Source organism: Lysinibacillus sp. NPDC097214 (assembly GCF_050277945.1).
In the GTDB taxonomy this organism is placed as follows: Bacteria; Bacillota; Bacilli; order Bacillales_A; family Planococcaceae; genus Lysinibacillus; species Lysinibacillus xylanilyticus_B.
This window is the reverse complement of sequence record NZ_JBNNSS010000003.1, coordinates 377,082-434,752: the sequence shown is the minus strand read 5'-3', so window position 1 is coordinate 434,752 and position 57,671 is coordinate 377,082. Positions and strand designations below refer to the sequence as shown.

Here is a 57,671-nt window from a genome sequence, read left to right as displayed (position 1 = left end):
ACGCTGCTGCTGACCGCCAGATAATTCTTTCGGATATGCGTTCGCTTTTTCACTTAAATGCACGATCGCAAGCATTTCTTGAACACGTTGATCCACTTCTGCAGTGTTTACTTTTTGCATACGTAAACCAAAAGCTACATTTTCTTTCACCGTCATATTTGGGAATAGCGCATATGATTGAAACACCATACCAACTTGACGATCCTTTGGTTGAACACCCATCATATCCTTGCCTTCAATGATAATCTTTCCTGCAGATGCATCTGTTAAGCCTGCTAAAATACGCAAAATGGTACTCTTACCACAGCCACTCGGACCTAAAAGAGTTATAAATTCACCTTTTTCAATCTTCATATCTATATTTGATAAAACTGTCGTTAATCCATATTTTTTATGAAGTCCTTCAATCACAATATAACTCATAGATTTGTAGCACCTTTCGATCGTTTCGTTAATGTTGCAATAGTGAACGTTAATAAGCCCATAAGAACGATATAAATAAAGACAACTGCACTAGCAATATGTCCACTTGTACTAAGCTTCTTCATTAAATAAATTTGCACCGTTTCAAAGCGAGAACCGACAACGAGATTAATCAGTACAAACTCTCCAAAAAGCACGGAAAACGATAATAATGCACCTGCAAATAATCCTGGGTATACAGTAGGTAACAATATTTTGGTAAATGCCTGTAATTTCGATGCCCCCAGTAATTGTGCTGCGTCTAAAAGCTGCCGTGCATCTACATTCCGCAAACTATTGCGCGTCCCCTGGTAAATGTACGGTAAAATGCTGATAACATATGTCCCTAAAACGACTAAAATCATTGGCACTCCAAATTGGCTGTAAACACGGATGAGCCCAACTGCTAAAATAATTCCAGGAAATGAATACACCATCACAACAGCCATCTGAATCCATTTTTCGTATTTCGGAAAATACAACACGATGACAAATATGGCCGGTACGATAACGAGCAATGCAATCATCACAGCCCCACTCGACAATAAAACAGAACGTCCAAACGCCTGCATAAATTCTGCATCCTGAAATAATGTAGCAAGCCATTTAAATGTTAAACCTTCTGGCAAAATGGTCTTATTCCAATTCGTCGCAAAGGCATAGAACATTGTTGCAACAACCGGCAACACTAAATACACCACTAACAGGAGGAAAAATAAATCAGCAAAGCCTCTTTTTTTCACTATAACTTCCTCCTTGTTTTTGAAATGCTCCATTCACTTAATAGCATCGCTGTCACCATCGTAACTGCTAGTATTACCGCAATAGCACTTGCCAGCTCTGGTTGGGCAAAAATATCGCCCTTAATAAGAGAGCCAATACGAATGGCCACTAAATTGTAATTACTACTAGTTAGTGCATAGGCAGAGGCATATGCTCCCATTGCATTGGCAAACAATACGCTAAATGTTCCAACAATCCCTGGAAGCATAACAGGAATCCCAATCTTCATCCAAAACTGCCAAGTAGAAGCGCCAAGTAGTGCTGCTGCTTCCTTCCATTGTTGCTGAATTCCATCATAAATTGGGTATAAAAGCATTAATGCTAATGGCAGCTGGAAGTAAATATAAATTAGTAACAAGCCACCCCAGCTATAAAGGGAAAATGACGATAATGCGTCGATCCCCCATTTATCGAATAGCAATGTAAAGAGCCCACTATTGCCAAGTAATACGATAAACGCAAACGATAACGGAATACCTGAAAAATTTGATGTTAAATTTGTTAGTATTAAAATTTTCTCGCGCACTGGCTCAGAAAATCTCATCATCGCATAAACTGCAAATAAGGTAACGATTAAGGCAATGACTGCCGAAATAACGGACAGTGTAATACTATTTTTAAAGCCTTGTAAAATGTAATCATTTGTTAATACAGATTGATATTGTGCAAATGTAAAACCTTCACTATTTTGAAAGCTTGTGATTAGCATATACAGTAACGGTACTAAGAAAAATAACAAGACAAGTACTAGAAAAGGAGAAAGCCAGGCAACTGTTTGCCGCTTCGAAATCAAAACAATCACTTCTTTCTATAGTTAATAGCGGCCGTTTATCGTAAAACTGAAATTGTTCCGATAAAATGAAATTTTGTTCCGATAAATCTTCAAAGTATCCATATAAAAAGTGATTTCATCACAATAACGTGGGGTTGATTTCCGTTCCGGCCGAGCGCTTCCCTGGGCGCGCCCAGCCTTCACTCTAATCAATTTATACATTGCTTATGTTTAATTACATACCTGAATAAATAATCATTAACCTTTTTTTAAAGAATGCATCCCCTCTAATAACAACGGAACCATTTCATCAGAAGGTTCGATATTCAATAAATGACAGCACAGCGGAGCAATTTGTAACTGCGAGACAATCTCATCCTTAATGCCTGCTTTAACGTGATTCGAAATAACAAACATTGGTACATGGCGGTCTTCAGCTGTTGTGCCTCCATGATTACCATCACTCGTCATCCCATGATCTGCTGTCACGATAACTTCATAGCCCTGCGCAAGACATTTTGGAATAAATAGAGATAATAATGCATCCACTGCTAAAACACGATTTCGGTATTGTGCCGAATCAGCTGTAAATTTATGTCCATCATCATCTACATTCATCGGATGAATATATAAGAAATCTGGTTGCTTTTGATCCATTAGCCATGCAGCTTCAGCAAATAAATGACTGTCTGGATAGTGATCTTCAAAATAGAACAAGCCATTCTCAATCGGCAATTGAGTATCTAATTGTAGCCTGTCCTCCATATGCACAAATGGTGCACGATTGTATAGTTCACTAACCCAATAATAGGCTGCTGCTGCTGTAGACAAACCGTTTTCTTTCGCTACATGAAATAGACTATTTTGCGTAGATAAACGTACTGTCATATTGCTCGTTACCCCATGTACAATGGGGGGTGTCCCCGTTAAAATCGTTTCATATAAAGGTCTTGATAGAGACGGGACCTCTGAGCAAACCTTGTAGCGTGCTGCAATCTTACGTTCAACTAAATGGTGCATGAATCCCATATGGGTACAGGCTGTATCAAAGCGCAGTGCATCTACTACAATTAAAACAACTTTTTTATTGCCCATGAATTAATACCTGCTCCTGATATAGTTGTGGAATTTGCTTTGTTGTTTCTTCCCATTTCTTTTGGTCTTTTACTGGCTGTGCATTTTTGTACATGTCCGCAGGTAATAATAGTTTCTGAACATCTTGAGACAATTGAACCTTGTCACGAATCGGACGAGCATAACCCTTCGCTAAATTTTCTTGCCCTGCATCTGATAAAATGTATTCTCGAGCTAGCATTGCTGCATGAGGATTTTTGGCGTACTTGTTAATGATCGTTGCATAGCCTGATGTTACAGAGCCTTCTGATGGAATGACGACATCAAAACGTTTCTCATCAATTTGGTGTCGATAGCCGAGTGAATTAAAATCCCATAAAATCGCTACGTCAATTTCTCCTTTTTCTAAATTCGCTACAGATGGATCACCTTTTAAACGCCCCTGCTTTGCTAAGTCTGCAAAAAAGTCTATTCCTGGTTGAATATTCGATTCATCGCCACCAAATGCCATAGCAGCTGCTAAAATAGCAAACTGTGCTTGATTCGCTGTTAAAGCATCACCAATGCTGACAGTGTAATCTCCGTTTTTAATGTCCGCCCAAGATTTCGGGGCATTTTTGACGTTGTTTTTATCAGTTAAAAATGAAATGGTTCCAGTGTAACCCACGATCCAATGTCCTTCATCATCCTTTGCCCATTCAGGCACTTCATCCCAATAAGATGTTTTGTAAGGTAATGTTAAACCTTTGTCCTTGGCAATCGGTCCAAAAGCAATTCCGACGTCACCAATATCAGCAGTGGCATCATCCTTTTCTGCCTCAAACTTTGCTAGCTCCTCAGCACTCGACATATCTGAGTCCTTATGTTTAAGGCTATATTCAGTACCAAGCTCATCCCAAGTCTCCACCCAGTTAGCCCACGTATCTGGCATACCGACGGAATTTACAGTGCCTTCTTCTTTTGCTTTTTTCGTAACCTCTTCAAGCGTTAAATCACTTTTCACTTCATTAGAACTAGATGAACCGTCCGAACAAGCCGCCAACATTGAAATTGCTAACGCTCCGATTAGACCTTTCTTCCACAACTTTTGAATTGCCATGAGTTGGAACCTCCATTTGTTTATGTTTGTTTTCATTTGCCTTACAACATTTATGATAGAAAACAAACATTAAGCAAGTATGGAGGACGTTAAAATATTCAGTAAAAATTATTAAGGAATTATAAATCTATGAACAATTATTAATTGAAAGGGGGATCGTAAAAGTTTTAGGGGAAATAAGAAGGAATCTAGTTCTGTATGTGCACGTTTATGTAGCCTTGTAAGACGTGCACACACTCTAGATTCATTTTATAAACCAAGAAAATCTGCATATGTATGTGGCTCGTTTTCCTTTAAAATTGTTAAAAATGTAAATGCAAGCTGTACAACTGACCACCATCTCATATTGTAGGACATTTCAAAGCGGGAAGGTTCTAATGTAAATACATCCTGAAAAATATCAAGTGGATCAATTTTTTCATCTTTTAATATTGAGAGAAAACCTAAAAACAACGTATGGTCTTTGACCTCAATCACTTTCCCTTCAACAAGTGCATCAATATTTTCTGGTTGATGGAAATTACATTGTGTCGCAACATACCTTTCTAAATCCTGCGCGCGCTGTCTTTCTTCGCGTTCTTTTTTCTTTGCAATAAAATCAATGACGTTATCCACGTGCATCGCCTCTTCTTTTTTCTTTTATTGTAGCATTTTTTATAATACTATTGCCCGAACACACTCCCCATTTTTTCCTTTTTACCAAAAACAATAAACAATGATATTAGCAGATTTGCCAAAATAATCCTATAAAGGTATTTTATTATTAGGTCAACCAATCATTTAATTAAGGGCTCTCCATCATAACGAGGGGTTGATTTCCGCTCCGGCTGACGCTCTTCTAGGGTGTCAGATAAAAATCGATATACTTAACAAAGGGGGTGATAAGATGAATAAGTGGCTAAAAGTTTGGAGCATATTCATTTTTTCAATTGGGGGAATAGTGATATTACTAATATTCGGGATTGTCTATTCATTTTTTAGTTTTAGGGCATCGATGATACCAGATAAAAAAGAAGAGGAAAAGGTAATTTCACAAGCAGAACAATACATACTAGAGACATATCCAACTATGAATTACGAAATCTCCCATGTCCTTTATGATAATGATAAGGAATACTCTGATTTTGAATATGCTGCAGTGATTTTAAATATAGACACACAAAAAACGTTCATGGTTTATGAAAATAGACATACGAAACAAATGGAAGATGATATAACAATTCAAGAAGAAGCAAAATTCATAGAACAAGTAGAACCAAAAGTTAATCGTTATCTAACTAAAACATTTGGGGAACCGAAAAGTATGTCATTTACGCCTTCATATTCGACAAGAACTAAACCTGTGCTTAATATTCGGTTAACTAACAAAAAAGAAGAAATAAACGAAGAAGTGTTTCAATCTTTTATTGATTATTTACAACATGAATTGAAGGTTGAACATGCATCTGTAAATTTTTTATATGAAAATGAAAATGAAGGATGGAGTACGGAATTTTAATAAAAGAAGCTGCCCCAAAAGCCCATAATAAAAAAGAGGTGTCGGGAAATTGATCTGGCGCTTTGGATAGTTCATTTAAACGATAGCAATAAAGACAACTTCTCTAAGTAGGAGTTGTCTTTTTTGCTTGATTTAACGGGACCGAAAGTGAAGCGTCAGCAGCAAATGTTTTCTGCGCGAAAGCGTAGCGACAGCAACAATTACGTCAAGGTGAAATTGATCGGGATTGTTATGGTCACTTTTCCTCCACCAGCTGCTAAATCATTGTCAATTTGCAGTGTTCCACCATGACTCTGAGCAATTGATTGGGCAATATAAAGCCCCATCCCATGGTGATTTCCTGCATTTCTACTTGGATCTCCGCGATAAAACTGTTTGGTAGCTTCATTTAAATCCTTCGGAGAAAATCCACAGCCGCTATCGGTAACGGCAAACTGAATAAAGTCAGCAGCACTTTGAACAGTTAAGGTCACCTTGCCATTTTCAGGTGTGTGCTCCACAGCATTGGCAATGACATTTAACATCGCACGATAGAACTGCTCTCCATCGATCAATATAAGTTCAGGTAACATTTCCTTTTGGACATCTACTTGAAGCTTTTTCTCCAACGAAAGAGCTCTCATTTGATCTTCTACTTCTGTCATAAATGCATCCGTTTTAACATTCGCTTTTTCACGAACGATACTTTTTTCCATTTTCGATAAATCGATCAGCTCTTTCGTGAATTTTTCTATCTCCATTGTATTTTTCAAAATATAGTCATTATATTCTCTTTGTATATCGTCTTGATCAGTATCCTGTAAAAGTTCTGCATTCCCCCGAATAATTGTAAGAGGTGTTTTCAGATCGTGGGCAAGAGCAGAAATTTGCTCTCTACGGGTCTGTTCTGATTCCCATTGTTGTTTTAAGGAGCTGTTTAAAGCCTCTCTCATATGTTCAAGAGAAATGGATATTTCATCTATTTCACGGATTCCAGAAGGGTTTATCGTAAAATCTAAATTTTGATTTTGTATTTTTTCAATCGCTTCCTGCAAGCCAAACATTTTTTTCTTAAGCTTTCTTCCAAAATGGATAGCAAGTACAGTTACTAGCGTTATTATACCTATAATAAATAATAGGACGTCTAACAGTTGTGGATTCGGTAAATATTTCCTCATAATAGCCGAACGATACTGTGGCAATATATAATACCGTAATATACAAATCTCATTTTCTCGCTCTATAAACGAGTAAAATTGGGCGATACCATGGGTTTGCTCTTTTTTCATTGCATCCCAAGCTTTAGAGGCTTCCTTCTCTGAAAGATTTCCTTCAAGAAGTTTACCTTCTTTAGAAAAGACTGCGTAATCAACAAGGTCTGGGATCATATCAGCTGTAACTGTACTACTAGACGCAATCCGATCTCTTGATAATGAAATTTGAGTTTCTGCATAATTTGCTGGTAATACGATGTTGGTAGAAAGGGCAAATATCGTTAAACCGATCAGCAGTACTACTAACAGAATGGTACCTAAACTTAGGAAAAGAAGGTATCGAAGAAAAAAAGTATGTAGCCGTGTTCCTTTAGTAGGCTTTATTGTCTCCATTTATATCCGATCCCCCAAACAGTATCAATGGCGTCAATATTAAAGGTATGTAGCTTTGAACGAATATTTTTAATATGTTCAGTAATAGCCGTACTGTCACTCTTCCCATCAAACCCGAATATTACTTCATAAATCTTTTCTTTCGAAAACACCTGTCCTCGATTTCGAGCGAGAAATTCGCATATTTCATATTCGCTTTTGGTCAGCATTACCTTCTCCTCATTTACAAACAGCTCTTTGCCAGATAGATTGAAGTGAATATTATCAACAAAAAGGATACTACGTCTTTCTCTTTTTTCGCGTCTCAAATGCGCATTCACTCTTGCACGTAGCTCTCCAATGCCAAACGGCTTGATAATATAATCATCAGCGCCAAGACCTAGACCATACATTAGATCTCCCTCCAATGATTTAGCCGTTAAAAAAAGGATGGGACAATCTACGGCATGACGTATTTGGCCACATAGAGTAAATCCATCTATTTCAGGCATCATCACATCCAATAAAATTAAATCGAAGGCACCAAGATCCATTTTACTTACTTCTGTCGCATCAGAGACTGCCGATACTAAATGTTCATCTTTTAGTAATGCATTTTTTATCAATACTAAAATACCATTTTCATCATCTACCGCTAATATTTTCGCCATATTTCTACCCTCATCATTTCTTCATACCCTAATTATCAGACTTTCTTCCTTCCCATTTCCAAAACCATAAACAAGATAAAACTAACGCTAGCAATGTTCCGCAAACGGAAGCAATAATACCTTCCTGTAGTCCTATTTCCACCGTTGATAAGTCAAGCCCTGACGCCTTCATTGTCCATAACGAGACAAAGTGACCACCCCAACCATAAGGTATAAATGACCAAATGCCATCACCTAATCCAGTGAGTAATAAGGCTACTATTAGTGATCCCACAATACCTAATCCGATTGAGGCACCTTTACCAAAATGAAGACTAACAAAAAAATGTAAAATATATAAAAATGCAAAGCTTACAAATAGAATACATCCAGCTATAAAATAAAATTGATAACCAAAAGTATCTTCATGCAAAAGTTCAATAAAACCGACACTAAAAATACCGAAAGACAGTAATATTGCTCCAAAACTAAATAACAATAACAGTAGCAACTTGCTTAAATAGGCCACTATTTTTGTTTTAGTAGTTGTTAGCATCTCCTGAAAATGCCCTGCAGTTGCTTCTTGCTCCGCTGCCATTGCACAAACTAATCCAATAATAATTGGAAACCCGCATGCTACTGCTTGAAGATAAGCCGTCACCCTATCATTAAAACCCCATGGTGAATAAGTATAGTATGCTAAAAATATCCCTGAAATAATGATAGGTACAATTAGATGTGCGAGCAAAAATGGTGTTCTTTTTACTTTAAGAAACTCCGCTCTCAGTAATCTTAACATTACCATACACTATTTCGCCTCCCTTTTCTGAAACCAACGTGCAGTGAGGAAACTGATTAATGCAAACCATGCTAAAGCAATTACAATGCCCGGAACTATAACCGCCATGCTTAATAACGGGCTACCCTCAGGCACTGGCAGACCATTTGGTAAAATTTCTAGTATTGGACAAATTAGTCTTGCTGTAATGGCGTAAGGAACACTATACCAAAAATCCTCATTCGCAAATGCGATCATACCAGCAATATTGCCGACTAAATTTATGAAAATAGCCATATAAGTTCCTAATTTTGCCGCAAGGAATAGACAAAGTGGAATTTGCCATAAAAACGTGACGAAAATTAATAAACTACCCGTCAGACTATTTATGAAAGAATAGCTATTGCCAAAAAGTATTCCACCAGCAGTAATACCTGTAAAGAAAATAAGTGTAATTAATAACAGCCAGGCACTACATGCAAGTATTTTGCCAAACCAAATCTTCTTCAGATCAATCGGCATTGCGAGAATACTATGGTATTTCAATTTAGCATCTTTTTCGATCACCGATACACAACAAATCGTCAGTGCACCCGGCAGGAGCATTGTATACCACCAATTATAAGCGCCACTTTGAAAAAAACTTCCCCCCATTAATAATGCAGGTAGTAAGATCGCCACAATGGGCGCTAGCCAAACTAATTTAGGAATAAAAGTCTTTTTCCACTTTAATCTTTCAGCCTTCATAATTGATATCATGTTACATACCTGCCTTTCTATTGGCAGACACAACTTGCATAAATAATGATTCTAATTCCTGACCTTTAGGGGCAACTCCCTGATAACCTATTTTCCCTCCCGCGATGATGCCAATTTCATCAACGACCAGCTCTACCTCTGACAGGATATGGCTAGATAAAATAACCGTAATACCTTGCTCTGGAAAAGAGCGAATCAGCTTCCGAAGCTCTTGAATGCCAATTGGATCGAGACCATTTGTCGGCTCATCAAGAATTAAAAGCTTTGGATAGTTTAATAGCGCAATAGCTATTCCTAGGCGCTGTTTCATCCCTAATGAAAACTGTCCAGCTCGTTTCTTTCCTGTATTAGTTAAGTCAACAATTCTTAATACTTCATCAATACGTGACTGTGGCAATCCGAGAGCAATCGTTCGAACCTTGAGATTTTCTCTTGCCGTTAAATTTTCATAAAGCGGTGGTGTTTCAATTAATACACCCATGTCTTTTAAATCATTACGATTCCATTCACGTCCATTAAAAAGTATCTTTCCTGCATTCGGACGCAGCATACCTGTTATCATTTTTAACGTTGTTGATTTCCCAGCACCGTTAGGACCTAGTAAACCGTAAACAGTATTGCGAGGTATCGTTAACGACAAGTCCTCTACAATTTTTTGCCCCTTAAAGCTTTTACTAAGATTTTCTGTTTGTAAAATAATATCTTCCATCTGATAATCATCTCCCTTTCGATGATTATAGTGTAGAAAATGATTATAAGGATTTTATAAGGATAGCGAAATTTTTTTTGTGGATGGTCACTATGAAAGTCAATTTGGTCTGCAAAACGAGGGGTTGATTTCCGTTCCGACTGAGCGCTTTCCTGGGGGCGTCCGATGAGCCGCTTCGCTTCGCTGCAGGGTCTCGGGCCAACACGATGTTGGTCACGAAGGCGTTATCACAGGATGTGATGGTTTTAGCCTTCGTTCCTCTATTGCTGATCCCCGAGGAGTCGCTCAGTCTCCACTCCAATCAACCACTTCACGGAGTATGTATTTACTCATTACGAAACTTCAGCAAGATTTTTAATGTGCGAAAGCGAAGCGGCAGCAGCAATGTTTTAACATCTTAATTTCATTAACATAATAGTCTTTTAAAAACACGAAAAGCATTTGGAAGTATTCCAAATGCTTTTTTCATGCAATATAAAATTTGATTTACATAAATTCTTTCACTAATTTATTAAAATCATTTTCGCTCATATTAATATCAATATCCGTTAATGGTAGCTCTGAGTAGCCTTGTACTTTTTCTTGATAGGAAGCTGTTTCAGTATCTTGATAAATAATACCTGTTACTAAACCTTCATGCTCCATCACTGTACGCATTGCCATAGCACGGTCAGAATTGTCGTAGCCTTCGATATCAGCAAGCTTCGTTAAGTTTTCTTTGAACCAATCATACGTATTCACTTTGTTATACGTAACACAAGGTGAGAATACGTTGATGAATGAGAAGCCTTTATGATTAATGCCCGCTTCAATTAAAGCTGTTAACTCTTTAATATCTGTTGAGAAGCCTTGTGCCACAAATGTAGCTCCACTAGTTAAAGCAACTTCTAACGGTTTTAATGAAGGTTCAATCGCACCACCTGGCGTAGATTTTGTAATAAATCCTGCAGCAGAACGTGGAGATGTTTGCCCTTTTGTTAAACCATAAATTTGGTTATCCATAACAACGTACGTGATGTCAATATTACGACGGATGGAATGGATTGTATGACCCATACCAATCGCAAAGCCATCCCCGTCACCGCCAGAAGCAATAACGTTTAAATCACGGTTAGCCATTTTCAAACCTTGCGCAATTGGTAATGCACGGCCATGAATACCGTGGAAACCGTAAGAATTAATGTACCCTGAAATACGACCAGAACAGCCGATCCCAGAGATGACAGCTAATTCGTTTGGTTCAATACCAACATTAGCCGCGGCGCGCTGAATCGCTGCTTGTACAGAGAAGTCACCACAGCCTGGGCACCAGTTTGGTTTCACTGTATTACGAAAATCCTTAAATGTTGCCATTAGCGAGTCAACTCCTTCACACGATTTTCTAATTCACCTGGCAAGAATGGTGTACCATTATATTTTGTGATCGTCTCGATTTTATCGTGACCACCGATATTCATCTTCATAATATTTGCTAACTGACCTGTGTAGTTATTTTCTACAACGATTACTTTTTTCGCTTTTGCTACAAGTGGTGCCACTTCAGCAGATGGGAATGGGTGAATTAAACGAATATGTGCATGATTCACCTTCATACCTTGAGCATTTAATCGTTCTTGTACTTCTTCAATAGCTCCACGTGTTGAGTTAAAGCCGACTAATAAAATATCCGCTTCTTCGTGTGGCGTATTTGAAAATACTGGATTATCAAATTTCAATGCCGCTAGCTTGCGGAAACGTTTATCCATTTGTACTTGACGGTTACCAGATGCTTCAGATGGCTTACCTGTTTCATCGTGCTCAACCCCTGTTACATGGTGAATACCGTTTAATGCACCCGGTAGCACACGCGGTGAAATACCGTCTTCCGTATTCTCATAACGTTTGAAGTATGCTTTATCAGCCGCTGCTTCAATATCATCAGTAACAATTTTACCGCGGCGAATTTCTATTTTATTGTAATCGAATGGCTCGACAGATTGTTTCCCTAAAGATAATTGCAAGTCAGTCATTAAAATAACTGGTAATTGTAATTCCTCCGCAATGTTAAACGCTTGGATTGTGTCAAAGAATGCTTCCTCCATTGTAGAAGGTGCAATCACTACTTTAGGAATTTCACCATGCGTACCATATAACATCGCCATTAAATCTGATTGCTCTTGTTTTGTTGGTAACCCTGTTGACGGACCACCACGTTGTGTGTCAACAACTACTAGTGGCTGCTCTGTCATACCTGAAAGACCAATTGCTTCCATCATTAATGAAAGACCAGGACCAGCTGAAGCTGTAAAGGCACGAACCCCACCAAAGTTTGCCCCAATTGCCATTGTCGCTGCAGCAATTTCGTCTTCTGTTTGAATAACCGTACCACCGAAATTCGGTAATTTTTTTATAAGGTATTCCATAATCTCAGAAGCCGGTGTAATTGGGTAAGCTGCCATTAAGCGTGTCCCAGCTGCAAGTGCACCAAGTGCTATTGCATCGTTCCCAATCATGAACATACGGCGTTTACCATCTGCTGGTACTAAAGCCCATTCACCTACACGATCGCCTAAAAGCTCATTCATTAATTCACGGCCGCGTGTAATGGCTTCCATGTTTTTCTGAACAACTTCTTCACCTTTTTTACCAAAAATATCGTCTACAACATTTTGGAACACTTCGTCCTCTAAATTTAGCAATGAAGCTGTTGCCCCGATTGCCACCATATTTTTCATCAACGAAGTGCCAAGCTCTGCAGCCACTTCTGTAAAAGGTACCGCAAATAATGGTGCTTTTGAATCTTCTGGCTTCACTGGATCAAATTTTGAATCCGCTAAAATAATGCCACTTTCTGTTAACTCTTTATAATTGACATCGATTGTTTCTTGATCGAACGCTACTAAAATATCTAAATCATCCGCAATTGAACGTACTTCTGTTGGACGAACTGTAATTTTATTATTGGTATGGCCACCTTTAATTCGAGAAGAGAAATGACGATAACCGTATAGGAAGTATCCTAAACGATTCATTGCCGTTGAGAAGATTTCCCCTGTACTTTCAATCCCTTCACCCTGTTGCCCACCGACTTTCCATGAAAGCTGATGTAACATGTCAACAACTCCTTAGATCCAATGTATATACTATTATTTTTCCTTCATAAGTTTAACACGAAGAAACGGTCTGCACTATTGTTATTACGCGATTTCAGCGAAATTCAGACCTTTGACTGAAAACGTCGTTCATAAAGTTGTAATTATCAAATCACTTAAGTTTAAAAAATTAACTTGTTGATTTCAAGTGACATTTAACATGTTAGTATGTAGAGCATGAGGGATTCTCTTCCTGATATCCTTATTGTCTATATAAACGCAAAAATGCCTTGCAGCTTATTATGTGCAAGGCATTTTACTTCATAACTTTTTTATCGAGTACGTTTTTCTACAAGAAGCTTTAAAGCTGTACGTTCCTCACCAGCAATTAAAATATCGGCAAACGCCGGTGCGCAAATTAAATCTGTGCCACTTGGCGCTACAAATCCGCGTGCAATGGCCACTGCTTTCACGGCTTGGTTAAGTGCACCTGCCCCAACTGCCTGCATTTCTGCTTGCCCTTTTTCTCTGATTACCGCGACTAATGCACCTGCAACTGAATTTGGATTAGAGCGTGACGATACTTTTAATGAATCCACAATTATTCCTCCCCGTTTCGCGAATAGTGTTTACGCTCAACAACTCATGTCCCCCTTTTGGACCCTAAGTTATTGTCGATAGGTCATTTTATGCTCGGCGAGAAGGAAATAGACTACTTTCATTTCTTATATATTGAAATAAACTAAAAAGACTGAAAATTTATACTAGAAAATTACTTTGTCAATGAAATAAAGGTGCCCTTTTAAATAACTTGGGCTCCTTTGCAAAACGAGGGGATGATTTCCGTTCCAGGCTACTCGCTTTGTTGCTGTCGCTACGCTTTCGCACAGATAAAACATTTGCCGCTGACGCTTCGCTTTCGCGCAGAGCAGAGCTTCCTGTGGGCGAGCGTCGAGCCGCTTCCTCCGCTAATGGAACGAAGGCTAAATGCGTCACGTCCTGTGACAATGCCTTCGTGACCAACATCATGTTGGCCTCAGGGTCTCGCCTGTCTCGCTATCCCACGGGAGTCGGGTAGCCTTCCACTACAATCAACAATAGTGTAGAACTTTTATAAAATTTAAGTATTTCAAAAGTGAACCTAAATGGTTACTCTCTTCAGAATAGAAACTTATAACAGTTAAGACGATTAAATACAAGCAAAGTGAAGAGGTTGATTGGAGTGGAGACTGGGCGACTCCTCGGGGATTAGCGTCACAGGTGAGACCCTAGAGCGAGCAAAGCGAGTGAAGCGGCCCATCGGACGCGCCCAGTCGGAGCGGAAATCAACCCCTCGTTTTGCCGAAGCGTCATATTTTATTATGATGCTTTAATTTCATTGAATTAACAAATTTTCAAAACAAAAAACTATTGTGCATTTTTTTATACACAATAGTTTCTCTTCTTATGCTTGGAACGGGTAATCTTCGTTTATATAAACTCGCTCACAATGACGAGCTTTTCCTGTTTTATCATCAATGTCTACAAAGAAACCACTTAACACATCGCGTCCTTTTTTAGGCACTTCAAAACGAGATGGCATATTTGTTTGGAATTTATAAATGACACTTTCCTTTGTCATCCCTAAAATTTCATCGTATGGACCTGTCATACCAACGTCCGTAATATAGGCTGTTCCATTTGGGTAAATACGTGCATCAGCTGTTTGCACATGTGTATGTGTACCAACGACTGCCGAGGCCTTTCCATCTAAGTGCCATCCAAGGGCAATTTTTTCACTTGTCGCTTCTGCATGAAAATCCACGAATACAAGCGGTGACGTTTTATGTGCTTCTTCGATTAATTGCTCTGCCATCGCAAACGGATCCTCATGAGGAGGTAAAAATACTCGTCCATGTAAATTAATAACGGATAGCGTTACACCGTTTTTAGAAATTTGCACCATACCTTTACCTGGGGCATCACTTGAAAAGTTTGCAGGGCGTATTAAATAATCTGCATCATCTATAAAATCAAAAATATCTTTATTATCCCAAGTATGATTACCCATCGTAATAACATCTACACCCATTTGCAATAGGTCATTATAAATATTACGTGTAATTCCACGTCCTGCTGCTGCATTTTCACCATTGGCAATAACAACATCTGTGTTATATTTTTTCTTTAAGCGTGGTAAATATTTTTCCACTGCATCTCGGCCGATTGAACCTACAATATCACCTATAAATAAAACTTTCATTTTTCAAGACCACACTTTCTTTAATTAGCATCTTTTAGTTTACCACCTAATCCTAGTAAATCGCAAAATAAAACGCAAGCCTCTTTGAGTTTGCGTTTTGTACAGGCTTATTTCATTGTGATTGTAACGATGCAAGGACATAATATTTTTATAATTTACGATTATGATCAAAGCTAATATTTTAATGAAGAGCCGTTTTTTATTTGATTAATCGCCTTCAAAACGATTACAACATCTTCTCATATACTATTTTGGGGTGATTTTAGATGAAGAGGTTGAGGTCATCTCCTACATATTTTGATATTCCCCATTAATAATTTGCTCCCACCATTCTTTGTTTTCCATGTACCATTGAATCGTTTGAGCAATTCCAGTTTCAAAAGTATATATCGGTTGCCAACCTAATTGTTCTAATTTTGTTGCATTAATTGCATATCGCTTATCATGTCCTAAACGGTCTGCTACAAACTCTATTAATGCTTCTGATTTTCCTAATGTACGAATTATAGTTTTAACTACTTCTAAATTCGTACGTTCATTATGCCCACCAACATTATATACTTCTCCATTTACACCTTCATGTAAAACTAAATCAATGGCAGCACAATGATCAAACACGTGTAACCAATCACGAATGTTTTGACCATCACCATATATAGGAACCTTTTCTTCATTTAATATACGCGTAATCGTTAAAGGAATTAATTTTTCTGGGAAGTGATAAGGCCCATAATTGTTAGAACATCGTGTAATATTAATAGGCACTCCATAAGTATGGTGATACGCTTGTACTAAAAAATCAGAGGAAGCTTTACTTGCACTATATGGACTTTTTGGTTGTAACGGTGTTTCTTCAGTAAAAAAAGTTGTTGGATCAAAATCCAATTCACCGTATACTTCATCTGTAGAGACATGAACAAATTTACTAATTCCTACTTGTCGTGCAGCATTCAATAACACCTGTGTTCCTTGTACATTCGTAGAGACAAATATCGCAGGATTTGTAATGGAACGATCTACATGACTTTCAGCTGCAAAATGCACAACATAATCAAACTTTTCTTTCTCAAATAAAGAAATAATTACATCATAATCTACAATATCTGCTTTAACAAAATGATAATTCCCCATTTTTTCTATATCACGGTGTTTCGTTAAATCACCTGCATATGTTAATACATCTACATTATAAATTGCATACTCAGGGTACTTTTTAACCATGTATTGAACAAAGTTTCCACCAATAAACCCTGCTCCACCAGTAACCAAAATTTTTTTCTTTGCCATCTGTCTCACCTCTATTAAACGTATTCGACTGAAATAAAAAAACTCTACATTGTCACATGAGAGTTGTTTAAAGAATGAGAAACTTCAACCAAATATTTACCATACTCTGTCTTCAGTAGAGGTTGCGCAAGATCTAATAACTGTTTCTTTGATATATATCCTCTTCTGAATGCTATTTCTTCAATGCAAGCAATATATAGCCCTTGCCTTTTTTGTATAGCCTCTACAAAGTTTGACGCCTCAAGTAATGACTCATGAGTACCTGTATCTAACCACGCCAAGCCTCTACCTGTAAGCTCTACTTTTAGTTCACCTCTTTGCAGATATACATCTATAATGGATGTAATTTCTACTTCACCTCGTGCTGAAGGCTTTACGCTTTTTGCGATATCTACTACTTTATTATCAAAAAAATACAACCCTGGGACTGCGTAGGAGGATTTAGGGAATTCCGGTTTTTCTTCTATTGATATAGCATTCATGTGCTCATCTACCTCTACTACACCGTAGGCCCTTGGATCATTCACATAACATCCAAAAATAATGCCTCCGGTCGATAAAGACGCTGCTTCGATTAAGCGATTACTCAAATTAGAACCATAAAATATGTTATCGCCTAGAACTAATGCAACTGATGAATCACCTATAAACCCTTCTCCAATTATAAAAGCCTCCGCAAGACCATTAGGATTTTCTTGTACAGCGTATTCAAAGTTCATCCCTAACTTACAGCCATCTCCTAAAAGTTCTTTGAATCCTCCGATATCTCTAGAAGTAGAAATTATCAGTATTTCTTTTATGCCCGCAAGCATTAATACGGATAGCGGATAATAAATCATCGGTTTATCATAAATAGGTAACATTTGTTTAGAAACAGATTTCGTCAGGGGATAAAGTCGAGTACCTGAACCTCCAGCTAAAATAATACCTTTCATCTGATATTCACCTCTTCATCTAGGTCTTTAATAATCCAACGAATTCGTCCGACATCTTCTAGACTTACATAGGTTGGGGTAGCTAAGATCTTTTTCAATGCTTTATTTATCCAATCAATTCCTGACTTTCTAGCATATTTTTAATGATGTTTATATCGTTAAACATCATTACATCAATGATTGAAAGACCTGGCATAAAATTATTTCTAAATTGCTTGTAAGGAGTTAGTATTGGATGAATGAATTTAATGTCCAAGTCATTATCTTTATATTTTTGTCGATTATAAAATTCTTTACCACCAATGGCATTTATATATTCGGTAGCATTCAATGCTTTACCTACCTCAATGCCCCATTCATCGGCTGCGTCGGCACTGTCAATATGGGGGAATCTTTGCGATAAAATGGTTATATTTGTATCTATATTCAATAGTGTGCATGTTTTCTTTAGAAGAAATGTATTAAATTCACTTAAATTACTGTTACAATTTAGTAAACATGAATTCAAGAAATCTAAAACATTATTATAGTACGGAGCATTTTTATAATATAATAATTGGTGAAAAATTTTCTCTTGCCAATTCGTATTATTATTTATGATGATATCTTTAATTTTAGTTTCTCTAGGGGCTTTACTTACAGGGACAGTCACAAAAGAACTTTCTTTATGGTCATTTAATATTCTATTTCTATTCATCCAGCTTCTTCTAACATATTGAGCATTATCAAAAACAACAAATTCATCTACTGAATTGATGAGTTGGTAATAACCTAAATACGGAAAAAAATAAGGTTGCATGAGCGCTACTTTCATTCTTAACATTCCTTCCAAGGATTTAATGAAAACTAGTAGCTTTAGCTTTTATAATTCCGCAGACTCTATCAATTTCTTCTAGCTTTAAATCTGCGTAAAGCGGAAGCGTTAAGACTCTTTCTGCTATATATTTGGCAACAGGTGTCTCTTCAGGAGAAAACCTTTCTTGATAGCATTCCAAACTATTTGTTAAAGGATAAAAATACTTTCGAGAGAAAATATTTTCATTCTTTAATGCGGCATGAACTTCATCTCGGGTAAGTTGAAACCCATCAAATACAACAGGAAAGTATGCATAATTACTTTTCACACCAATCTGAGCCTGAGATAGTTTAATCCCTTTAATATCACGCAGGTTTTCCAAATATCGCTCAAATACTGCCTTCCTTTTAGCAATCTCCTGATCTACATTTCGGAGGTTACATAGGCCCATGGCCGCCTGAAATTCATTCATCTTAGCATTCCCACCAACATAATCTACGGTTTCTTGTCCAGTAATACCGAAGTTTTTATAAGCATTTAATACATTTTCTAAACTAGAATCCTTGAAAGTTAACGCTCCACCTTCAATTGTATTGAAAACTTTTGTAGCATGGAAACTGAACATAGAAGCATCGCCGAAGTTTGCTACCCCTTCACCATCGAAAGAAACCCCGAAAGCATGGGCGGCATCATATATAACCTTAAGATTATATTTTTTTGCTATTCTATCAATTTCATGTACATTACAAATATTTCCGTAAACATGAACCGGTATAATAGCCGATGTTTTATCTGTTATCAAACTCTCTAGCATGTCCGTTTGTATCGTGTAATCATAGGGATTTATATCACAGAAAATCGGTTTCAACCCATTTCTTACAATTGCATGTGTTGTAGACGCAAAAGTAAAGGGAGTAGTAATCACTTCCCCTGTTAATTGAAAAGCTTTGATGGCGTTCTCTAAAGCTAAATGTCCATTTGTAAATAATGTTATATTCGGAGTTTGTAAATACCGTTTCAACTCAAATTCTAATTGTTGATGTTTGACCCCCATATTCGTTAACCAATGACTATCCCATAACTCTCTAATCATTTCTGTATATTCTTCAAAACTAGGCATTGATGTTTGTGTTACGTGAATTGGTTTCATAGGCTCATCCTTCTTAAATTTAGATATTTTTCATTAACTATTCAACGATGACCTTCACCCAGTTTGTTATATTATCCATTTTCTCTAACATTTCTGTCATCGATGAAAATTTTAAGACCATTGTCCCCACTTTCTCGTTTGAACCTGTATAAGCAGAAACAGATTCATCTATATTTGTAGTGACTTCATATTCAACAACATTTTTTCTTAAAAATTCATCATCAATTTCAACCCCTTTAAAAATCCCACTTTTCTGACTATTAATTAAATAAGAGGACCAATATCCTTTTGGTTCGATCATCGTTAAATCACTACAGTCTTCACCTAATGCAGCTTTAATCGAGAATTCAATCATATCTACACCAGTTGCATATTTTGTGACATCAGGAATCAAATGACCACCATTTCGGGCACCCATGTCTAAAAAATAAACATTTTCCAAGTCGTCAACTTGTATGTCAAAATTATAGGCTCCAGTTTTCATTTGAAGTTTCTTTAATAATCGTTGTATTTCCTCATGAATCTTTTGTTGTATATGCACCGGCATATTGCATGGCCAACTCGGACCTATTGGCACAAATGGATTTACAGGATTTAATGATTCAGATACAAAATGACCATTGGCAAAACAGCTAAATACCAGTTTGCCATTTACAGAAAAGACATCTCCTTCAACCTGATAACCAATATGTTCAATATATTCTTCCATAATAAAACGTTTGTCTTTTGAAAATTTTAGTGCATTTTCAATGGCCTCTTGAAGAAGGTCTATTGTACTTATTTTCGAAACCCCCCTACTGGCAGATGAGTCTACTGGTTTTATCATCACAGGCATTGTAAAATGATGAAAATCTGTTTTCGCCTGTTCAAGTGTATGATAGCCTTGTGCCCTGGGAACTTTAAAATTATTCGCTTGTAGAAATGCCCTGAATTGATCTTTATGAGAAACGATTTCTACAGAATCATATGGATTTGACATCAATCCTAACTTCTCTGCAACATAGGCGACTGTCGGTGCCGCTGCATCTGCCGCAAAACAAATGATCCCATCAACTTTTAATGATTTTGCTAAAGCTAAGACGGCTTCTTTATCGGAATAATCGATATTGTAATACGCATGCGCATACTGGTGTCCTGGGTTATGTTCTGAATAGTCACACGCAATTACAAAACACCCCATTTCTTTTGCTTTTTTTATAGCTGGAATTTGAGAGTAATCTCCACCGAGCACTAATAGTTTTTTCATCTTGTTCCCCCCTCTTTAATTACTGTCTGATTTTCCCTCCCATAACTTCGAGTACTGCTAGATGTTTAGCCTTGGCTAGTACTTATCAAAGTTTCTTCAACAATGACATTGACCCATTTCGGCATATTATCCATCTTATCTAACATTTCGCCCTTTGAAGAAAATTCCATTATCATTGTCCCTAGCTTATTGTTAGATCCTGTAAAAGCATGGATAGCTTCACCTGGATTTACTAGTATTTCATATTCAACTATATTATTTTTCATAATTTCATCATCAATCACAACTTCTTTAAATATTCCGCTTTTATGACTATTTACTACATAACAAGACCAATACCCCTCGGGGTCGATCATCGATAAATCACTACAATTTCCACCTAATGCTGCATTAATTGTATATTCAATCATGTCAATGCCCGTTGCATATTTTATTACTTGAGGAATCCAATCACCACCATTACGAGCGGCTATTTCTATAAGATATACATTTTCTTTATCATCAACCAAAATATCAAAATTGTAAGCACCTGTTTTCATATTTAGCAAGTTCAATACCCTTTGAATTTCATCATGTATTTTATTTTGTATATGTTCAGGCATATTGCATTGCCAACTAGAACCTATTGGGACAAATGGATTTATAGGGTTTGAATGGAAATGCTCATTTGAGAAACTTCGAAAAACTAGTCTACCATTTACAGAAAATCCATCTCCTCCAACTTGGTATCCATTTTTTTTAATATACTCTTCTACAATAAAACGTTTGGCTCTTGAAAAGCTTAAAGCATACTCCGCTTTTTCTTGAAGAAGTTCTATTGTGTCTATTTTCGATACGCCTCTACTTCCTGAGGAATCCACCGGCTTCACCATTACTGGCATTTTATATTGATGAAAGTCTGCTTTCGCTTCTTCCAGTGAGTCATATCCTTTAGCTTTTGGTACATTAAAATTATTTTCTTTTAGAAATTCTTTAAACATATCCTTATTAGACAGAATTTCCACAGATTTAAATGGATGTGACGATAACCCCAACTTTTCAGCAACAAAGGCTGCTGTAGGTGCTCCAGCTTCCGACTCATAGCTAACTATGCCATCAATTTTTAGTGATTTTGCTAAGGATAAAACAGCTTCTTTATCAGTAATACTGACATTGTGATACTCGTGAGCATATTTACGTCCTGGATTTCCTATTAAATAATCACAAATTATTACATAGTGGCCCATTTCTTTAGCCGCTTTAATTGCTGGAACTTGAGAGTGAGCCCCCCCAAGCATTAATAGTTTCTTCACTTTATTACACCTCATTATTTTCTATTAATTTTGTGTTCTTTTTACTTCCTAACATATCTTTCAAAGTCAATACTAGATAAGTAAAACATTCTAATTTAAATAGTTTTGCTAATACAACATAAAAAACTATTCCCACAAATATTTGAATAATGATTGTTAATACAGCTGTCATAGCGTACAGTTTTATAGAGAAAACTACCAATCCCATTACTAAAGATAGAAGTAAAGATGGCATTATATCCTTCCACTGCTCTTGAATACTATAATTAAGCAATATCAGGTTTGGGTAAGCATTAATAAAAGTGGATAAGAATCCAGTAATTACTACACCTAAAGCCATTACATGAACACCAAACGGTATTGTGATTCCTAAGATTGCAAGCCCTAGTATTTTTTTTACTATTTCCAACTTCAAAAAAATGTCACTACGACCTAAAGCATTAATAGCTTGCAAGTTTACTGTATGAATCGGCCATAGTGCATAAGCAGCACAAAATATTTGTAAATAAGGTACAGTAGGTAACCATTTATCTGTCAATAAAAGCTTAACTAATGGCTCAGCAATCACTGCGAGACCAACCATCATCGGAAAGATAATAAATGAACTTGTAACGATTGATCTCCTTACCATTTCTTTTACTCTTGATCTATTCTCTTGTTGAGATGCTAAAGCCGGAAACATTACTGATTGCATTGAGCCATTTATGTTACTTACAAGTAAATTAGGGAATTGTTCTCCTCTACTGTAAAAACCTACTATTGATGGGCTGAACATTTTACCAATTAAGAGACTTCTTATATTGGTATCCATTGTATCTATCAACGAAGATACCATCAGCTTCCATCCGAATGAAAATAAACTTCTTGCTCTTACAATTGAAAAAATTAATTTCGGCCTCCATTTTACTGTGAACCATAAAATTGCCGTAACTAAAAACTGATTTGTTAATTGTTGTCCAACCAAGGCCCACACACCATAATTAGCGTATGCCATTACTATACCGATAATACCTGATACTACCACTGAACCTAGGCTGCTAAAAAATAATTTTTTAAACTGCATATTTCGCGCAATAACGGCATTCTGGATTGAATTAATAGATCCAAAAAACAAAGTTAGGGATAAAATTCTTAGAACAAGTGTTAGCTGTAGTTGATCAAAAAATGTAGCTATCAAAGGGGCCATAAAAAAAAGAATGACATACAGCACTGTAGCTACTACTAGATTTAAGAAAAAAATCGTGGAAAAATCGACTTCATCCGCATCTTTTTTCTGAATTAACGCTGTATTAAATCCACTTTGAACAAATACTCCAGCTAGTGTGATAAAGACTGCTACTAGTACGATTAAACCAAAATCTTCTGGAAGAAGAAGACGAGCCAATAAGATCATTACTACAAATTGAATACCTTGTGTCCCGCCACGTTCCATGAGTTTCCAGAAGAGTGAAGAAAGGATATTAGATTTTGTTACCCCGCTCACCCTACCAGCTTCTTTCTTGTTAATCTAAGAAACTTTGAGATACTTGGCCAATACTGATCCATAAAAATAATAGTCTTTCTTTTAAACGCTAATTTTGAATATATATTTCTTAATTCCCCTTGTTTTGCTTCCTTGAACTTCCTTAATGCTAATAATAGAAATAACTGATCTCTATTTTTTTTCTTAGTAATAGCATCTTCATATTGACAGTTTGTATATTGATTTATTTCATCAAGCATCTGTGCAATCTTATGCGTGTGAATAATCTTGTCTTCATTATTGGAAAGTTCTCTCATTGTCCATGACTCTGTATCTCCTACTCTATACGCAGACATAAATTCATCGATATAAAATACTGTACCTAATAGTGATAAATTTATTACTAAAGGATAATCTCCAACAGGAGATATCTCAAAAAAACTTGGTCTTTTTTTATCCAATTCTGCTCGATAAAACATCGAATTAGTAAGAAAAAGACCTCCTCCGCCTTCAATCACTTCTGCAACCGTAAAAACTTTATTTCCTTTATTAGGACGATTATGGGATATTAGTTTTTTTTCTGATGCGGTCACTACATTACCGCCATGTACGCATAAGCTACATTCAGGATGCATTTCCATATAATCTACCTGTTTTTGCAATTTATATGGATCGGTCCAATAATCATCGCCCTCACATACTGCTATATATTTTCCCAATGGCCTTTCAATATTAAAAGTATCTACTGAAACTCCCTTTGAATACTGATTTTCTACTTGATAGATTGGTTTTATCAAATCTGGATATCGCTTCTCATATTCTCTAATTATGTCTGCTGTCCTATCTGTTGAGGCATCGTCATGTATTAATATTTCAAACTTAAAATTTGTAATTTGCATTAAAAAGCTATCAATCGCTTCCGCGATATATTTTTCATGATTATAAGTTATACAGTCAATGCTCACCAAAATATTATCTATTCTCGACACTCCCTCTATAAATGTTGTTGTATCAACATTTGACCCTTTTTTGTAGCTCAAGCCGCTCTATTTGAAGTTTGTTGAACACAAATAGATGATAGATAGAATATTATTTATGTGGTTTATGACTATTTAGCAACATAATAGCCAATATTAGAGCATTCCAAAAAAACCTCTTATTAATAGCATCAATAAAAAAGGAAGGCCCAAGTCCAGTAACTAATAAAATAATGCCCAGGGGCATTCTAAATTTTATTGACCTAATACATATGCTAAATAATGCAAGTAAGAATAATGAAAATCCTACAATTCCAACGTCACATAACATTGTAAGATATGTGTTGTGTAATCCAGATTCATATCCTCCCCATCCCCATCCAAAAAACGGTTTTTTTTCAATCAATGTAGCAGCAGTTGTCCATAAATCTTCTCGACCGGAACCACCTTTATATGAATCAAAACTAAAAAGTCTATCAAAGATAGAAACTGGTAAAAATTGTTTTAACACAATAAATAAAGAAACAATTATCATGACAATTAATATTATTTTTTTCATTATATCTACAAAGTATAATTTCCTTTTATTCGTTACAAAAACAATTAATACAATTACTACCACCAAAGATACAAATCCACCTCTTGAGGCAGTTAAACTTAAAGCAAATCCGTTCATTACAATAAAAATACAATTTCTAAATATATGTTCTTTTTCAAAGATAATATAATACAACGCAATAGATATACCCACTAAAAAAAAGGCAGCCATATTATTCGGATCATTTTGAGTACCAAATAAAGTCAAGACTTGCCTTGATTCGAATGCAAAAAGATATGCTTCAGAAAAAAATAAACTCAGAAAACCCATTGAAACACTTGCATATAATGATATATCTATAATTTTTTTAACAAAAGAATACTCAAATTTCACAATAGTCATTACTAGAAAAAAACCGACCATACCCACTTGTGATAACAATTGAGTAGATACGTTACTTGAGCCTATAGAATTATAAGAGCCCCATAAAATTGAAGCAAATTTAAAAATTAACCAGGATATTATTAGTAAATGATACTTTTCTAGCTTGATTTTTGAATACGAAGAAAAATATATTACAATTATAAAGAGTAAATAATATTTTGTATAAGAACCTATTAATTGATTTATATAAGCTTCGTAAAAAGAAATAACTATATATATATATATTAAAAATCTTAATATCTTATCAACTCTAACTACATCTTCAACATTTTCAATATAACCTTCATTTGTCAAATATTTCATAGTATCACCTTTTAATGGCTCAGCACCATAACTTGGGGTTGATTTTCGTTCCGTTGGTCGCTTTCCAGTGGCTTCACAGCCGGAACGAAGAGTAACAAGCATTCTAAAATCAATACGTACTTTACTTAAATGTCATCCCCGACTTTTGATGATGAACCCTTTTAATACATCTTTTTTATAATGCATCAATTAATTGTTTCCATTGAACGATAATTTCCGAAAGTTTGAAATCTCCACACTTAACCTTACTATTTTCTGACATTTCTCTTCTTTTTTCGGAATTGTTTATTAGATAATTTGTAGAAGATATCATCTGATCAGTATCAAAAGGCTTAATTAAATAACCATTTATACAATGCTCTATTATTTCATTAGGTCCCGTTAATACATCAAAACTAATTAAAGGTAAGCCTTGTGCAATACCTTCCAATAAAGTCATGGGGAATCCTTCGTAACGTGAGGTCATAATTAATAGACTATATTCATTATACAAACTATATAAATTGTTCACTTGTCCCTTTAGAGTAATCCGCTTTTCTAAGCCGTATTCTTTTATTTTATTTTCTAGCTCATCTTTTAATGCACCTTCACCATAAATGTCCCATGTCCAATCGGGATTCTCTACCAAAACTTCCTTAGCTATATCAATCAGCATTCCAAAATTTTTGGGATATGACAATCTACCAACACTTAACAACTTCTTTGAATTTATATTGTATTGATGTGCATAATTGAAAATTTCTTCATCAATAGGATTGTAAATTTGTTTGACATTTTTTATATGATACTTGTCTATATAATTCTGTTTATCATGTTTTGTCAGAGTGACAACTAGGTCTGAATTTTTCGCACCTACCCATCTGCAAAATGATTGAAATGAATGATCTTTTGAATTTTGAGCATTAGAATGCTCCCAACAAATGCATTTTGTTTTAAGCCCTTTACAGCTCAATACTACAATTGGAAAATAAAGTGCACCACAAGCTATTACAACATCAATATTATTTTTTTTGAAATATTTTCTTAATTTTAATATTCCGCCTCTTAAAATTCCTTTAGCCATATTAAGTGGATCTTCAAATAAGAAATTTTGTTGTACTTTCTTATCTAAATTGTATAAGTTATCTCTGCCATTGTTAAAGTAGCTTAATGAATAGACCCTATACTTATCATCATTACAAAGTGTATTAGCTAAAATAGATGTGACACGTCCTATTCCACCGTTACTAGTAAATCCACCTAATAAAAAGCAGATATTCATAATTAGAAGCTCCTTTTTTGAAACTTTTCATATTCATTTAATAATATATCGTTATATTGTTTGGTTAACTCTTCATAATCGTAATTGTCTTTTACAAACTTATATGCGTTATTTGAGATAACTTTGTACTCTTCATCAGATAATTTAATGAATTTTAAAACGTTATCTCTAAAATCCTCCATATCATCTGTTTTAAAAGTAAATCCATTATTATGACTAAGCCTATCAATATTTACGTTATTGTTTTCTGCTATAACTGGTAATCCACATGATTGTGCATCATAAAAACTTAAGCTGCATTGCTTTGGAAATAAACATAAATCAGCCATTTGATAAAATTTTGGCAAATCCGTATACTTTTGAGTAGGGAAGCGAATAACTCTATTATCAGATTTCCTGAATAATTCCTCCACCTCATTTCCATACTCCCCAGAGGCATTTCCAACTACAACAAGTATTATATTTTTTTCAGTATCAAATTTTTTGTAAAAGGCGTTTGCTAGCAGTTTTCCACCTTTATCTTCAGTCAACTTCCCAGTATATAAAACGACGAAGTCTTCCATGTTTATATTGTATTTATCTCTAAATGTTTTTTTTTCTTGAATATTAGGGTAAAAGAGAGATCTATCAGAACCAAAAGAAATAAAAGGAGTTTGTTTTTCGGGTATTCCTAGGTGCTTATTAACATAATTGTCATTTTGCGTTCTTATAACTGTTAAATTATTTTTTTTAATAATTGGGGTAATAAAACTTTTGAAATATAGTCTAAACAACTTACTTAACGGGTTTTTAGATGCCATCTCTAACATGTGATTGTCAAAAACAATTGGAGTATTAAAGTATTTATAATGTTGTGTAATTCTTATTGCAGATAATGTGTCATTCGTATGACACATTATTACATCGGGCTCTAATTCTTTTATTATTTTTAAATATCCTTTTTTATAAATTACACGCCCACTCATTACAGTGTGAATTGGTAAACGGATTATTTTTACTCCATACATATTCATATATTTCATGTCTTCCTGCTCTATATTTACACTGCCTCCGAATTTGGAGAATGTTGGATGTTTTTCAATTTCTTCTGATGTTACAATTATTACTTCATGACCTTGCTTCACCTGGTATTTAGGTAATATGTTTATTTGATATCCAAATGAAGGATGAAACATTTCGTCCCAATGAAGAATTCTCATTCTATCTACCTCATTATTTTTTAATCGTAAATTTATTAACATCATTAAAATTTATTGACTCTTCTTTCAATTGCGAATCACTGTAGTTCCACCATTCAGTATTATTAAGTTTTTCAATTACTTCATTACTAAATCTTTTCCTAATAAACTTTGCAGGATTTCCTGCCCATATTTCATAAGCACCAACGTCTTTAGTGAGTACTGAACCCATACCGATTACAGCACCATCCGCGATAAATACACCACTTTTAATAAGTGAATTATTTCCTATCCAAACATCATTACCGATAATAGTTTCTTTATCTGTTTTGTATTCATGTGAAGAAAAATTTTTTCGCATTATGTTTATTCCTTCATGGAACACGGGGGATGTAGATACCCATTCTATTGGATGACTGGCTCCACCAATAATAGAATTATCAGCTATAGAGCAAAAATTGCCTATTTTAGTATTAACTACTGTGCAAAAATTACCTACATAAGAGTATCTTCCTATCTCAGTATTGACTATATGAGAAGCAGAGCATACCCTTGCTGTTTTATCGATTTTTGAATTTTTCACGGCAGGGATTTGTATTTTTTTAGTAATTTTAGAGAATAAATAATTTAATCTCATATATCACCTTAACCTTTCTCGTGAATACCCCAAACTACCCGATTAACATAATCTGTATACGACAAAATAATTCTAAGCACTTTATCTGACACATTTGGCATACTATAATCTATAACTCTTTTTAAATCGTAATTCTCTTGTGTCTTTAAAATCTCTAATCCTTGTAAAACTCGCTCTTTCTTCAGCCCTACCATCATGACCGCAGCTTCTTCCATCGCTTCCGGTCTTTCATGCGCCTGTCTAATATTCAGTGCTCTAAATCCAAGAATGGAAGATTCCTCGCTTATCGTTCCACTATCACTTAATACGGCCTTTGCTTCTATTTGAAGTTTTACATAGTCATTAAATCCCAAAGGCTTGATTATATTTACTAAAGGATTAAACTCTATCCCCTTCGCAAGAATCATCTGTAAAGTTCTAGGGTGTGTACTGACTATGACAGGTATCTGATACATTTCTGCAATCGCATTTAAGCTATCTACTAAATCTAAAAAATTTGTATCTGAATTAATATTTTCCTCTCGGTGTGCCGATACTACAAAATAATTTACTTCTTTAAGATTTAATCTTGCTACTATATCTGATTTTTCTATATCCGCTTTTCTTGAGTTGAGTACTTCTAACATCGGACTCCCCGTCTTAATAATTCGATCTGCTGGTAGCCCTTCTCTTAACAAATATTCTCTTGCAATGTCACTGTACGTTAAGTTAACATCTGCAATATGATCGACAATTTTTCGATTTGTTTCTTCTGGTACCCTTTGATCGAAGCATCTATTACCCGCTTCCATATGAAATATCGGAATATGCCTTTTCCTTGCTGCAATTGCACATAAACAGCTGTTTGTATCACCTAATACTAAAAGTGCATCTGGTTGAACTTCCTCTAATACCGGATCAATCTTAATAAGAATATTTCCTATTGTTTCAATAGCAGTTCCAGTTGCTGCATTTAAAAAATAATCCGGTGTCTTTAAATTGAACTCTCTAAAAAACACTTCATTTAACTCATAATCATAATTTTGACCAGTATGGACTAATACATGTTCGATAACATTTGATTTTTCTAATTTATTTATGACAGCAGATAGTCTAATAATTTCTGGACGAGTACCTACAACAGTCATTACTTTTAGCTTCTTCACCTTATACCTCCAAATAGATTGTATCTGGTTTTTCAGGATCAAATATTTCATTCACCCACATGATTGTTACCATATCTGTGTCACCTAAATTTTCGATGTTGTGTGTAAATCCCACTGGAATATCAACCACTTCCAATTTATCGCCACTGACAAAGTACTCCGCTACTTCATTGGAATTAATATTTCTAAATCGGATCACACCTTGACCACTTACCACTAAAAATTTTTCATTTTTCGAATGATGCCAATGGTTACCTTTTGTTATACCTGGTTTTGAAATATTTACAGATATTTGACCTCTATCAGGCGTCTTAATAAACTCCGTAAATGACCCTCTTAAATCTACATTCATCTTAAGATCATAGCTAAATTGATTTTCACTAAGGAAACTTAAAAATGTACTGTATAATTTTTTAGTAAACGTGTGGGACATATTAGGAATAGAGCGTTCTTCTCTACTTTTTTTGAAGGAATAAATCAATTCTACAATTTCTCCTAGTGTCGTCTTATGGACAACTGGAATTTGGCAATAGCCTTGGATTGAGTTCTCATTTCCATGCAAGGCTTCCAGCAATTCTTCCACAACATCATCAATGTAAACTAGCTTCATTTCAAGGCTAGGATCACTTACTGTTATAGGTAAATCATGTGCAATATTATGACAAAATGTTGCTACAGCACTGTTGTAATTTGGCCTACTCCATTTACCAAATACGTTGGGCAAACGATAGACTAAAACTTTCGCACCTGTTTTTTTACTGTATTCGAAAAGCAAGTCCTCCCCAGCTTTTTTACTAATGCCATAAGGATTATTTTGTTCTGCTTGAGTAGATGATGCTAGCATAATAGGGCAAGTATTTTGGTATTTCTTTAATGTATCAAGAAGAATTGAGGTAAAGCCATAGTTCACATCCATGAAATCAGACAGATCTTTCGGCCGATTTACTCCAGCAAGATGGAAAATAAAATCCGCCTCTTTACAATATTCATCTAACAAGTCTATGTTTGTTTCTCTGTTAAACTCTAGAACGTCAATATAATTTTGGTTTTTAAGCTTTGCTATGAGATTCTTGCCGATAAACCCCTTTGAACCGGTCACTAGTATTTTCATCATAGACCCAACCTTTCAATTCTTCTTGAATAAAGTCAAGGTTTAATAACCTTTCTTTTATTTGTTGGATATTTAGCATTTCTGTATTGTGAGAATTGTACTCTTCTTGTATGGATAGTTTTTGATTACCCTCCACGAAGTATTTTTCATAATTTAAATCCCTTGTATCAACAGGCACACGATAAAATCTGCCTAAATCTTGTGCAACCATATTTTCCTCTCTAGTAAGCAAAGTTTCATACAGTTTTTCTCCATGACGAGTACCGATAATATCAATGTTATTATCCGCATTGAATATTTCCCTGATGGCATGTGCTAAATCCCAAACAGTTGACGCAGGTGATTTTTGTACCATAATATCTCCTGCATCGGCATGCTCAAATGCAAATAATACTAATTCAACTGCTTCTTCAAGACTCATTAGAAATCTAGTCATTTGTGGATCTGTAATTGTTAGTGCTTGGCCATTTTTAATTTGGTCAATAAATAATGGGATAACAGAGCCGCGTGAAGCCATCACATTTCCATAGCGAGTACCACATATTAATGTTCGTTTTGGATCAACTGTTTTTGCTTTTGCAACAATCACCTTTTCCATCATTGCTTTTGAAATGCCCATTGCATTAATCGGATAAGCGGCTTTATCTGTCGACAAACAAATTACCTTTCTTACACCACTTTCAATGGCCACAGTCAGAACATTATCTGTTCCAATGACATTAGTTTTCACTGCTTCTAATGGAAAGAATTCACAGGATGGAACTTGTTTTAGCGCAGCAGCGTGGAAAATGTAATCTACACCGTGCATAGCATTTTTCAAACTCGATACATCCCTTACATCGCCTATATAAAATTTCAATTTTTCATTTTTGTAAACTTTTCTCATGTCATCTTGTTTTTTCTCATCTCTTGAAAAAATGCGAATTTCTTTTATATCGGTATTTAAAAATCTCTTCATAACTGCATTTCCAAATGAACCCGTACCGCCAGTTATTAATAATATTTTGTCTTTAAACATATTATTGTTCCCCCAGTAATTTATGCATAAGATTTACATATTTCCGAGTACATTTTTCCATCGTGTATTTCTCAAGAAATAACTTCCTACAATTCTCCCCCATATATTCACGCTTTTCCCTATCATCGAGGAGTTCTTTAATAACAATTACTAGTTTGAAGCTATCCTTTGCTTGCATAACATATCCTGCATGATGATCTATTAAATCTTTAGCTATATCAGAATTCGCTCCTATAATAGCGATTACTGGTTTACTAGCCATCATATAACTGTAGGTTTTACTTGGGACAGCTAGGCCAGTCAATCCATCCGATAAACTTACAATGAAACAATCGCTGATACTTAGAGCCTTTTGAAAATCTTGTCCATGTAAAAAATCAAAAACACGTGCGTGATTCAAATTCTCTGTTTCTACTGTCTCTTTTAATTTGCCCATTTTATTTCCATGTCCTGCAAAAAGAAATTGAACGTTCTTATCATCTTTTAATTGACGGATTGCCTCCAAAATCGGATCCAAATCTTGACATATTCCCATATTACCAAAATAAGATACGACCAGATTTTCATCTGTTTTTATGGATTCTAATAGTTTATTTTCATATGCTTTAGTGCCATTAGAGAATGCTTTATCCTCGCACCAATTAGGGATTACTTCAATTTGGTGTTTTTTTAATGCTACTCTATGTTTTAGTAGATAGTCTTTCATTTCATTCGATAAAGCAACAACTGTATTTACATGTTTAAAAATAAATTTATTAACTCTTTTCATCATTTTGCTAATGACACTATCTTCGGAAATAGTGTTTGTAAAGTAAGCTATTTCTGGGTATACATCGTAACTGACAAACACTACTTTTGTGTTAAAAAACTTATTAGCAAGAGCTGCTATTAACGGTAATATTGGTGGATTTGAGTAAACGATTATTGCCTCATACTTTCCCAATTGTCTAAAACGTAAGGCTACAGAAAATGTAAAAGAAAAATAATTAATTAATCGTCCGATGAAATGACTACGTTTAAGTTGGATATATTTTAGTCTACTTATCTCAATATTTTCATAGGTCTCTTGCAGCGGGACATTATTTGTTAAGTTATACTCTTTCGGATACCCAGACAATGCGCTGACAGTAAAGCCAGCCTTACTAAGAGCCACTGCTGTGTTAAAAGGGAGCGTAGCCGACGAAATATATTCAGGATAAAAATACTGGCACAAAAATAATATATTTTTCTTTTTCTCCATAAATCACCCCTACTTACTTGAAAACATTGGTCATTTCATTTTATTCGATAACGCACATTGTTATAATTGAATATATATGCTCGTACAATATCTATATTCCTTTCTATCGGAAATATAAAAAAAATGACAAATGAAGACTCTAATTAAAAAGAGTATTAAAATCCAATCCCATTAACCTATTAACTAATGTGTAAATCTGTAAACAAACACTATCGGATATCAATAGAAAATTTATTAACTTTTTTAGAAAAAATGCCCTAAAAGTTATAAAATACTTTTAGGGCATCTTCACAATGAAAAATAAGGTGTATTTTAATATAAATCTAATACTCACTATATTTCGACGACACTTTATGTTCTTGTAAAAGTTCCATCATTTTAAGCTTATATGTTTCTACACCTGGCTGATCAAATGGGTTGACACCTAGTAAATAGGCGCTCATCGTACATGCCTTCATAAAAAAATAAATTAGATAGCCAATATGATACGCATCTAGCTTTGGTAATTCCAACTGTATAACTGGGACATTGCCTTCCGAATGAGCACGTGCTGTGCCCTCTTTAGAAATGGCGTTTATTTCATTAAATGTTCGATTCGTTAAATAATTTAGTCCATCCTCATTGCGTGCATCATAGGGTACTGCCAAATCATCCCCAATTTCATGAAAGTGAAGTAATGTTTCAAACAAGATCGGGCTACCCTCCTGTATAAATTGACCAATTGCATGCAAATCTGTTGGAAAATTTACTGTAGAGGGATAAAGACCTTTTCTGTCTTTACCTTCACTCTCACCAAACAGTTGCTTCCACCATTCATGAAACTTATTTAAGGCCGGTTCAAATGAAGCAAGCAATTCAATTTTGTATCCCTGTTCATATAATGCATGACGTAACACCGCATATCGGTACGCCTCATTATACTCAAGTCTTGATTCTTTAAACTCTAATGCCGCTACCTTCGCTCCAGACATTAAGTTATAAATATCAACCCCTGCAACTGCCATTGGCAAAAGACCAGCAGCAGTTAATACCGAAAAACGACCACCTATGTTTGAAGGTATAACAAATTGTCGATAACCCGAAGCATCAGCTATTTTCTTTAATAGTCCTCTTTTGGCGTCTGTCGTGACGATAATACGTTCAGCTGCTTTTTCCCCATAATGTAATTCCATATACTGACGTAAAACTCGAAACGCCAGTGCTGGTTCCATCGTTCCGCCAGATTTTGACACAACATTCACGTATACACTCTTATTCTCAATACTCTCCAGTAATTGCTTCATATAAGCTCCACTCATATTTTGCCCTACATATATTACTTCAATTCCATCATGATGTGCACCAAAATAAGGTGTCAAGGCATCTTGCACCGCACGGGCACCTAGAAAAGAACCACCCACTCCGATGACAATAAGTACATCTGCAAAACTACGAATTTCATGCGCTGTCTTTTCAATATGAACAAATAATGCATCATAAGCTTCAAGCGGTGCATGAAGCCAACCAGTCGGAATATCCTCTGCCAGTTCTAAATATCGGTGGATTTCTTCTACATTATTTGTATAACGTGACCAATTAATCGTAGTTAGGTCATAATTTAGAATGTTTGTATGCAAAAATTGCTTCCTCACCGTATGACCTCATTTCGTATGTTTGAATAAGTTATTAATGCATAAAAGTCCTCTATTTCAGCATCAACGCCTTCTTTAGGGTGAACGATATGATCAATAATAATAATGGTTCTTAGGTGTTTTTTTAACATTATTTAGAACGACGCCCAAAATTTTCGCTTTTGAAGAAACAAGTGTAGCCTTTGCTTTTAAAACATCTACTTTTTGTACTAATTCCATATTCACAACTAATATAGTACCATCACATTTATTAGACAAAATTTGCGCATCTGATACTGATAATAATGGAGGTGCATCTAAAATAATGATGTCATAATCTTTCCTTAAATCCCGCATAAGCATTTCCATTGTCTTCGATGATAGTAGATCGACTGGATTTGGTGGAAGCGGTCCGCTTGGGATAATACTTAACTCTTCCACTGATGTTTTTTGAATAACATTAAAGTAAATCTTCTGCTTTGTTAACACATCTGACAATCCATCGGTATTTAAAGTATTAAACGTATGGTGTAAAGTTGGTTTACGCATATCGGCATCTATGATGATCACTCTTTTACCTTCTTGAGCAAAAACAACACCGAGATTTGCAGCATTTGTGGATTTACCTTCCCCCGGTATAGATGAAGTAACGAGTAGTGATTTTATTTCTTGATCTGGCAAAGAAAATCGAATATTTGTACGCATCATTCGGAATTGTTCAGATATGATTGATTTTGAATCTGTCACTAGTTTACGTGCCATTTTAGAAGTTTTAATTTTTTTCCTTTTTTTCAAACCAAATATGGTTAGTTCCTCCTCACTCTACGTGATTTCATAGAAATATTCGGATCAGCGATTACTCCAACTAAACCAACAACTGGTAAATTTAATATTTCTTTTATTTCTTGCTCTGATTTAAACCTTGTATCCAATAACTCTAGTAAAAAAGCTAAAATGATTCCCACCATTAAACCTCCAACGGTTGCACTGATAATATTTAGTAACTTATTTGGTTTTACTGGTTTAGGATTATCTGTTAGTTTAGCTACAGATAGAGTTTCTATATTATCAACATTCATTAAAATAGGGATTTCCTTTTTAAAGACATCTGCCAACGTATTCGAAATTTTCACGGCCTTAGATGCTTGTTTGTCCATAACTATAATATTTACAACTTGCGAGTCATTTGCACTAGATACTGTAATTTGTTCCGCTAAACTATCTGATGTTTTATCTAACTCAAGTTTTTCTATGACTTTCGATAGTATTACAGGGCTTTTAATGATGACATTATACGTATTTATTAATCGTAAATCTGTTTCGTTATTTTGTGCCCATTGATATTGTTCTATATTTGAACTTTTTTGATTTACTAATATTTGCGTTTCTGCTTGATAGATTGGTGTTAATAAATAGTAGCTAATGATTGCAGCTACTGCACTTGCAATAACTGCACAGCTTAAAACAAGGAACCAACGTTTTCGAATTTTTGTCAATAAATCTTGTAAAGTAATTGTTGTCTCCAACGGCCTTCACCCCTTATCCGAATACCTGTTAGTATTTTTCAAAAAAACATGTCGCTACTGTGCCATTCCAATTCAAAAAGCTCACATTAAATTACGTTATATAGAATCGTACCCTGAGATTTTTCCCTTCTCTTCACTTTCGATTATATTACTGCGCTCCTCAATTTATTCATATCTGGACCCATTATCAAAAGAACTTTTCCTCATAATGTTGAGCCTATCCTATTTCCATTAATAGATTTATTTCAACCAACTTATAATAAAAATGACTGTGATATATTTAGGTTTATAAAAAAAAAACGATCCTTCCTATTTATACGGAAGAACCACTTTCATCAAATAATATCTATAAAAATACCTCTATTTATTGATTAATTGCCTGTTAAAGCAGTAGTAGTTTATCGGCTGCTCATCACGATTTTTCCCTACTACCCCAAAGTAAAATTTGCACTTAGGTTCTGTACCAGAAGGACGAATAGCTACCCAGGAACCGTCCGCTAACATATACTTCAGCACATTTTCTTTTGGTAACCTTAATACTTCAATAGAGTCGTCCGCAAGTTTTGCTTCCCCACTTCAGTAATCTTCCACACGTACTACTTCAACACCGGCAAGCGTAAGCGGTTGCTGTTACGAACGTTGTAGAAGTGTCACCATGCACTAGAACTACATCAGGTTTTACTTCCACTAAAACCTTCTTTTCTTTTTCTAGGATATTAATCGTCACATCAAAAAATATTTGCATAGTCTTCATAATCGATAAATCATAGTCCGGTACGATATTAAACACGTTCAATACTTCATCTAGCATTTCTCTAAGCTGACCTGTAACATATATAACTGTATCTGATTTATCTCTTGTTTTTAGTTCTTTCACTAAAGGACACATTTTAATTGCTTTCGGTCTTGTCCCGAATACGACCATTACCTTTTAATTCATAAATATCAACCAACTTTATTTTATAATTTATATGAGCCTTCAAATGTACAAATATTTTTCGTATCAAGGACAAGCATATCCTCTATTAGTTTCATATTGTTTTTAATATGGTCATGTCCCACCATAACTACAAGAATTGCTATTTCATTTAAAAAGTCTTCAAAATTCATAAATTGATGATCCACAATTCTTTCCTTTACAAATGGATCAAAAACTTTCACTCCAAAAGCCAAATGCTCATCCATTCTTTCTAATAATTGAAGTGTTGGACTTTCTCTTGTATCATCAACATTTTCTTTATACGCTAGTCCATAAAGACCAACTTTTGAAATATCCTTAATGTTATGCTCTCTCATGATATCTCTAATTCGTCCTAATACATGTCTTGGCATAGAATCGTTAATTTTTCGTGCAGTTAAAATAAGATTTGTTAAATCTGGATAGTCTCCGACCAAGAACCATGGGTCAACTGAAATACAATGGCCTCCGACACCTGGGCCAGGTTGTAATATATTAACTCGCGGATGCATGTTGGCCATTCTAATAATCTCATATACATCCATATTATCAGCACGACAAATTTTAGCTAATTCATTAGCAAAAGCAATGTTAATATCTCGATAAGTGTTCTCTACAACCTTAGACATTTCTGCTGATCTAATATCCGTTACAACTATTTCAGCTTTACAAAAATTTGAGTATAACCCTTTAACTTTTTCGCCTATTTCCGTATTATCCGCACCAATTGTTCTTGAATTGTACTCAAGTTCATAAATCATATTTCCGGGTATTATTCTTTCTGGCGCATGTAATAAATGAACATCTTTTCCAATAACAAGTCCCCTTTTTTCTATTTCTGGGCGTATAAATTTATCTATTGTTCCAGGTGAAATAGTCGATTCGATAATCAAAGCTGCACCTATCTCACAAACATCTAGAACACTATTTACTGCTGAAATAACATACTTAGGATCGAGTTTCTTACTATTTTTAATATATGGAGTTGGGACTGCAATAATATAGGTATGTGTCTTTTGATAATCTGTTGTAAATTCAATTCCGTTATTAATAGCTTCTTGGAATAGTTTTTCTAACCCCTCCTCTTCAAAAGTAAGTTTTCCTTCAGTTAAAGAGTTCACTAGATTAGTATTATAATCTGTTCCAACTATCTTTAACCCACTTTTTGCCAACATTAGAGCTGTAGGTAAACCAATATAGCCAAGTCCAATAATATTTATCATTTATTACCTTCCTTCGGTCAGTTATCTTTCCGATACTTCGGGTTTTATTCCTTCTTCCCTAAATCTATCTTCGCTTCTTCAAATGAAAAATCTTTGTTTTTATTAAGTCTTAATACCTGTTCGATACCTCGCTGATCCAACGGATTTACATTTAATAGGTAAGCACTCAAATAAGCTTTGTCCGTACAAACTTTTTGCTATTTACTACTTATATGAAGGCGAATTTCTCTTTATACATGGCGAAGAATTTTCATTAAGGTTTATAAGTATCACTAGATATATGTTGTCTTAATGTGAAGCAATCGTAGGTCATTTCATCCTAAAACAAAAAAGCTGTGCTAGCCATTCGATTCAGAACGGTTAACACAGCTATAAAAAACTTTAATTTCTTTTTTGCGTATAGATTTGACAGTAGTAAAATAAATTACAATCACTACTCGACAAATTCCCAGAACAACATCAATCACTCACTACTGCTCTTCTAATGTTATTTTCGTATCAGAAGGTCGACTAATGCCTGTTGCAAATAATCTTTGCTCACAATATTTCAGTACCGTAATCTTTTTAACAGTTTCTTTTCTTACTGTTAAAAAGATTATCAGTAATAATTACTGAATGTCCTGCATCTCCGCCGGTACTAATATATTTATTTGAGCACTTTCACCTTAATTCTTTAAAAATAGCTAAGTACTATATATTAAAGAGTTTAAGTTTAATCCCTACTAAATAAATCCCTAGTATACACCTTATTCTCTACATCACGTAGATCATCAGACAATCGATTTGCAACTATAACATCTGAAACTCTCTTAAACTCTTCAAAATCATTAATTACTCTAGAATTAAAGAATGTTTCCTCATGAAGTGCTGGCTCGTATACAACAACTTCAATCCCATTAGCTTTAATTCGCTTCATTACACCTTGAATAGCTGATTGTCTAAAGTTATCAGAGTCCATTTTCATAGTAAGTCTATAAATACCAACAATCTTAGGATTCTTTTTAATAATCATTTCTGCAACATGGTCTTTTCTTGTTCTATTTGCGTCTACGATTGCTGTCATTATATTATTTGGAACGTCTTCATAATTGGCCAATAGCTGTTTTGTATCTTTAGGTAAGCAGTAACCACCGTAACCAAAGGAAGGATTATTATAATGATTACCTATTCGTGGATCAAGCCCAACCCCATCAATAATTTGCTTAGTATCTAATCCTTTTACCTCTGCATATGAATCGAGCTCATTGAAAAATGCGACTCTCATCGCAAGGTATGTGTTGGCAAATAGTTTAATAGCTTCAGCTTCTGTTGAATTGGTAAATAATACAGGAATATCTTCCTTAATCGCTCCTTCAGCTAACAAGTTAGCAAACACTTGAGCTCTATCAGACTGTTCACCAACAATAATGCGCGAAGGATATAAGTTATCGTACAAAGCCTTTCCTTCACGTAAAAATTCAGGTGAGAAAATAATATTATCGGTTTCAAATTTCTTTTTAATCTTCTCTATATATCCTAATGGAACTGTAGATTTGATTACCATTATCGCATCTGGATTAATAGACAGCACTTTAGCGATAACATCCTCAACAGTTCTAGTGTTAAAATAGTTTTTCTCCGGATCATAATTCGTGGGTGTTGAAATAATTACGTATTCTGCATCTTTATAAGCTTTATAATTGTCGGTTGTTGCTGTGAGGTTTAATTCTTTTGTTGCAAAATATTCTTCAATCTCAGGATCAGCAATCGGAGATATTTTATTGTTAATCATATCGATTTTTTCTTGAATTACATCAAGTGCTATTACTTCATTCTTTTGGGCTAGTAATATGGCATTAGATAAACCAACATAGCCTGTTCCAGCGATTGTTATTTTCATTTAAGATACCTCCTAAATAGTAGTAATAAGCAGGTTTGATTCCAATAGAAAGAAACAACATATACACATTGATAATTACAATTTATTCAATAATTCTTCAGTTGTTCTCTATCTAGTACTGCTTCTTTGTATTATCCGACTTTATTTTTTATAATTTAAAATAATTTAGTCCGAAGTATTATGGTTTTTTTTATTCTAAAAAAATTAATAAAAACATATACTTTGTTTGAATATATCTTTTTCTATAAAAGTTATATTAGAATGCTCCAAATTAAGAAAATTAATTATCTTCTCTTCTATTATATTTCTTACTTTTTTTAAGAGTAATCAGAATTAAGCCCCCATTAAGGAATGCACCTGAAATTCCAAAAAGTGCGATTGCCAACTCATCACTAGAAAAAACATAATAACCAATTCCTAACATAATAATTCTAGTTAATAACATAAATACGGTATATTTCAGTTGAAATACTTGTTCAGATAATACCGGTAGTGTTCTTACACTTGGTTGATTTATAAAAGCAAAAAAAGACCAAAGTGCAATCCATCTTGCATATTCCCCTGCACTTAACCAGTCAGGCCCAAAAACATTGCTAAAAAGCCATGGACCAACCATGATTACAATTCCAAAAGGAACTATACCAATTATAGCAAGTGATATTGTAGCTTTTTTAATCAATTTTGGAAGATCTTCATTATTATTAGCAGCTTCAGCTATTCTTGGATAAAATACATCTCCAACTGATTTACCAATAAGTTGTGTTGGAACATTTAATACAGTTTTACTAATTGAATAGAAACCAGCAGATGCAGGGCCAAAAAAACTTGTTAACATTAGTATAGGTAAGCTTTGAGAGAGCGCATTTAAGAATACTTCTGGAGCTCTGAATAATGGAAAATCATTGTACTTCTTAAGAAGAATTTTTTTTGAGAACTTCTTATTTTCTACTTTAACTAGGGGGTTACCATCTGTTTTCTTCATAAATAAAAACATTAAAAAGGCTCTAAGTCCTTCTCTTAAAGATTGTATTATTACTAATATTGAAGCCATTGGATAAAAGAGGCCGATACTCACAATACTACCTTGTGATAATAGTGCTTGTAAAAAAGTAACCCTGGCAGATATTTTGAACTGTTTCTTTCGAATAAGCCATTGTTCTGCTACTTGTAGTATTCCAGCACAAAGTATTGTTATAGGAATTAAATATAAAAAAGATCGGATTTCACTTAATTGGAACAAATCTATAATTGTTTGATTAAATACCAATAAAATGACAGAAATCGTTCCTGCGATAATCACTGAAATAGTTAATGATAGGTGTATCAGTCCTTTAGCCTCAGCGTCAGTCTTCGGAAGAACTATAGCAATCGGATAAGTAAGTGCTGCTATTGGCGTCAATATTGCCACTATAGCCATAAAAGTCCCCATCAACCCATATGCTTCTGGCCCATATAAACGTGTAATAATTGGCGAAAGTAATATTGAAATAGCCTGTGCTGCAGCTGTTCCACTAGCCAGAATTATTATGTTTCGGACAAAGGGCTTTGTAATTATGGAATTGATTAATTTTTTCATCTTTTTTCCCCTTCAAATCTTACAAAAAGTATTATTAAACATATAAAATATATCGTAATACAAACTTACTTCATTTGTTTTTGTCAAATTATATCCAGAATTAATACCTGACTATATTTAATATAAAAAACAGTGAGATAATCTTGGTGAAAAATTGATATAATTAAGAAGATAATATCTCACTGCCCTATGTAAAATTCAATTTTTACACTCAAGTAAAATATATACTCATATAAGAATATTTATAAGATTGAAGTAGTTCGATAATAAAACTATTTTAAATTCACTATGAATTTCTATAGTTTTTCCAAAGATCCCCTAGCTTGTAATCAAACTCTCTCGGAGAGATTAAATCATATCCACTACCATTAGTAAATGTCATTTCTCCAAAATAAATTCTTCCGTCTATATTATATAGGTCAACTCTTACATGAGAAAAACCAGCAGCAAGTTTCTCAGCTAATGTAATCATCAAGCTAAAATTTTCTGGTTTTGGAATATCAATATTAGTGTTCTTTTTTGATTGACCCCATGGCTGTAAGTTCCAATTAAGATCATAAACGTTTCTTCTATGATCGCCGTATCTATCAACATCAACCCAACAAAAATAGGCTTTACCATCAAAACAAAGAAATTTATAATCCTCTAAATCATTATCTTTTGTTTCTATATATTGTTCAGAAAATATTTTTCTATTTATTCCTGAGTAGTGCAATTCTAAACCATGGCTATAACCAAAATCAGTATTCAGCCATCCATTGATTAATATCTCAGCAGTTTTTTTTTCAAAATCACTTTTATCTTTTACAATAATATTTGTACCTGAACCATGATTAGTTTTAAGTACAAAAGAGTTCGGGAGAATGTCAAAATCAATCTTCTCAAAAGAATCCCATTCACCTAAAATAGGTATTAAATAATCTTCTCCAATTATATTCTTAACATATTCTCTTACAAGTATTTTATCTGAATATTCGGTCATTCTTTGATCTTGAAAATTCAACTTCCTCCATTGAATTTTATCTGTATATTTTTCAGGTTTTTCCCAATCTATTGACTCATTAATTCTCGAATAATAATCATGTTCAATAATTTTTTCCATTTCCTCTTTACTCATTGCTTTACGTTCATTGCAAATTTTTGTAATTTTACGGAATTTATATTTGAGATATATTCGATAAATAATTTGATTTTTTCTCAATGAATTTCTAATACTCAAAGGCTGTATCCTCCCTTTATAAATGTTAATGTATAAACAGATTGACCCGTTTTTGAGTGACGGTAATTTCGCTACACATTTGATATAATCATTTTATTTCCCAAATTAATTGTCATATAACAAGGGAATACTTTTTTCAAAAGGTAATTGTTTAATGAATATTCATGTACCTCATTCAAAGGCCTCTCCCTTTTCAAAACCACAGGAAATTTCCGCCAGGAATACTCCATAAAAAACCAACTTAAATCTTATTTAATAATCAAGCATCATAAAAATAGGATACAATAACATCTATGCGAGAAGTCAATACAAAAAAAATACTAAACATAAGATACTCTGTAGATATAAAAGGCTCAAAAATCCACATAACAAAATATGCACAACAAGTTCCTATTATAGTCCTAATGACTATATTATTTTTGTATTTAACAATTTTTTTACCAAAATAAATCACACCGGAGATCAAAAACAATAATGCAACTAAACCACCGCGGTATAACGTATCTAAATAGTAATTATGTGAACCATGTTTATTTCCTATGTGTTCCCATATAATTTCGGGATTTTGAATACCGTAACCCCAAATGGGGGAAGACTTAATGCTATTTATTGCATTAATCCATAGCACATCACGATTTGAGAAAGTAAGAGTTTTTCCAAATATACTAAGGATATTTCCCAAAAAATTATTTTCGTATTTCAAAACTACCACCATCATAAATAGAACAAACGAAATAATGAACATAGTAAAATAGTTAACAAGCGATTTCATATTTCCCATTCTCTTAAAAATAACAAATATCGTAAACACAAAGCAGCCCATCACAGAAGTTATTGACGCAGTATTTAACAATGTAATCCATACCAATAAAAGCAAAATCCAACTTTTACTTCTAATTCTCTTATATTTTAATGAATCATATAAAAATGCAAAACACAGTCCTGGGAGTACAACTTTTATTACACTATTTGTATTTCCAAAAACATATTGCGGGAGATCAATATAATATGTTATTGAAGGTATTCCATTAGGATATAAAATCATAGCAAGTAAATTGGCCAATAGATACACGTAAAGGAGAAAATATATAGCCGATAGAAAATACAAAAATTCATTTTTATTTTTCAGACAATGATTCACAAGTAATCCAAAACCGATCGAAAAAGAAACTAATGAAAAATAATTCGAATTAAATGAGTTATTTAAAAAAGTCGAAACTAATATAAATAAATAATAAAATATTATAAAACACACACCACTATTTATATAAATGCGTGGCAATTTTACAAAGTAAAATAACGCAATTATTACTAAGGCTACTGCAAATAATATCTGATTAACAATTGGCATTATTCCAATTTCAGAAAAGTAATAAGGCTTGTAGAATGGATAAACTATAATTATATATAGTAACGGTTTAATATTTAAGTTTAAGGTATTCTTTTTCATCGCAACATCCCCAGTACATATGACATTTCATTAGAGATTTGCATATCTTATCCCAATATACAAAAAACATTTTATAGTGAAATTATTTGTTAGATTGTAAAACTAAGTGCTAAATTTTAAAGAAATCGATAAAGTTACCCATTTAGTAGAACTTTGTATAGGATGGATTCTTCACATACATATTCAAACAAAAACCATACAACGAGCTCTCACCATAATCCCACTGATGAACACACAGATAAGTTGAAAGTAAAGGATGTTTTTCAACGGTTGTAAAACTTAAAATCACTTAACCCTCGGAAAGAACATCACACTCCATTCAAGTAACTATTTAAAAAGTTTGAAGATAAAATCATCCTTATATCTATAAGTAACTTATAACAAAACAAAATACAGATGGACCTATGCAATACGTATTCATCTTTGCAGAGGAAGTAAATAAAAACTAATAAACTTTTGGAAAAATTTATTACATACTATGGTAAAGTAGTTCATGATGAATTGACCCAATGTTTATTTTTTTCAACTAATGGCCAAGAAAATATCTTTAAAGTACTTTAAAAAACTTCATCAATCAGCTCTATGTATTTCTTGTTTTGTTTGCTTCGAGCATATTTTTGGGCATTTCCCGTGTTAGTCAATGAAGATAGGCTTTCATTTTTGATTTTGTTAATTGAATCTACAACATCATTTTCTTTATAACACGAAAATCCATTTTCAAACCCTCTTACCAAACAATCTAGATGTGTATTTTTCTTTCCAAAATATATTAATGGCTTATTTACAAAAACATAATCATAGAATTTCGTACCCATTGCACCTTTTCTAACATCAATAATCACACAAGCATTTGTATTTTTAAGCAATTCTATTCCATCTGTATATTTAATAAATCCAGTATTTATATATTTTTCTGAATCAAATCCACTAGCCATTATTGCTTCTTCTGTTTCTTTTTCTGGTAATCCAATATGGAGTACCAGTAAATTTGGATATTTCTTACTCAGGATATTCATCGCACTAAAAAACTTAATGCCGTATTCAACTGAGTAGTATGAAAGTTTACCAAATGCAGCTATTACAAATTTATCTTTATAGGGATATTCAATTATACTATCGGCTTTTTTTAAATTCTCATCATCATAACCATTTGTAATGACTTCAAATTTATCCTTTTTATACACTTTTTTTAAAATTTGTCTCCATTCTTCGGTGACAGTAACTACTAAATCTGCGTATTTTATATTCCTCCATTCAATCGGAAAGTAAACTATTTTTTTCATAAGATTAAAAGGTTTAAAGAACTCTACTTTACTTCTCATATCAAATATCCATAGATCACGGTAATCAATAATACACTTCGTATTGTATTCTACCTTTGCAACTTTACATAGAGGAATTGTGTAATATGGCCCAGCAGTAATGAATACTAGATCGAATTTTTCTTTATTCATCACTTTTCTGAAAACGTCTTTATATCGCTTGCTTGCCTCAAAATATCTTACTGATTGATTCACTTCTACTGTATATGTTTTAAGATTTATTAATTCCATATCACTATCTGCTAATTTATTGATTTGTTCATCATACTTATTTCTTATAACCGTTATTTCATGGCCACTCTTCAGTAACTCATGAACCAGACTTGAAATTCTGACTATTGCGACCGTAGCACTTGGTGGGAAAAATGGTGAAACTATTAATATTTTCAAAATTTCTACTCCTTATTGACTCTACTTATGCAACTACTGTATATAGAACACAACTTTTCTGCAATTGCCTTTTCACTAAAATGACTTTCAGCGAAAACAGCAATTTCAGAAGAATTGATGACAGTATGATGTTCATACAACATACCCATCGCATCCGCTAAACTTTCAACATCATCTACTTTAAACAAGACACCTCTCAAACTGTTAATATACTGCTTTAAGGGAGAGGTGTCAGCAACAATTACAGGTTTTCCACAAGACATCGCCTCAACAACTGGAACCCCAAATGTTTCGAAAGAACTTGCCGAAACATAGGCATTACTTTTTTCCAATATTCGGGCGGTTTTAGCCCTATCTAAAAACCCTGTCATCTTGATTTTTTTCTCCATGTTTAGTGTGTTAATCTTCTTCTTGAGACTTTTATATTCCTCACCGCCACCAACAATTATTAGCTCTATATTCGGGGCGTCTTTAAATTTTTTAACAAACGCTTCAATAAGTAAATCAAATTTCTTTTCTTTGACTAGACGACCTATAGAAATAAACCGATATATACCGTCACCTAACTCTTCATTGTATGAAAATATAGGAGCAACAACATTAGGTACTACAACAAATTCTCTTTGGACCCCTGTTAGCTCTTCAATACTTTTCGGCAAAAGATTATTGACACAAAGAAATTTATCAGCATTTATAGCTATCTTCTTAAGTAACTCTATTTGCTTAACAGACAATTCCTTATTTTGCACTCTGGAATAATGCTCAGTAACCACGATATTACTTTGCAATGATATTAAGTATTCCCATATTCCTTCCGTTAAAGTAATGATTGGGAAATGTATATGGATAATATCCGGCTTGCCAAATTTGCTAATTGCATGTTTTAACATACTAATACTCAATTTGGTTTTAATTCTCTCAAAGATTTTGTTTGGAAATCCTCCTATTGGAAAATATTTACCGATTTTAATAATGTGATCATCGTTTTTATAAATACTATTAAACTTATGCAATCTAAAAATCGAACGATTATCGCAGAAAGTATATAATATTTGAATTGGAACTTTGCTGGATTTTGATACCGCTTGAGCTTGTTCATATTCAAAGATACCAACCATACCTGTTTCTACTTCCGGATAACTTCTACCCAATATTAAAAGTTTCATTTTTTAAACCTCATAATTTGAAAGAATTAATCTAAGCAATCCATAAATGTCTTTTTTTCTAGTCTATAAAAAGACTAAACTTACTAAAAGATGTATACAATATAACAATTAAACAACTGTAAAATTGTTATATCTTAGAGTAATTCTATTTCAATTTCTTTTTTTATTTGTTCAACTTTCACTTCACATTCTTCATAAGTTTTACCCTTTACAATTACTTGACCGATACAATCATTCGAATTTTTAAAGGCTCTAATTTCATCACCTGGTACTTTAAAGAATGTAATTTCTAATAAATCTTTATCTATGGAGCCAGTATATTCGATTTTTTTAAGAATACCGTTTTCTTTTTCGGAAAAGAGCATCTTGGCTAACCCAGCATTAGTTTGTTTGTCTCGTTTATCCCAAATTTCCTTTGGATTATCACCTAAAGCCATGGCTACAATCATTTGATAATAGTTAATTCCAAAATTAATTGAAACTAATTCAGGAAGACAATTTGCCCCCACTCGACCAGTAAGCTCGATTATATATACTTTCCCATCTTTAACAATCAAATCTACATTTACAGCACAATTATCAAGGTCTAGTGCTTTTATTGCCTCACGCACACATACTTCTGTTTGTCTTCTTATATCTTCTGAACAGTTAATGGGAACAAAATGCCCAACAGGAATTGCTGTATGACTCATAAATGTATTATCGCCGTGAGGCATAACAAATAAAACTTCCCCATTATATACAAAAGACTGTGCGCCAAATTCCCATCCCTCTATAAATTCCTCTATAATGCAATAATCCCTACTTGTCTCTAGCATTGCACTTCTAAATCCTTCATACGCTTCTTGTTCTGTATGAGCAATATAAATTCCTTTACTTCCCTGCAAATCAGTTGCTTTTATAATAACAGGTAACATAAGTTTTTTGAGAGATTCCTTTAGCTCATCCTCTGAAGATACTTTTAAAAACTTAGCGGTGCTAATACCGCTCTCAATCAATGCCGTTTTCATCTTAAGCTTGTCCTGGCATAGCACTGCTGCAGCTTCCTTTAGTCCTCTTAAGCCCAATTGTTCACAAGATTTCCCCAAAGCAGTAACTCCAGTATCTAAACAACATGTCGATATACCATCAAGCTTTAAATCTCTCGCCTTTTTCAAGACCTCATCTGGATTGGAGATGTCAACATAACATACTTCATCTGCAAGTTCTATCCCCGGTGGATTATTATTTGGCATAGTACCAACCACTGTAATAATTCCCATCTCTTTTGCAGTCTTTATTAAACCTACTTGGCCTCTACCTGCCCCTAATACTAATAAACGTTTACTTTTAAGCATTACAAACATCTCCTTTACTCTTATCAATTTCTAAATCAATGCAAGTAAGTGCACTTTTACAAATATCCCTCGCTTCTAATACTGACGGGCCTTGAGCAATTACATATCCTAATCGATCAAGACTATTGCAAATTACCTTCGACAGTTCTCCTACATTTTTTAACATCTTAACCTCAAAAACACCATCTATTTTACTTGCTAAGTCTAGGCCATCAATATTTTTAATGACGCCTACATCCCCAGAGATATACTGAATAGAACTTCCTCTATCAAACTTAGGAATTAAATCTACCCCTTCACCACAAGCTAAATCAATTACTGCTTTCACCATATCTATACCTGTTGAAAGTGGCACTAAGTGAGTAGATATAAAATCACCTCCCATCCGAGCACCAAGTTCAATTACTTTAGGTCCATCTTCTGTGAGCATAATTTCCACATGAGCTGGCCCGTTTTTAATTCCTACCGCCAAAACAGCTTTTATTGCAAGTTCTCTAATTCTATTAACGTTTTTTTCGCCAAGTCTACTTGGCTGACTATGACACATTTCAACAAAATGTGGCGCTCCGGTTGTCAATTTATCTGTAACCGCCAGTATATGTACTTTTTCATTGACAACCATTATTTCAACACTTACTTCTTTACCACGCATGAATTCTTCGATGATAACTCCTGTATTCCTTCCTTGTGTTGAACTATACTCAATAGACTCTCTTAGTTCCTCTGGGCAGTTGATAAGCACGACACCCCTGCTACCAGAACTATCTAATGGTTTACTTATACATGGATAAACGATTTTACTTTCAATACTACTAAGTTGCTCGATATCTTCTAAAATAAAGTACCAAGGATGTGAAACTCCTTGAGCATCAAAAGCCTTAATCATCTCACCCTTGTCCGTAGATTTTATTGCAGTATCATAAGAAATACTACTTAACCCTAATTTTTCACAAGCAAAAGATACTGCACGAATAGGCATATCCGTTGCTAAGGTTGTCACACCATCTGCACAAAAGTTTTTAGCTGCTTCATAAATTCCTTTTTCATCTACTGTGCTCACATTGTAATATTTGTCTGCGTAGGAAACACCTATAGCATTTGGATTATAATCTGCAACTGCGACTTGTAGTCCCATTTCCTTTGCCTTAATAATTGCTGGCAACTGTAGATATGATCCACCTACAACAAGTAATTTTTTATCCTTAATCATTTTAATTACCTAATTCGTTACCTTTCTCTTTAATTGAATTTGTATTAATATTTTTAACTAAAAGAACTGTTTTAACTGTCTTTAAAAAAATTTTAACATCAAAAACAAAAGAAATATGATCAACATAATAACAGTCATTTACATACTTCTCTTTTTGAGATATCGAATTCCTAAAATAGGATTGATTATATCCTGTTATCCCTGGCCTAACAGTAATTCTTTTCAATTCAAACTCATCAAATGAATCTAATGGTTTAGAAACCAGATTCGGTCTTGGTCCTATCAAGCTCATATCACCTTTTAGCACATTAAGAAATTGAGGGATTTCATCTAGAGATGTTTTTCTTAAGATACGCCCAACTCTAGTCACTCGACTATCAGTATCACTGCTATATGCTGAAGAATCATCATTTCTAATATCAGGTGCATTAACATACATAGACCTAAATTTATACATCTTGAACACTTCTCCATTAAGGCCTCGCCTTTCCGCATTATAAAATATCGGTCCACGATCCCCGAAATATATAATTGGCGAAATTATCAATAATAAGGGAATCATAAATAGCAATCCCAACAAACCAATTGTTATATCTATTAGTCTTTTAATGAACTTCTTGTACATCATTTCCCCTCACTTCACAAAATAATCACTTAAACTTTCAAAATGCACCAGAACTCTTTCCCAGTTTTTACAAATTAAATTATTATAATTATCAATTAAAGATGTGTTACTCTATTATTGAACAGGTTATAGGGTTTTATATTCTTTTTAATATCAAACACCAGATTGCTATGAGTAGTTATAATAGCGTTTCAATCAATCACTATCTTCAGAACGTTAATTTCATTTCTATGCTCCTATTTTAATACTACTCATTCATTTCCTATCACAGAAATTAACATTTTATTACTTCAACCAATGCTCTTTTGAAACTTTCAATTATATATTCCACATCCGTATCACTCAATAATGTGTGAAGTGGAAGTGTAATTTCATTAACATACTGCTTATAAGCATTTGGGTAATTCTGTACATCAAATCCTAAGTTCTTATAAGCCGTAAACATAGGTAGCGGTTTATAATGGACGTTACATACTACACCCGCCTCAGCCATCTTTACTATAATTTTATTTCTTTCTTTTTCACCTATTCCAGATATTCTAGTCAAATATAGGTGACCTGACGAGGCAAAGTCTATACCATAATGTTGTAAACTTTGAATACCTAATGGCAAAAGAGCTTTATCATATATCTCAATAATCTCTTTTCTCCTTTTCAATAGAGATTCGTATCTATTAAGTTGAATCAAACCAAAACTAGCCATAATGTCAGTCATATTACATTTGTAACCAGGATAGACAATGTCATATTCCCAGTCACCTTTTTGCGTTTTCGCTAGCGCATCTTTAGACTGGCCATGTAGGCTGTAAAGCATGAATTGCTTATAAAGCCACTCATCATCCAATCCCAAAATACCACGCCAAACAACAGCTCCACCTTCAGCCGTTGTCAAATTCTTTACTGCATGAAAAGAAAAGCATGTAAAATCTGCAACCTGTCCACACTTCACTCCGTCCCTCTTAGCTCCAAACGCATGAGCACCATCCGTCATAACTATTACTCTATTAAATAAAGTTTGAAATTCATTGTTGGCTTTAAAAAGTCCTTTTTTACTTTCTACTACTTTATATATCGTATCGTAATCACACATTTTCCCTGCTATATCAACCGGAATTATAACTTTTGTCTTCTCTGTAATTGCATCAGCAAGTTTTGAATAATCCATTTCAAAAGAGTCTGGAGCAGTATCAACGAGTATAATTTTTGCTCCAATATGTTCTATTATGGAAGCAGATGCAGTGTAGGTATAAGCTGAAGTAATGACCTCATCTCCTGGACCAACACCTAAGATACGAAGGGTAAGCTCCATAGCTGCCGTAGCAGAATTTAAGCAAACAGCTTTATTTGTTCCAGTGTACTCAGCTATTCTTTTTTCAAATTCTTTTGTTCTTGGCCCTGTTGTTATCCAACCAGATTTTATTGTTTTTATGACTTCTTCAATTTCCAAATCTGTAATATCCGGCGGAGAGAAAGGTATATTTCTTAATTCTGTATCAATCATTTTTTATTTCCTCGCTTTTTATAAAATTTTAGATTAAAAACATTTAGAATATTTTTCACTTTAACTCAGCCTTTTCAAATAACTAACTTTCAATTTTTTTAACACCACTTTATCCCAATCTCAAATTTTCTGATTTATTACTGTGATATTGCATAAAAAAGCAAAATTCTCATGTGAAATAGTAGTCTCCATAAAAACATTTACGAAACTAAAATCTCTCATAGTACAAGCATAATACTATATTTACACTCATTCAAAATCTTCTATCCACGACTGAACTTCAGAGCATTTTATTTGAATTTGAATATATTGAAACGGCACATAAATCTACTGTTTCAACTCTCATTTCGAAATTAATTGCAATGGGATAAAATAGTGGGAAAGTTTACGTTACTCAGCTTACGTTGACCTTAGTACTGGACTAGTTTCAATTGATCACTCTTCACTTTCCAAGCATTTGAAAGCGTTAGATTATGACATCATTAAGCGTGTTTTCTACGTACTGATAGGGAAATTAAAACGTACAGCACTCCGAACTTTGAATATGTCCAAAACGCTTTTTTCTATTGACTAGACAACTGTTACGGTTGGGAAAACACGCTTACCCTGGGCGATTTATCATCGAGAACGTTTAGGGATCGAAATGCACGAAAGTCTCACAAATGAAACGACATTACCACTTCAAGTGTTGAAACAACAAGGTACAAGCTTTATGGTCTAGTGGATGTAAGTTCGAAAGATAAGCGTTTTATCCTCACTTGTGTACATGCCTAATTTTCAATCGAGAAAGTGGATCGTTAATGAAAAGCTATATTTTGTATTAAGCTTAAAGATAATATGATATCTAACCGCAAAAGGAGTTCAAGGTAGTCGTACCAAGGACTCTAACATAATCGCTGATTTCATATGCACAATAGGAACACCACAAAAACAAACGGAAAAGCGATACAGTATAGTCCATTTTACAGATCATGATGAAGGCATAGAAAAATGCGTTTTGACAGATTTGATGGAAACGACAGCTTAAAATCGCTGACATATATAAATCACGCTGGACAATTGAATCGTTTTTCCACTGTATCAAACAGAATTCGAAAGTAACCCTACTATTTGATGCGACCAAAACGCACTGTTTAATCAGCTATTTGCGGCCTAGATTGCCTACATTTCGCCTAAATTTATAAATGTACAAGTACATAAGAAAAACAATATCAAATTCTAATCATTCGCTGATTTCACACACCTTTTTCTTTTTGTGCCCTGGCACGAGAAAGAAAAAGGTGTGTGAAAAACTCTTATCTTTTTGCAAATGAATCCATTAATCACTGTATAATTATGGTAAATAAACGCGCGTTCTATTTAATCTTTCAAGTATCATCCGAACGTAGAAATGATTTATATAGTGTATAGATAAACTTAAAAAGGCTATTATCGAAGTGATTCTTAAAAAATTCAGACCATTTATCTTCGACAACTTCAACTTAGCTGAACCCGTTCTAGCTTAAGTTATTTTTAATATATTGACTAAATTTTTTTGTTCATTAGAACTTTATCTCTTATTATGGCTTAACAATTATTTCTCTTAATCATTTCATTTCTTACAAATTAACTAATTAATAAAAATCATAGGAACATTACCTATTTAAATTTATTACTTGAGATTTAGTAATTAAGATCAAACCTTCGTTTCACCAATAATTTCCGCTAAATATGCACTCAACTCATCTTTGATCTCATCATTCTCTAAAGCCAGCTCAATCATTGTTTTTACAAATCCTAACTTTTCACCAACATCATAGCGTTTGCCTTCAAAGTCGTAAGCGTAGACATTTTGTCTCTCATTAAGCTTTTGAATCGCATCCGTTAGCTGAATTTCTCCACCAGCACCTGTTTCCTGTAAGTCAAGAAACTCAAAAATATCAGGTGTTAGAACGTAGCGCCCCATGATGGCTAAGTTGGAAGGTGCGGTTCCTAGCTTAGGTTTTTCTACAAAGTTTCTTACTTCATAGAGTCTCTCGTTTGAAGAGACTGGATCGATAATGCCGTAGCGATTTGTTTCATTGTCTGCTACTGTTTGAACACCGATGACAGAAGAGCCTGTTGCTTCGTACTGTTCAATCAGCTGTTTTGTGCAAGGTTGTTCTGCACGAACAATATCGTCACCTAGTAGTACGGCAAAAGGTTCGTCACCAATAAAATTACGTGCACACCAAACTGCGTGACCCAATCCTTTTGGTTGTTTTTGGCGAATGTAGTGAATTTCTACATTCGATGATTGATTGATTTTGTTCAGTAAATCTAGTTTTCCTTTTGAAGCTAAATTTTCTTCCAGTTCAATATTTCGGTCGAAGTGATCTTCAATAGCTCGTTTCCCTTTACCAGTTACGATAATAATATCTTCTATACCCGATGCGATGGCTTCTTCCACAATGTATTCGATCGTAGGTTTATCTACAATTGGTAGCATTTCTTTTGGCATAGCCTTTGTTGCCGGTAAAAAGCGTGTACCTAGTCCTGCTGCTGGAATGATTGCTTTTTTGACTTTCTTCATCGTTCTATGTACTTCCTTTCAACTACTATTTTGTCATAAAGGCTACCTGTAATTGTTGTAGCTTTAGTTGCGCTTGTTCTTTCGTACTAGCTACTGTACCAAAGTAAAACTTACATTTCGGCTCTGTTCCGGAAGGACGAATCGCTACCCATGATTGATCTTCTAAAATAAACTTTAAGACATTTTCTTTTGGTAAATTGAGTTTTGTAATGGAGCCATCTTGATGATTGGCTTGTTGCGTTAAGTAATCTTCTACTACAAGTACCTTTTGGCCCGCAATGTCAAAAATTCTATTTTCTCTATAGTTTTGTAGTAAAGCTTGCATTTCCTTTTGACCTGTAATTCCTTCAAAAGTTTGTGACTGTAATGCTTCATGATAATAGCCATATTGATTAAATAAACTGTCTAGAACATCTAGTAACGTTTGTTGTTTTGTTGCGTAGTAAGCCACCATCTCTGCTACTACCAATGCAACTTGGACTGCATCCTTATCACGCACAAAGCTTTGGATCAAATAGCCATAACTTTCTTCGTATCCGAATAGGTACGTTTTTTCCATTGATTGGTCGTACTCAGCAATCTTCTCGGCAATGTATTTAAAGCCTGTTAGTGTGTTCACAGTTTCAATCCCATATTGCTTAGCAATTACTGCACCAAGTTCAGAAGTAACAATTGTTTTGAGCATAACTCCATTTTCAGGCAGCTCATTTGTTTCTTTTTTCGCCTCAAGCAAATACTGTAAGATGAGTGCACCTAACTGGTTACCTGTTAATAATTGATAGCCATTCTCTGTTTTTACTGCCACACCTAATCGATCTGCGTCAGGATCGGTTGCTAACAGTATTTGTGCACCTGTTTCGGTCCCTTTTTGTATGGCGTACGTAAAGGCTGCCGCTTCCTCTGGATTTGGATATGGTACCGTTGGAAAATTGCCATCTTGCACAGCTTGTTGTTCTACAATATGGACGTTTGTAAAACCAAATGCTTGTAAACCTTGTTGTACCGGTACTAGACCTGCACCATGTAGAGGCGAGTAAACAATTGGTATAGTGAAGTCAATATTTGTACGGTGTTTTAAGCCATGTAATTTATCTTGATAGGCTTGGTCAATAGTATGTAAAATCCATTCTACAGTTTGATGTTGCTCTAATGTGTGCCATGGTGTTGTTGGGATATCAAAAATATTTTTAATATCCTCTAGTTTTTCAATGATTGTTTGAATAGCAGACGGCGTCAGTTGTGCCCCGTCCTCCCCATAAACTTTAAAACCATTATATTGTTTTGGATTGTGACTAGCGGTAATGACCACTCCTGCAAAAGCGTTTAAATACCTTACTGCAAATGATAATTCAGGTGTTGGTCGTGCTTCGCTAAATACAAATACCTTCACCCCTAATGCCCCCAGCACTAGAGCAGTTTCAATAGCAAAATCCTTTGAGAAATGGCGTGTATCATAGGCAATGACAACACCACGCTGTTTGGCTATTTCTCCGTTTTCTATAATATACTGTGCTAGCCCGTATGCAGCTCGGCGAATCGTGTAGATATTCATCCGATTTGTACCTGCACCTAACACCCCACGCATACCAGCTGTACCAAACTGTAAGTATTGATAAAACCGATCTTCAATTTGTGATGCATCATTTACAATGGCTAATAATTCTTCTTTTAAATAGGAAGGAACTGCTTCCTTTAGCCATTGTCTGTATTGGTCTTCTACTATACTCAATTTGACACCTTCTGTTCATTCAATAATTCAAGCATTTTTTTCTTATACGCTTCGACACCTGGCTGATCAAATGGATTTACATTTAAAAGGTAGGCACTCATTGCGCAAGCTTTCATAAAGAAATAAATGAGATAGCCTAGATGGTAGGCGTCGAGCCGTGCCAATTCAAGCTGAATGACAGGTACGCCTCCCTCCGCATGGGCAAGGGCTGTTCCTTGTTTGGAAATTGCGTTAATTTCGTTGAATGTACGCGAGCTTAAGTAGTTAAGCTTATCCTCATTTTTTTCTACATATGGAACACGGCAATCGTCCGTAATATCATGAAAATGAAGTAATGTTTCAAAGATGATTGGGCTTCCGTCTTGAATGAATTGTCCAATGGCATGTAAATCTGTAGAGAAGTTTACTGTTGTCGGATATAGGCCCTTTTTGTCTTTTCCTTCACTTTCACCGAATAATTGTTTCCACCAATCGTGAAATTTCGCAAGAGCTGGTTCAAATGATGCCAGCATTTCAATTTGATAACCTTTTGAATAGAGAGCGTGACGAATGACTGCATAGCGATAAGCTTCGTTTGTCTCAAGCTGTTCGTTCTTTAATTTGATTGCCGCTTCTTTGGCACCTTCTAAAAGTTGTCCAATATTTATACCAGCTACAGCAACGGGTAACAAACCAACCGGTGTTAAAACCGAGTAACGCCCTCCAATATTTTCAGGAATCACAAATTGACGATAGTCAGCATCATCAGCAATTTGCTTCAATACTCCTCTTTTGGCGTCTGTCGTTACGATAATGCGATTTTTTGCTTCTTCTCCATAGCGCTGGTTCATAAATGAGCGAATTACACGAAAGGCCAATGCAGGTTCCATTGTCGTACCTGATTTTGAAATGACATTCACATAAACTTCTTTTGTCGC

Annotated in this window: 50 protein-coding genes and 1 pseudogene (2 of these 51 cut by a window edge); 1 reads left to right on the top strand and 50 read right to left on the bottom strand. The window is 34.5% G+C overall.

Annotated features, from left to right (window positions below; translation table 11 throughout):
• From ACQKMI_RS09275 to ACQKMI_RS09250, 6 genes are all read right to left on the bottom strand, one after another.
• A protein-coding gene (locus ACQKMI_RS09275; RefSeq protein WP_427488253.1) for an ABC transporter ATP-binding protein crosses the window boundary here: on the bottom strand, nucleotides 1-423 show its 5' end (the start). It extends 579 nt beyond the left edge of the window; only the first 423 of its 1,002 coding nucleotides appear in the window; the start codon lies at nucleotides 421-423; its stop codon lies beyond the left edge, outside the window.
• Nucleotides 420-1,205 carry an ABC transporter permease gene (locus tag ACQKMI_RS09270; RefSeq protein WP_427488252.1) on the bottom strand — a complete coding sequence of 262 codons (786 nt, stop codon included), beginning with the start codon at nucleotides 1,203-1,205 and terminating at the stop codon, nucleotides 420-422. Before ACQKMI_RS09270 ends, ACQKMI_RS09275 begins: the two co-directional genes overlap by 4 nt.
• A complete protein-coding gene (locus tag ACQKMI_RS09265; protein ID WP_427488251.1) occupies nucleotides 1,205-2,047 on the bottom strand; it encodes an ABC transporter permease in 843 nt (280 codons plus the stop codon). The genes ACQKMI_RS09270 and ACQKMI_RS09265 overlap by 1 nt, the downstream gene beginning before the upstream one ends.
• A 228-nt stretch (nucleotides 2,048-2,275) precedes the next feature.
• Complete coding sequence (locus tag ACQKMI_RS09260) at nucleotides 2,276-3,112, bottom strand: alkaline phosphatase family protein (protein ID WP_427488250.1); 837 nt, start codon at nucleotides 3,110-3,112, stop codon at nucleotides 2,276-2,278.
• A complete protein-coding gene (locus tag ACQKMI_RS09255) occupies nucleotides 3,102-4,190 on the bottom strand; it encodes an ABC transporter substrate-binding protein (RefSeq protein ID WP_427488249.1) in 1,089 nt (362 codons plus the stop codon). Before ACQKMI_RS09255 ends, ACQKMI_RS09260 begins: the two co-directional genes overlap by 11 nt.
• A 249-nt stretch (nucleotides 4,191-4,439) precedes the next feature.
• Nucleotides 4,440-4,811: a 2-oxoglutarate ferredoxin oxidoreductase subunit beta gene (locus ACQKMI_RS09250; protein ID WP_427416463.1), complete on the bottom strand. Its 372-nt coding sequence runs from the start codon at nucleotides 4,809-4,811 to the stop codon at nucleotides 4,440-4,442.
• 265 nt (nucleotides 4,812-5,076) lie between these two features.
• On the opposite strand from ACQKMI_RS09250, the gene ACQKMI_RS09245 reads away from it, so the two are divergent.
• Nucleotides 5,077-5,688 (top strand): hypothetical protein, encoded by a 612-nt coding sequence (locus ACQKMI_RS09245; protein ID WP_427488248.1) that lies wholly within the window; start codon nucleotides 5,077-5,079, stop codon nucleotides 5,686-5,688.
• A 200-nt stretch (nucleotides 5,689-5,888) separates the two neighbouring features.
• Here ACQKMI_RS09245 and ACQKMI_RS09240 read toward each other — a convergent pair whose 3' ends face one another.
• From ACQKMI_RS09240 to ACQKMI_RS09025, 44 genes and pseudogenes are all read right to left on the bottom strand, one after another.
• Complete coding sequence (locus ACQKMI_RS09240; protein ID WP_427488247.1) at nucleotides 5,889-7,274, bottom strand: sensor histidine kinase; 1,386 nt, start codon at nucleotides 7,272-7,274, stop codon at nucleotides 5,889-5,891.
• The gene (locus tag ACQKMI_RS09235; protein ID WP_427488246.1) at nucleotides 7,262-7,924 is read right to left on the bottom strand and encodes a response regulator transcription factor; all 663 of its coding nucleotides are present in this window, start codon (nucleotides 7,922-7,924) and stop codon (nucleotides 7,262-7,264) included. The genes ACQKMI_RS09240 and ACQKMI_RS09235 overlap by 13 nt, the downstream gene beginning before the upstream one ends.
• Nucleotides 7,925-7,952: 28 nt before the next feature.
• On the bottom strand, nucleotides 7,953-8,708 hold the full coding sequence (locus tag ACQKMI_RS09230; protein WP_427488245.1) for a lantibiotic immunity ABC transporter MutG family permease subunit: 756 nt from the start codon (nucleotides 8,706-8,708) through the stop codon (nucleotides 7,953-7,955).
• 3 nt (nucleotides 8,709-8,711) lie between these two features.
• Nucleotides 8,712-9,440 (bottom strand): lantibiotic immunity ABC transporter MutE/EpiE family permease subunit, encoded by a 729-nt coding sequence (locus tag ACQKMI_RS09225; protein WP_427488244.1) that lies wholly within the window; start codon nucleotides 9,438-9,440, stop codon nucleotides 8,712-8,714.
• A gap of 1 nt (nucleotide 9,441) precedes the next feature.
• A complete protein-coding gene (locus ACQKMI_RS09220) occupies nucleotides 9,442-10,149 on the bottom strand; it encodes a lantibiotic protection ABC transporter ATP-binding protein (protein ID WP_427488243.1) in 708 nt (235 codons plus the stop codon).
• A gap of 486 nt (nucleotides 10,150-10,635) precedes the next feature.
• On the bottom strand, nucleotides 10,636-11,502 hold the full coding sequence (locus ACQKMI_RS09215; RefSeq protein ID WP_427488242.1) for a 2-oxoacid:ferredoxin oxidoreductase subunit beta: 867 nt from the start codon (nucleotides 11,500-11,502) through the stop codon (nucleotides 10,636-10,638).
• Entirely contained in the window at nucleotides 11,502-13,241 is a 1,740-nt protein-coding gene (locus tag ACQKMI_RS09210) for a 2-oxoacid:acceptor oxidoreductase subunit alpha (protein ID WP_427488241.1), read from the bottom strand. The genes ACQKMI_RS09215 and ACQKMI_RS09210 overlap by 1 nt, the downstream gene beginning before the upstream one ends.
• A 311-nt stretch (nucleotides 13,242-13,552) precedes the next feature.
• Nucleotides 13,553-13,819 (bottom strand): stage V sporulation protein S, encoded by a 267-nt coding sequence (locus ACQKMI_RS09205; protein WP_053594284.1) that lies wholly within the window; start codon nucleotides 13,817-13,819, stop codon nucleotides 13,553-13,555.
• An 845-nt stretch (nucleotides 13,820-14,664) separates the two neighbouring features.
• Nucleotides 14,665-15,462, bottom strand: coding sequence for a TIGR00282 family metallophosphoesterase (locus ACQKMI_RS09200; RefSeq protein ID WP_427414879.1), 798 nt, complete (start codon nucleotides 15,460-15,462; stop codon nucleotides 14,665-14,667).
• 288 nt (nucleotides 15,463-15,750) lie between these two features.
• A complete protein-coding gene (rfbB, locus tag ACQKMI_RS09195) occupies nucleotides 15,751-16,749 on the bottom strand; it encodes a dTDP-glucose 4,6-dehydratase (RefSeq protein WP_427488240.1) in 999 nt (332 codons plus the stop codon).
• 44 nt (nucleotides 16,750-16,793) lie between these two features.
• Nucleotides 16,794-17,684 carry a glucose-1-phosphate thymidylyltransferase RfbA gene (gene rfbA / locus ACQKMI_RS09190; RefSeq protein WP_427488239.1) on the bottom strand — a complete coding sequence of 297 codons (891 nt, stop codon included), beginning with the start codon at nucleotides 17,682-17,684 and terminating at the stop codon, nucleotides 16,794-16,796.
• Nucleotides 17,685-17,790: 106 nt separating this feature from the next.
• A complete protein-coding gene (locus ACQKMI_RS09185) occupies nucleotides 17,791-18,507 on the bottom strand; it encodes a WbqC family protein (RefSeq protein ID WP_427488433.1) in 717 nt (238 codons plus the stop codon).
• 13 nt (nucleotides 18,508-18,520) lie between these two features.
• On the bottom strand, nucleotides 18,521-19,630 hold the full coding sequence (locus ACQKMI_RS09180) for a DegT/DnrJ/EryC1/StrS family aminotransferase (RefSeq protein WP_427488238.1): 1,110 nt from the start codon (nucleotides 19,628-19,630) through the stop codon (nucleotides 18,521-18,523).
• A 37-nt stretch (nucleotides 19,631-19,667) separates the two neighbouring features.
• Nucleotides 19,668-20,876, bottom strand: coding sequence for an ATP-grasp domain-containing protein (locus ACQKMI_RS09175; protein WP_427488237.1), 1,209 nt, complete (start codon nucleotides 20,874-20,876; stop codon nucleotides 19,668-19,670).
• A gap of 65 nt (nucleotides 20,877-20,941) precedes the next feature.
• Nucleotides 20,942-22,168: an ATP-grasp domain-containing protein gene (locus tag ACQKMI_RS09170; RefSeq protein WP_427488236.1), complete on the bottom strand. Its 1,227-nt coding sequence runs from the start codon at nucleotides 22,166-22,168 to the stop codon at nucleotides 20,942-20,944.
• Nucleotides 22,169-22,172: 4 nt separating this feature from the next.
• The gene (locus tag ACQKMI_RS09165) at nucleotides 22,173-23,651 is read right to left on the bottom strand and encodes a lipopolysaccharide biosynthesis protein (RefSeq protein ID WP_427488235.1); all 1,479 of its coding nucleotides are present in this window, start codon (nucleotides 23,649-23,651) and stop codon (nucleotides 22,173-22,175) included.
• Nucleotides 23,648-24,670 (bottom strand): glycosyltransferase family 2 protein, encoded by a 1,023-nt coding sequence (locus ACQKMI_RS09160; protein WP_427488234.1) that lies wholly within the window; start codon nucleotides 24,668-24,670, stop codon nucleotides 23,648-23,650. The genes ACQKMI_RS09165 and ACQKMI_RS09160 overlap by 4 nt, the downstream gene beginning before the upstream one ends.
• 49 nt (nucleotides 24,671-24,719) lie before the next feature.
• Nucleotides 24,720-25,994: an O-antigen ligase family protein gene (locus ACQKMI_RS09155; protein WP_427488233.1), complete on the bottom strand. Its 1,275-nt coding sequence runs from the start codon at nucleotides 25,992-25,994 to the stop codon at nucleotides 24,720-24,722.
• A gap of 73 nt (nucleotides 25,995-26,067) precedes the next feature.
• Nucleotides 26,068-27,153: a glycosyltransferase family 4 protein gene (locus ACQKMI_RS09150; protein WP_427488232.1), complete on the bottom strand. Its 1,086-nt coding sequence runs from the start codon at nucleotides 27,151-27,153 to the stop codon at nucleotides 26,068-26,070.
• A 2-nt stretch (nucleotides 27,154-27,155) separates the two neighbouring features.
• Nucleotides 27,156-28,352, bottom strand: a complete 1,197-nt coding sequence (locus tag ACQKMI_RS09145) for a glycosyltransferase family 4 protein (RefSeq protein WP_427488231.1) — start codon at nucleotides 28,350-28,352, stop codon at nucleotides 27,156-27,158.
• Between the two features lie 13 nt (nucleotides 28,353-28,365).
• The gene (locus ACQKMI_RS09140; protein ID WP_427488230.1) at nucleotides 28,366-28,968 is read right to left on the bottom strand and encodes a CatB-related O-acetyltransferase; all 603 of its coding nucleotides are present in this window, start codon (nucleotides 28,966-28,968) and stop codon (nucleotides 28,366-28,368) included.
• 8 nt (nucleotides 28,969-28,976) lie between these two features.
• Nucleotides 28,977-30,113: a non-hydrolyzing UDP-N-acetylglucosamine 2-epimerase gene (gene wecB / locus ACQKMI_RS09135; protein ID WP_427488229.1), complete on the bottom strand. Its 1,137-nt coding sequence runs from the start codon at nucleotides 30,111-30,113 to the stop codon at nucleotides 28,977-28,979.
• 1 nt (nucleotide 30,114) lies between these two features.
• Nucleotides 30,115-31,224, bottom strand: a complete 1,110-nt coding sequence (locus tag ACQKMI_RS09130) for a capsular polysaccharide biosynthesis protein CapF (RefSeq protein WP_427488228.1) — start codon at nucleotides 31,222-31,224, stop codon at nucleotides 30,115-30,117.
• Nucleotides 31,163-32,242 (bottom strand): polysaccharide biosynthesis protein, encoded by a 1,080-nt coding sequence (locus ACQKMI_RS09125; protein ID WP_427488227.1) that lies wholly within the window; start codon nucleotides 32,240-32,242, stop codon nucleotides 31,163-31,165. Before ACQKMI_RS09125 ends, ACQKMI_RS09130 begins: the two co-directional genes overlap by 62 nt.
• Nucleotide 32,243: 1 nt before the next feature.
• Entirely contained in the window at nucleotides 32,244-33,482 is a 1,239-nt protein-coding gene (locus tag ACQKMI_RS09120) for a glycosyltransferase family 4 protein (RefSeq protein WP_427488226.1), read from the bottom strand.
• Between the two features lie 323 nt (nucleotides 33,483-33,805).
• Entirely contained in the window at nucleotides 33,806-35,113 is a 1,308-nt protein-coding gene (locus ACQKMI_RS09115; RefSeq protein WP_427488225.1) for a glucose-6-phosphate isomerase, read from the bottom strand.
• Nucleotides 35,114-35,206: 93 nt separating this feature from the next.
• On the bottom strand, nucleotides 35,207-35,854 hold the full coding sequence (locus ACQKMI_RS09110) for a CpsD/CapB family tyrosine-protein kinase (protein ID WP_427488224.1): 648 nt from the start codon (nucleotides 35,852-35,854) through the stop codon (nucleotides 35,207-35,209).
• A 44-nt stretch (nucleotides 35,855-35,898) separates the two neighbouring features.
• Complete coding sequence (locus ACQKMI_RS09105) at nucleotides 35,899-36,618, bottom strand: YveK family protein (protein ID WP_427488223.1); 720 nt, start codon at nucleotides 36,616-36,618, stop codon at nucleotides 35,899-35,901.
• Nucleotides 36,619-36,978: 360 nt separating this feature from the next.
• Nucleotides 36,979-37,242: pseudogene (locus ACQKMI_RS09100) on the bottom strand (phospho-sugar mutase); the annotation flags it as partial.
• A complete protein-coding gene (locus ACQKMI_RS09095; RefSeq protein ID WP_427488431.1) occupies nucleotides 37,220-37,507 on the bottom strand; it encodes a UDP-N-acetylglucosamine 2-epimerase in 288 nt (95 codons plus the stop codon). The gene ACQKMI_RS09095 and the pseudogene ACQKMI_RS09100, both read right to left, overlap by 23 nt.
• Nucleotides 37,508-37,578: 71 nt before the next feature.
• A complete protein-coding gene (locus tag ACQKMI_RS09090; protein WP_427488222.1) occupies nucleotides 37,579-38,799 on the bottom strand; it encodes a nucleotide sugar dehydrogenase in 1,221 nt (406 codons plus the stop codon).
• A gap of 712 nt (nucleotides 38,800-39,511) precedes the next feature.
• Nucleotides 39,512-40,678, bottom strand: a complete 1,167-nt coding sequence (locus tag ACQKMI_RS09085; RefSeq protein ID WP_427488221.1) for a nucleotide sugar dehydrogenase — start codon at nucleotides 40,676-40,678, stop codon at nucleotides 39,512-39,514.
• 280 nt (nucleotides 40,679-40,958) lie between these two features.
• The gene (locus tag ACQKMI_RS09080) at nucleotides 40,959-42,254 is read right to left on the bottom strand and encodes a lipopolysaccharide biosynthesis protein (RefSeq protein WP_427488220.1); all 1,296 of its coding nucleotides are present in this window, start codon (nucleotides 42,252-42,254) and stop codon (nucleotides 40,959-40,961) included.
• 286 nt (nucleotides 42,255-42,540) lie between these two features.
• On the bottom strand, nucleotides 42,541-43,473 hold the full coding sequence (locus tag ACQKMI_RS09075) for an ATP-grasp fold amidoligase family protein (protein WP_427488219.1): 933 nt from the start codon (nucleotides 43,471-43,473) through the stop codon (nucleotides 42,541-42,543).
• A gap of 259 nt (nucleotides 43,474-43,732) precedes the next feature.
• Complete coding sequence (locus ACQKMI_RS09070) at nucleotides 43,733-44,923, bottom strand: O-antigen ligase family protein (protein ID WP_427488218.1); 1,191 nt, start codon at nucleotides 44,921-44,923, stop codon at nucleotides 43,733-43,735.
• Nucleotides 44,924-45,480: 557 nt separating this feature from the next.
• A complete protein-coding gene (locus tag ACQKMI_RS09065) occupies nucleotides 45,481-46,635 on the bottom strand; it encodes a glycosyltransferase (protein WP_427488217.1) in 1,155 nt (384 codons plus the stop codon).
• A gap of 5 nt (nucleotides 46,636-46,640) precedes the next feature.
• Nucleotides 46,641-47,801 (bottom strand): glycosyltransferase, encoded by a 1,161-nt coding sequence (locus tag ACQKMI_RS09060; protein WP_427488216.1) that lies wholly within the window; start codon nucleotides 47,799-47,801, stop codon nucleotides 46,641-46,643.
• A gap of 134 nt (nucleotides 47,802-47,935) precedes the next feature.
• A complete protein-coding gene (locus ACQKMI_RS09055) occupies nucleotides 47,936-49,138 on the bottom strand; it encodes an ATP-grasp domain-containing protein (protein WP_427488215.1) in 1,203 nt (400 codons plus the stop codon).
• Nucleotides 49,131-50,348, bottom strand: a complete 1,218-nt coding sequence (locus ACQKMI_RS09050; RefSeq protein WP_427488214.1) for an ATP-grasp domain-containing protein — start codon at nucleotides 50,346-50,348, stop codon at nucleotides 49,131-49,133. The genes ACQKMI_RS09055 and ACQKMI_RS09050 overlap by 8 nt, the downstream gene beginning before the upstream one ends.
• A 1-nt stretch (nucleotide 50,349) precedes the next feature.
• A complete protein-coding gene (locus ACQKMI_RS09045; protein ID WP_427488213.1) occupies nucleotides 50,350-50,973 on the bottom strand; it encodes a sugar transferase in 624 nt (207 codons plus the stop codon).
• A gap of 274 nt (nucleotides 50,974-51,247) precedes the next feature.
• Nucleotides 51,248-52,474 (bottom strand): DegT/DnrJ/EryC1/StrS family aminotransferase, encoded by a 1,227-nt coding sequence (locus tag ACQKMI_RS09040; RefSeq protein WP_427488212.1) that lies wholly within the window; start codon nucleotides 52,472-52,474, stop codon nucleotides 51,248-51,250.
• A 1,675-nt stretch (nucleotides 52,475-54,149) separates the two neighbouring features.
• Nucleotides 54,150-55,025 carry a UTP--glucose-1-phosphate uridylyltransferase GalU gene (gene galU / locus ACQKMI_RS09035; RefSeq protein WP_427488211.1) on the bottom strand — a complete coding sequence of 292 codons (876 nt, stop codon included), beginning with the start codon at nucleotides 55,023-55,025 and terminating at the stop codon, nucleotides 54,150-54,152.
• A 25-nt stretch (nucleotides 55,026-55,050) separates the two neighbouring features.
• Nucleotides 55,051-56,754, bottom strand: a complete 1,704-nt coding sequence (locus ACQKMI_RS09030) for a phospho-sugar mutase (protein ID WP_427488210.1) — start codon at nucleotides 56,752-56,754, stop codon at nucleotides 55,051-55,053.
• A protein-coding gene (locus ACQKMI_RS09025; RefSeq protein ID WP_427488209.1) for a glucose-6-phosphate isomerase crosses the window boundary here: on the bottom strand, nucleotides 56,751-57,671 show its 3' portion. The gene runs 372 nt beyond the window's last position; only the last 921 of its 1,293 coding nucleotides appear in the window; its start codon lies beyond the right edge, outside the window; its stop codon occupies nucleotides 56,751-56,753. The genes ACQKMI_RS09030 and ACQKMI_RS09025 overlap by 4 nt, the downstream gene beginning before the upstream one ends.

Coding starts and splice junctions, on each gene's coding strand:
- ACQKMI_RS09260 (WP_427488250.1), bottom strand. CDS start 3,112: ATGGGCAATAAAAAAGTTGTTTTAATTGTAGTAGATGCACTGCGCTTT.
- ACQKMI_RS09255 (WP_427488249.1), bottom strand. CDS start 4,190: ATGGCAATTCAAAAGTTGTGGAAGAAAGGTCTAATCGGAGCGTTAGCA.
- ACQKMI_RS09250 (WP_427416463.1), bottom strand. CDS start 4,811: ATGCACGTGGATAACGTCATTGATTTTATTGCAAAGAAAAAAGAACGC.
- ACQKMI_RS09245 (WP_427488248.1), top strand. CDS start 5,077: ATGAATAAGTGGCTAAAAGTTTGGAGCATATTCATTTTTTCAATTGGG.
- ACQKMI_RS09240 (WP_427488247.1), bottom strand. CDS start 7,274: ATGGAGACAATAAAGCCTACTAAAGGAACACGGCTACATACTTTTTTT.
- ACQKMI_RS09235 (WP_427488246.1), bottom strand. CDS start 7,924: ATGGCGAAAATATTAGCGGTAGATGATGAAAATGGTATTTTAGTATTG.
- ACQKMI_RS09230 (WP_427488245.1), bottom strand. CDS start 8,708: ATGGTAATGTTAAGATTACTGAGAGCGGAGTTTCTTAAAGTAAAAAGA.
- ACQKMI_RS09225 (WP_427488244.1), bottom strand. CDS start 9,440: ATGATATCAATTATGAAGGCTGAAAGATTAAAGTGGAAAAAGACTTTT.
- ACQKMI_RS09220 (WP_427488243.1), bottom strand. CDS start 10,149: ATGGAAGATATTATTTTACAAACAGAAAATCTTAGTAAAAGCTTTAAG.
- ACQKMI_RS09215 (WP_427488242.1), bottom strand. CDS start 11,502: ATGGCAACATTTAAGGATTTTCGTAATACAGTGAAACCAAACTGGTGC.
- ACQKMI_RS09210 (WP_427488241.1), bottom strand. CDS start 13,241: ATGTTACATCAGCTTTCATGGAAAGTCGGTGGGCAACAGGGTGAAGGG.
- ACQKMI_RS09200 (WP_427414879.1), bottom strand. CDS start 15,462: ATGAAAGTTTTATTTATAGGTGATATTGTAGGTTCAATCGGCCGAGAT.
- rfbB (WP_427488240.1), bottom strand. CDS start 16,749: ATGGCAAAGAAAAAAATTTTGGTTACTGGTGGAGCAGGGTTTATTGGT.
- rfbA (WP_427488239.1), bottom strand. CDS start 17,684: ATGAAAGGTATTATTTTAGCTGGAGGTTCAGGTACTCGACTTTATCCC.
- ACQKMI_RS09185 (WP_427488433.1), bottom strand. CDS start 18,507: ATGTTAAGAATGAAAGTAGCGCTCATGCAACCTTATTTTTTTCCGTAT.
- ACQKMI_RS09180 (WP_427488238.1), bottom strand. CDS start 19,630: ATGAAACCAATTCACGTAACACAAACATCAATGCCTAGTTTTGAAGAA.
- ACQKMI_RS09175 (WP_427488237.1), bottom strand. CDS start 20,876: ATGAAAAAACTATTAGTGCTCGGTGGAGATTACTCTCAAATTCCAGCT.
- ACQKMI_RS09155 (WP_427488233.1), bottom strand. CDS start 25,994: ATGCTTGTTACTCTTCGTTCCGGCTGTGAAGCCACTGGAAAGCGACCA.
- ACQKMI_RS09150 (WP_427488232.1), bottom strand. CDS start 27,153: ATGAATATCTGCTTTTTATTAGGTGGATTTACTAGTAACGGTGGAATA.
- ACQKMI_RS09145 (WP_427488231.1), bottom strand. CDS start 28,352: ATGAGAATTCTTCATTGGGACGAAATGTTTCATCCTTCATTTGGATAT.
- ACQKMI_RS09140 (WP_427488230.1), bottom strand. CDS start 28,968: ATGAGATTAAATTATTTATTCTCTAAAATTACTAAAAAAATACAAATC.
- ACQKMI_RS09130 (WP_427488228.1), bottom strand. CDS start 31,224: ATGAAAATACTAGTGACCGGTTCAAAGGGGTTTATCGGCAAGAATCTC.
- ACQKMI_RS09125 (WP_427488227.1), bottom strand. CDS start 32,242: ATGTTTAAAGACAAAATATTATTAATAACTGGCGGTACGGGTTCATTT.
- ACQKMI_RS09120 (WP_427488226.1), bottom strand. CDS start 33,482: ATGGAGAAAAAGAAAAATATATTATTTTTGTGCCAGTATTTTTATCCT.
- ACQKMI_RS09110 (WP_427488224.1), bottom strand. CDS start 35,854: ATGGCACGTAAACTAGTGACAGATTCAAAATCAATCATATCTGAACAA.
- ACQKMI_RS09095 (WP_427488431.1), bottom strand. CDS start 37,507: ATGTGTCCTTTAGTGAAAGAACTAAAAACAAGAGATAAATCAGATACA.
- ACQKMI_RS09090 (WP_427488222.1), bottom strand. CDS start 38,799: ATGATAAATATTATTGGACTTGGCTATATTGGTTTACCTACAGCTCTA.
- ACQKMI_RS09085 (WP_427488221.1), bottom strand. CDS start 40,678: ATGAAAATAACAATCGCTGGAACAGGCTATGTTGGTTTATCTAATGCC.
- ACQKMI_RS09080 (WP_427488220.1), bottom strand. CDS start 42,254: ATGAAAAAATTAATCAATTCCATAATTACAAAGCCCTTTGTCCGAAAC.
- ACQKMI_RS09070 (WP_427488218.1), bottom strand. CDS start 44,923: ATGAAAAAGAATACCTTAAACTTAAATATTAAACCGTTACTATATATA.
- ACQKMI_RS09060 (WP_427488216.1), bottom strand. CDS start 47,801: ATGAAACTTTTAATATTGGGTAGAAGTTATCCGGAAGTAGAAACAGGT.
- ACQKMI_RS09055 (WP_427488215.1), bottom strand. CDS start 49,138: ATGCTTAAAAGTAAACGTTTATTAGTATTAGGGGCAGGTAGAGGCCAA.
- ACQKMI_RS09050 (WP_427488214.1), bottom strand. CDS start 50,348: ATGATTAAGGATAAAAAATTACTTGTTGTAGGTGGATCATATCTACAG.
- ACQKMI_RS09045 (WP_427488213.1), bottom strand. CDS start 50,973: ATGTACAAGAAGTTCATTAAAAGACTAATAGATATAACAATTGGTTTG.
- ACQKMI_RS09040 (WP_427488212.1), bottom strand. CDS start 52,474: ATGATTGATACAGAATTAAGAAATATACCTTTCTCTCCGCCGGATATT.
- galU (WP_427488211.1), bottom strand. CDS start 55,025: ATGAAGAAAGTCAAAAAAGCAATCATTCCAGCAGCAGGACTAGGTACA.